At 52.4% G+C, this 57,671-nt stretch carries 47 protein-coding genes, 1 tRNA gene and 1 pseudogene (2 of these 49 cut by a window edge); 17 read left to right on the top strand and 32 right to left on the bottom strand.

The genetic code is table 11. The features are described 5' to 3' along the window. The 5 genes from mutY to C3708_RS04730 form a co-directional block, all read left to right on the top strand. Positions 1-456, top strand: the end of a protein-coding gene (mutY, locus tag C3708_RS04750; RefSeq protein ID WP_174349010.1) for an A/G-specific adenine glycosylase. Its footprint begins 597 nt before the window's first position; 456 of the gene's 1,053 nt are visible here — the last part of the coding sequence; its start codon lies off the left edge, out of view; its stop codon occupies positions 454-456. A gap of 26 nt (positions 457-482) precedes the next feature. Further along, positions 483-755: an oxidative damage protection protein gene (locus C3708_RS04745; protein WP_095283308.1), complete on the top strand. Its 273-nt coding sequence runs from the start codon at positions 483-485 to the stop codon at positions 753-755. Between the two features lie 123 nt (positions 756-878). Then, positions 879-1,955 (top strand): membrane-bound lytic murein transglycosylase MltC, encoded by a 1,077-nt coding sequence (mltC, locus tag C3708_RS04740; RefSeq protein WP_095283309.1) that lies wholly within the window; start codon positions 879-881, stop codon positions 1,953-1,955. A gap of 314 nt (positions 1,956-2,269) precedes the next feature. Further along, positions 2,270-3,526, top strand: coding sequence for a nucleoside permease (locus C3708_RS04735; RefSeq protein WP_095283310.1), 1,257 nt, complete (start codon positions 2,270-2,272; stop codon positions 3,524-3,526). 158 nt (positions 3,527-3,684) lie between these two features. Further along, positions 3,685-4,359 (top strand): class I SAM-dependent methyltransferase, encoded by a 675-nt coding sequence (locus tag C3708_RS04730; RefSeq protein ID WP_103948151.1) that lies wholly within the window; start codon positions 3,685-3,687, stop codon positions 4,357-4,359. Between the two features lie 39 nt (positions 4,360-4,398). Here the strand turns inward: C3708_RS04730 and citG are convergent, their stop codons facing one another. Genes citG through C3708_RS04690 form a run of 8 tightly spaced genes read right to left on the bottom strand, consistent with a single transcriptional unit; the run spans position 4,399 to position 11,713 of the window. Continuing rightward, entirely contained in the window at positions 4,399-5,199 is an 801-nt protein-coding gene (citG, locus tag C3708_RS04725; protein WP_103950345.1) for a triphosphoribosyl-dephospho-CoA synthase CitG, read from the bottom strand. Next, a complete protein-coding gene (citX, locus tag C3708_RS04720; protein ID WP_103950344.1) occupies positions 5,177-5,716 on the bottom strand; it encodes a citrate lyase holo-[acyl-carrier protein] synthase in 540 nt (179 codons plus the stop codon). The genes citG and citX overlap by 23 nt, the downstream gene beginning before the upstream one ends. A gap of 2 nt (positions 5,717-5,718) precedes the next feature. After that, positions 5,719-7,239 (bottom strand): citrate lyase subunit alpha, encoded by a 1,521-nt coding sequence (citF, locus tag C3708_RS04715; RefSeq protein WP_103950343.1) that lies wholly within the window; start codon positions 7,237-7,239, stop codon positions 5,719-5,721. 10 nt (positions 7,240-7,249) lie between these two features. Continuing rightward, positions 7,250-8,125: a citrate (pro-3S)-lyase subunit beta gene (gene citE, locus C3708_RS04710; protein ID WP_103950342.1), complete on the bottom strand. Its 876-nt coding sequence runs from the start codon at positions 8,123-8,125 to the stop codon at positions 7,250-7,252. Further along, positions 8,122-8,415: a citrate lyase acyl carrier protein gene (gene citD, locus C3708_RS04705; RefSeq protein ID WP_103948146.1), complete on the bottom strand. Its 294-nt coding sequence runs from the start codon at positions 8,413-8,415 to the stop codon at positions 8,122-8,124. Before citD ends, citE begins: the two co-directional genes overlap by 4 nt. A 16-nt stretch (positions 8,416-8,431) precedes the next feature. Further along, positions 8,432-9,457: a [citrate (pro-3S)-lyase] ligase gene (gene citC / locus C3708_RS04700; RefSeq protein WP_095283316.1), complete on the bottom strand. Its 1,026-nt coding sequence runs from the start codon at positions 9,455-9,457 to the stop codon at positions 8,432-8,434. Between the two features lie 13 nt (positions 9,458-9,470). Next, on the bottom strand, positions 9,471-10,334 hold the full coding sequence (locus C3708_RS04695; protein WP_095283317.1) for a fumarylacetoacetate hydrolase family protein: 864 nt from the start codon (positions 10,332-10,334) through the stop codon (positions 9,471-9,473). Positions 10,335-10,351: 17 nt separating this feature from the next. After that, complete coding sequence (locus tag C3708_RS04690; protein WP_095283318.1) at positions 10,352-11,713, bottom strand: 2-hydroxycarboxylate transporter family protein; 1,362 nt, start codon at positions 11,711-11,713, stop codon at positions 10,352-10,354. Positions 11,714-12,059: 346 nt separating this feature from the next. On the opposite strand from C3708_RS04690, the gene C3708_RS04685 reads away from it, so the two are divergent. Beyond that, entirely contained in the window at positions 12,060-13,697 is a 1,638-nt protein-coding gene (locus C3708_RS04685; protein ID WP_103948144.1) for a sensor histidine kinase, read from the top strand. Further along, positions 13,687-14,379 carry a response regulator gene (locus C3708_RS04680; RefSeq protein WP_095283320.1) on the top strand — a complete coding sequence of 231 codons (693 nt, stop codon included), beginning with the start codon at positions 13,687-13,689 and terminating at the stop codon, positions 14,377-14,379. The genes C3708_RS04685 and C3708_RS04680 overlap by 11 nt, the downstream gene beginning before the upstream one ends. A gap of 93 nt (positions 14,380-14,472) precedes the next feature. On the opposite strand, the gene C3708_RS04675 is transcribed toward C3708_RS04680, so the two are convergent. Continuing rightward, complete coding sequence (locus tag C3708_RS04675) at positions 14,473-16,608, bottom strand: ornithine decarboxylase (protein ID WP_103950341.1); 2,136 nt, start codon at positions 16,606-16,608, stop codon at positions 14,473-14,475. 190 nt (positions 16,609-16,798) lie between these two features. On the opposite strand from C3708_RS04675, the gene C3708_RS04670 reads away from it, so the two are divergent. From C3708_RS04670 to C3708_RS04650, 5 genes are all read left to right on the top strand, one after another. After that, positions 16,799-17,512, top strand: a complete 714-nt coding sequence (locus C3708_RS04670) for a DUF554 domain-containing protein (protein WP_103950340.1) — start codon at positions 16,799-16,801, stop codon at positions 17,510-17,512. 95 nt (positions 17,513-17,607) lie between these two features. Continuing rightward, positions 17,608-17,683: transfer RNA gene (locus tag C3708_RS04665), tRNA-Phe, on the top strand. Between the two features lie 175 nt (positions 17,684-17,858). Then, positions 17,859-19,055: an integrase arm-type DNA-binding domain-containing protein gene (locus C3708_RS04660; protein WP_103950339.1), complete on the top strand. Its 1,197-nt coding sequence runs from the start codon at positions 17,859-17,861 to the stop codon at positions 19,053-19,055. 403 nt (positions 19,056-19,458) lie between these two features. Beyond that, positions 19,459-20,415, top strand: coding sequence for a plasmid segregation protein ParM domain-containing protein (parM, locus tag C3708_RS04655; RefSeq protein WP_103950338.1), 957 nt, complete (start codon positions 19,459-19,461; stop codon positions 20,413-20,415). A gap of 12 nt (positions 20,416-20,427) precedes the next feature. Next, positions 20,428-20,787, top strand: coding sequence for a plasmid partitioning/stability family protein (locus tag C3708_RS04650; RefSeq protein WP_103950337.1), 360 nt, complete (start codon positions 20,428-20,430; stop codon positions 20,785-20,787). 347 nt (positions 20,788-21,134) lie between these two features. Here C3708_RS04650 and C3708_RS23840 read toward each other — a convergent pair whose 3' ends face one another. Beyond that, the gene (locus tag C3708_RS23840; protein ID WP_233210396.1) at positions 21,135-21,380 is read right to left on the bottom strand and encodes a hypothetical protein; all 246 of its coding nucleotides are present in this window, start codon (positions 21,378-21,380) and stop codon (positions 21,135-21,137) included. A gap of 310 nt (positions 21,381-21,690) precedes the next feature. On the opposite strand from C3708_RS23840, the gene C3708_RS04640 reads away from it, so the two are divergent. The 4 genes from C3708_RS04640 to C3708_RS04625 are packed head-to-tail and all read left to right on the top strand — an operon-like array spanning position 21,691 to position 28,844. Beyond that, on the top strand, positions 21,691-23,247 hold the full coding sequence (locus tag C3708_RS04640; RefSeq protein ID WP_103950336.1) for a type I restriction-modification system subunit M: 1,557 nt from the start codon (positions 21,691-21,693) through the stop codon (positions 23,245-23,247). Further along, positions 23,244-24,530: a restriction endonuclease subunit S gene (locus C3708_RS04635; protein WP_103950335.1), complete on the top strand. Its 1,287-nt coding sequence runs from the start codon at positions 23,244-23,246 to the stop codon at positions 24,528-24,530. Before C3708_RS04640 ends, C3708_RS04635 begins: the two co-directional genes overlap by 4 nt. A 1-nt stretch (position 24,531) precedes the next feature. Then, positions 24,532-25,722, top strand: coding sequence for an AAA family ATPase (locus C3708_RS04630; RefSeq protein ID WP_103950334.1), 1,191 nt, complete (start codon positions 24,532-24,534; stop codon positions 25,720-25,722). Between the two features lie 23 nt (positions 25,723-25,745). Further along, positions 25,746-28,844, top strand: a complete 3,099-nt coding sequence (locus C3708_RS04625) for an HsdR family type I site-specific deoxyribonuclease (RefSeq protein ID WP_103950333.1) — start codon at positions 25,746-25,748, stop codon at positions 28,842-28,844. Positions 28,845-28,957: 113 nt separating this feature from the next. Here C3708_RS04625 and C3708_RS04620 read toward each other — a convergent pair whose 3' ends face one another. The 14 genes and pseudogenes from C3708_RS04620 to C3708_RS04565 form a co-directional block, all read right to left on the bottom strand. Continuing rightward, the gene (locus tag C3708_RS04620) at positions 28,958-29,878 is read right to left on the bottom strand and encodes a COG2958 family protein (protein ID WP_103950332.1); all 921 of its coding nucleotides are present in this window, start codon (positions 29,876-29,878) and stop codon (positions 28,958-28,960) included. Between the two features lie 82 nt (positions 29,879-29,960). Then, positions 29,961-30,200 (bottom strand): hypothetical protein, encoded by a 240-nt coding sequence (locus C3708_RS04615; RefSeq protein ID WP_103950331.1) that lies wholly within the window; start codon positions 30,198-30,200, stop codon positions 29,961-29,963. 44 nt (positions 30,201-30,244) lie between these two features. Next, positions 30,245-30,547 carry a Dabb family protein gene (locus C3708_RS04610; protein WP_103950330.1) on the bottom strand — a complete coding sequence of 101 codons (303 nt, stop codon included), beginning with the start codon at positions 30,545-30,547 and terminating at the stop codon, positions 30,245-30,247. 206 nt (positions 30,548-30,753) lie between these two features. Beyond that, positions 30,754-31,371, bottom strand: a complete 618-nt coding sequence (locus C3708_RS04605) for a hypothetical protein (RefSeq protein WP_103950329.1) — start codon at positions 31,369-31,371, stop codon at positions 30,754-30,756. A 10-nt stretch (positions 31,372-31,381) separates the two neighbouring features. Continuing rightward, positions 31,382-36,256, bottom strand: a complete 4,875-nt coding sequence (locus tag C3708_RS04600; protein WP_103950328.1) for an RHS repeat-associated core domain-containing protein — start codon at positions 36,254-36,256, stop codon at positions 31,382-31,384. A gap of 15 nt (positions 36,257-36,271) precedes the next feature. After that, positions 36,272-37,189, bottom strand: a complete 918-nt coding sequence (locus C3708_RS04595; RefSeq protein WP_103950350.1) for a DUF4123 domain-containing protein — start codon at positions 37,187-37,189, stop codon at positions 36,272-36,274. 128 nt (positions 37,190-37,317) lie between these two features. Further along, a complete protein-coding gene (locus C3708_RS23835) occupies positions 37,318-37,845 on the bottom strand; it encodes a hypothetical protein (RefSeq protein WP_233210395.1) in 528 nt (175 codons plus the stop codon). 17 nt (positions 37,846-37,862) lie between these two features. After that, on the bottom strand, positions 37,863-38,315 hold the full coding sequence (locus C3708_RS04585; protein WP_103950327.1) for a hypothetical protein: 453 nt from the start codon (positions 38,313-38,315) through the stop codon (positions 37,863-37,865). Further along, positions 38,312-38,539 (bottom strand): hypothetical protein, encoded by a 228-nt coding sequence (locus C3708_RS23755; protein ID WP_199184145.1) that lies wholly within the window; start codon positions 38,537-38,539, stop codon positions 38,312-38,314. The genes C3708_RS04585 and C3708_RS23755 overlap by 4 nt, the downstream gene beginning before the upstream one ends. A 90-nt stretch (positions 38,540-38,629) precedes the next feature. Then, on the bottom strand, positions 38,630-38,983 hold the full coding sequence (locus tag C3708_RS23750; RefSeq protein ID WP_199184149.1) for a hypothetical protein: 354 nt from the start codon (positions 38,981-38,983) through the stop codon (positions 38,630-38,632). A 21-nt stretch (positions 38,984-39,004) separates the two neighbouring features. After that, entirely contained in the window at positions 39,005-39,475 is a 471-nt protein-coding gene (locus C3708_RS23545) for a hypothetical protein (RefSeq protein ID WP_133159903.1), read from the bottom strand. After that, on the bottom strand, positions 39,472-41,802 hold the full coding sequence (locus C3708_RS04575) for a hypothetical protein (RefSeq protein ID WP_103950326.1): 2,331 nt from the start codon (positions 41,800-41,802) through the stop codon (positions 39,472-39,474). Before C3708_RS04575 ends, C3708_RS23545 begins: the two co-directional genes overlap by 4 nt. A 70-nt stretch (positions 41,803-41,872) precedes the next feature. After that, positions 41,873-42,262 (bottom strand): annotated as a pseudogene (locus tag C3708_RS04570) (PAAR domain-containing protein); the annotation flags it as partial. A 9-nt stretch (positions 42,263-42,271) separates the two neighbouring features. Continuing rightward, on the bottom strand, positions 42,272-44,347 hold the full coding sequence (locus C3708_RS04565) for a type VI secretion system tip protein VgrG (protein WP_103950324.1): 2,076 nt from the start codon (positions 44,345-44,347) through the stop codon (positions 42,272-42,274). Between the two features lie 16 nt (positions 44,348-44,363). Between C3708_RS04565 and C3708_RS23680 the strand changes: the two genes are divergently transcribed. Beyond that, complete coding sequence (locus tag C3708_RS23680) at positions 44,364-44,816, top strand: hypothetical protein (RefSeq protein WP_158251353.1); 453 nt, start codon at positions 44,364-44,366, stop codon at positions 44,814-44,816. Positions 44,817-45,540: 724 nt separating this feature from the next. Here C3708_RS23680 and C3708_RS04560 read toward each other — a convergent pair. The 8 genes from C3708_RS04560 to tssH form a co-directional block, all read right to left on the bottom strand. Next, entirely contained in the window at positions 45,541-46,059 is a 519-nt protein-coding gene (locus tag C3708_RS04560; RefSeq protein ID WP_046897939.1) for an Hcp family type VI secretion system effector, read from the bottom strand. 386 nt (positions 46,060-46,445) lie between these two features. Beyond that, entirely contained in the window at positions 46,446-47,837 is a 1,392-nt protein-coding gene (locus C3708_RS04555; protein ID WP_103948927.1) for a tetratricopeptide repeat protein, read from the bottom strand. Continuing rightward, positions 47,837-49,264, bottom strand: a complete 1,428-nt coding sequence (locus tag C3708_RS04550; RefSeq protein ID WP_103948926.1) for a VasL domain-containing protein — start codon at positions 49,262-49,264, stop codon at positions 47,837-47,839. The genes C3708_RS04555 and C3708_RS04550 overlap by 1 nt, the downstream gene beginning before the upstream one ends. Before the next feature lie 37 nt (positions 49,265-49,301). Then, positions 49,302-52,799, bottom strand: coding sequence for a type VI secretion system membrane subunit TssM (tssM, locus tag C3708_RS04545; RefSeq protein ID WP_103948925.1), 3,498 nt, complete (start codon positions 52,797-52,799; stop codon positions 49,302-49,304). 27 nt (positions 52,800-52,826) lie between these two features. Continuing rightward, on the bottom strand, positions 52,827-54,227 hold the full coding sequence (tssA, locus tag C3708_RS04540; protein WP_103948924.1) for a type VI secretion system protein TssA: 1,401 nt from the start codon (positions 54,225-54,227) through the stop codon (positions 52,827-52,829). Continuing rightward, positions 54,224-54,778 (bottom strand): type VI secretion system-associated protein TagO, encoded by a 555-nt coding sequence (locus tag C3708_RS04535; RefSeq protein ID WP_103948923.1) that lies wholly within the window; start codon positions 54,776-54,778, stop codon positions 54,224-54,226. Before C3708_RS04535 ends, tssA begins: the two co-directional genes overlap by 4 nt. Next, positions 54,775-56,313: a sigma-54-dependent Fis family transcriptional regulator gene (locus C3708_RS04530; protein ID WP_103948922.1), complete on the bottom strand. Its 1,539-nt coding sequence runs from the start codon at positions 56,311-56,313 to the stop codon at positions 54,775-54,777. The genes C3708_RS04535 and C3708_RS04530 overlap by 4 nt, the downstream gene beginning before the upstream one ends. A 2-nt stretch (positions 56,314-56,315) precedes the next feature. Beyond that, positions 56,316-57,671 carry the 3' portion of a type VI secretion system ATPase TssH gene (tssH, locus tag C3708_RS04525; protein WP_103948921.1) on the bottom strand. The gene runs 1,236 nt beyond the window's last position, so only the last 1,356 of its 2,592 coding nucleotides appear in the window; the start codon falls outside the window, past its right edge; it ends in the stop codon at positions 56,316-56,318.

The raw sequence follows: 57,671 nt of genomic DNA, 5'->3' as shown, positions 1-57,671 counted from the left end.
GAACTCTGCCCGGTGAACAACCTCTGCGTGGCCTACGCGAATCATTCCTGGGCGCAGTATCCAGGCAAAAAACCGAAGCAGACGATCCCTGAACGCACCGGCTTTATGCTGTTAATGCAGCATGGCGATGGGGTTTACCTTGCTCAGCGTCCGCCAAGTGGTTTATGGGGTGGATTATATTGTTTTCCACAATTTGAAAATGAAGAGGGATTACGTGAGTGGCTGGCCCAGCGGCAGATTAGTGCCGATAAACTCCAGCAACTGACTGCGTTTCGCCACACCTTTAGCCATTTCCATCTGGATATTGTGCCCATGTGGCTTCCCGTGTCCTCCTTCGCCTCTTGCATGGATGAAGGCGTGGCTCTCTGGTATAACTTAGCGCAACCGCCATCCGTCGGGCTGGCAGCTCCCGTGGAGCGCCTGTTACAGCAATTACGTGCCGGAGCCGTGGTTTAGCTTCGGTCAGACAACGAGGAATAATAATGGCCAGAACAATTTTTTGTACCTATCTGCAGCGCGACGCCGAAGGGCAGGATTTCCAGCTCTATCCGGGCGAACTGGGTAAGCGCATCTTTAACGAGATTTCTAAAGAGGCATGGGCGCAGTGGCAGCAGAAGCAAACCATGCTCATCAACGAGAAAAAACTCACCATGATGAACCCGGAACACCGCAAGCTGCTGGAACAGGAAATGGTGAACTTCCTGTTCGAAGGCAAAGATGTGCACATTGAAGGCTACACGCCGCCAGAAAAATAACAGCGCGGGCTTGATGCCCGGCGGCGCTTTGCTTGCACGAGCCTGCAGACGGTAGGCCGGGTCAGCGCAGCGCCATCCGGCAATAACCGCGACAAAGCAAACACAACACGCAATCCCGGAATGATGAAAAAATTATTAGCGCTAGCCCTTGTTGCGCCGTTGCTTGTGTCTTGTTCCAGTAAAAAAGGCGATAGCTATAACGAAGCCTGGGTAAAGGACACGAACGGTTTTGACATTCTGATGGGGCAGTTTGCCCATAACATCGAGAATATTTGGGGATTTAACGAAGTTCTTATCGCGGGACCGAAGGATTACGTTAAATATACCGACGCCTATCAGACGCGTAGCCACATCAACTTCGATGACGGCACAATCACGATTGAAACCATCGCCGGTACCGAGCCTGCGGCGCGCTTACGCCAGGCGATCGTCAAAACCCTGCTGATGGGCGACGATCCGGGTTCAATCGACCTCTATTCTGACGCCGACGATATCACCATCTCCAAAGAGCCGTTCCTTTACGGACAAGTTGTCGACCAGACCGGCCAGGCAATCCGCTGGGAAGGACGCGCCACCGCCTTCGCTGATTATCTGCTGAAAACGCGCCTGAAAAGCCGCAGCAACGGCCTGAAAATTATCTACAGCGTGACGATCAATCTGGTGCCGAATCACCTCGACAAACGTGCGCATAAGTACGTGGGCATGGTGCGTCAGGCGTCGCGCAAATATGGCGTGGATGAGTCGTTGATTCTGGCGATCATGCAGACCGAATCCTCCTTTAACCCTTACGCAGTAAGCCGTTCCGACGCCTTAGGGCTGATGCAGGTTGTCCAGCATAGCGCCGGAAAAGATGTGTTCCGTTCGCAGGGTAAATCCGGCACGCCGAGCCGCAGCTTCCTGTTCGATCCGGCCAGTAACATTGATACGGGCACCGCCTACCTGGCGATGCTGAACAATGTTTATCTCGGCGGAATTGATAACCCGACGTCACGCCGTTACGCGGTGATCACCGCTTACAACGGCGGTGCGGGCAGCGTACTGCGCGTGTTCTCCAGCGATAAAATCCAGGCCGCAAACATCATCAACAGCATGGCACCAGGGGATGTTTACTCGACGCTGACTACCCGCCACCCTTCCGCCGAATCTCGTCGTTATCTGTATAAGGTGAATACGGCGCAGAAGAATTATCGTCGTAGGTAGGTTTTCCCCCTCACCCTAACCCTCTCCCAAAGGGAGAGGGAACGGTCCGGTGTTCTCCCTCCCCCGCTGAGGACGATTTTTCTCCCTCTCCCCGTGGGAGAGGGCCGGGGTGAGGGCAACAAACCGCACCTCATCCCCACCATCCATACGAAAATGTTATTTGCATCACAATCTAAACTGCAAATTAATGAGGATTGCATTTTTTTGCGGGAGGTAACAAAACATAACGTTGCCTGCTGATAGAATTGCATCAAATAACAACCCTGAATGTTCCCATAAAAACATATCTCCCGCTCAATTGTGAGGAAAGTAACATGAACCTTAAGCTGCAGCTTAAAATATTGTCGTTTCTGCAGTTCTGTCTGTGGGGTAGCTGGCTAACCACGCTCGGCTCCTACATGTTTGTGACGCTCAAGTTCGACGGTGCGTCTATCGGTGCCGTATATAGCTCGCTGGGTATTGCTGCGGTCTTTATGCCAACGCTTCTGGGGATCGTGGCGGACAAATGGATCAGCGCAAAATGGCTTTACGCGCTGTGCCATCTGGTGGGAGCAGGAACGCTCTTTATGGCGGCAGGGGTTACAACGCCAGGCGGGATGTTTATTGTTATCCTGCTTAACTCACTGGCCTATATGCCAACGCTGGGACTTATCAACACCATCTCCTACTACCGCATTAAATCCGCTGGTCTGGATATCGTGACCGATTTCCCGCCAATCCGTATCTGGGGCACCATCGGCTTCATCATGGCGATGTGGGGCGTGAGCTTCGCAGGCTTCGAACTGAGCCATATGCAGCTCTACATCGGTGCTGGACTGTCTGTTCTGTTAGCACTGTTCACCCTGACGCTGCCGCACATTCCGGTATCGAATCAGCAGGCAAAACAGAGCTGGAGCTCAATGCTCGGTCTGGACGCATTTGCACTGTTTAAAAACAAACGCATGGCGATCTTCTTTATCTTCTCCATGCTGCTGGGTGCTGAACTGCAAATCACCAACATGTTCGGGAACACCTTCCTGCACAGTTTCGATAACAACCCGCTGTTCTCCGGTAGTTTTATCGTTGAGCACGCATCGGTGATGATGTCGATTTCGCAGATTTCTGAAACTCTGTTCATCCTGACCATTCCGTTCTTCCTGAGCCGTTACGGCATCAAGAACGTGATGCTTATCAGTATCTTTGCATGGATGCTGCGCTTCGGTCTGTTTGCCTATGGCGACCCATCGGCGTTCGGTACCGTACTGCTGGTTCTGTCGATGATTGTTTACGGCTGCGCCTTCGACTTCTTCAACATCTCCGGTTCGGTGTTTGTTGAAAAAGAAGTTAAGCCTGAAATCCGCGCCAGTGCTCAGGGTATGTTCCTGATGATGACCAACGGTTTCGGCTGTATCCTCGGTGGCGTCGTGAGCGGTAAAGTCGTTGAGATGTACACCACAAACGGGATTACCGACTGGCAGCCTGTATGGCTTATCTTCGCCGGTTACTCGCTGGTACTGTTCTTCGCCTTCATCGCACTGTTCAAATACAAACACGTCCGTGTTCCGCATGGTGCTCAGCCAATCGCGCATTAATCCTCCTGTCCCTCTCCTCTCAGGAGAGGGACGTCCCTATCTATCCTGATAATTACCTATAAAAACAGGACGTATTTAGCGCCTCACTCTCACCCCACTGTGGCACATTTATCACTATCGACATTTTGTCATTCCTGCCGCGCAGATAAGGTTAAAAGATGCTAGATATCGCTGACTTAAAGGTTTTTTTCCAGGATCCCGTGATTAAAAACATCATTGACACAACCTGGGATAATGTTGGCGAAGCGCTTGCGCGAACCCAGGCTGAACTTCCTGAGGAGCTGGCAATGTCACGCAGAGAGCTGTCATTCCACGACCATGTGAAATGCCTCGGATATCTGTGCTGGCTGCTCGAACACAATAACGTTGCTGGCGACATCATTGAGATCGGCGTCTGGAAGGGAAAATCCACGTCGTTTATGAATGAAATCTGCCAGCATAAACGCCGTATGATTAGCATCGACCCAATGGAACTGCCACGCCAGGAAAGTGAGCTGCGTTTCTACCATGAACGCCTTTTCCCGCAAGTAAATCTGGTGCGCGGATACTCAGAACTCAGTATTGAACGTGTTCTGGCCCTTAATCCTCAGACCGTGCTGCTGCACATCGATGGGGGCCATGAAGGTCGTCATGTATTAATCGACTTCCTGCTCTATTCCCCAACCGTTGTTTCCGGCGGATTTATTGTCTTTGACGACTACCGAGACCACCAGTACTCGCCGCAGGTCGGCCCGGCAGTTGACTTGCTGCGCGCGGGAGGTTACTTCAACGGCTTCGACGTGATCGGCAGCTTACCTGGCTTTGAGAATAGCTATTTGCTCCAGAAGCGATAATCCTGTGGACTCATCTCCCGGCGGGAGATGAGTTTTTCATCAACACTCTGCCAGCACCATTCCCACCGACAGCAAATCCGCACTACCTCCTGGACTTAAATTTCGTGCAATCAGCGCGTTATCCATCTCTGTCAGCGCGGCCCGATCCCAGCCATTAGCCACGAGATGCTGAGCGTATCGCTGCACATAGCGCAGCCCTTCCATGCCACCGCGCGATACCAGATTACTGTCCTGATTCACCGCCATTAGGCGTAATAACAAGTCATGCAATTGATGACGATTCCACTGCGATAACACTTTTCTAACCGTTGCGAAGCCGCTTTGCGCTTCACCACGCGCGCCGGTTAAACCAAAATCCTCATATTGCCGCTCACCGGCGGTTGCCCTGCCCGTACGCCCAGCCAGTTCGCGATCCACCAGCCCGCTGCAAATGTTACTCACCTCACAACAGAGCGTGTGCGCATTCACATTTTTAACGCGCCCAGCGGCAAAACAGAGTAACCCCAGCGCGAAAACGCCGCCTTTGTGAGTATTTACACCTCCCGTTGCTGCATACATGGCCTGCTCGCAGGCCATACCCATCGGGCGAATCAGGCGCAATTGCTCCGCTGCCGGTTTCCCGGCATGTTCCGCACCCAGCTCGGCAAAGCGCGAGAACCACGGCGCGATCGCGGCAATGCTGCGAACAAAGAGCGCATGATCCATATCGCGGTGCGAACCGGTGTTGATCTTATCCACTAGCCCCGGTTTTGGCGTGAGCTCTAACTCGCGCCATAGCGCCTCTTCCGCTAGTTGCGGTACATCTTTGACGTGCGGATTAGTCGCGAGAGAACCAGTCATCAATCATCTTCCCCACGCGGGCGACAACCTGCTCGACCGGATGCTGACGCGAGCGGGAACAAGCGTGTGCGGGTTCGTCGCAGAGAAGACACCTGCGCATATTCTCACCCAGAGAGCGTCGTCCGACATGTCCGGCATCCGGGCAAATCACGTCCATATCCCACAGCCGCCCCAGCGGGTGCGTCTGTTCCAATTCGGCGCAGTGGGCTTTGATTTCAGATGCCTGATGTTCTACACACCACAGAGCTTCTGGCCCCGTTGGCAGCCATAGCACCTGGCGATCCAGCACCCGCCAGCGGTGTTCCCACAGCAGTTGATCGCACATCTGCAGCGCCACACCCATAGTGTTTCGATAGCGCAGGCTATCTTTGATATCACCGGGCGTCACCAGGGTCAGCGAAATCACCGGTTGTTGATAGTGCGTGAGCCAGTCAGCCTGGCGCGCCGCGCGGCTCTCTTTCGCCGCCAGCATTTGCGCCAAGCTAACACCCGCATGCGCGGGTGTCGCAATGGTCATGATTATGACTCCTTAACCTGTCGGACAGTGTCGATCACGCTGCCATCACGGTAGCGGATCACACCGACGATTTTGTCGGTAAATTCAATCGGTTTCGGCTCGCCGGTGAGCGAAATTGCCCGCGCATATAACGCCTCGATATCAACAATTTTCAGTCCCGCCGCCTCCAGCCGCTCGCGGATCTCCGGGCGCGCAGGATTGACAGCAATGCCGTGATCGGTCACCAGCACGTCGATACTTTCCCCTGGCGTTAAGCGCGTGGTCACACGTTTCACCACCGTCGGGATACGGCTGCGCAGCAGCGGTGCGACGACAATCGTCAGGTTAGCGGCCGCCGCCACATCGCAGTGCCCGCCCGATGCTCCGCGCATCACGCCGTCTGAGCCGGTAATGACGTTGACGTTGAAATCGACGTCGATCTCCAGCGCACTGAGGATCACCACGTCGAGCCGATCACAGCTGGCCGCTTTACTGCCGGGATTAGCGTAGACGTTGGTGGAGATCTCCACGTGATTCGGATTGCGCGCCAGCGAGGCCGCTGCCTGACCGTCAAAACACTGGGTATCGAGTAGTTTTTCGATCAGCCCTTTCTCGTGCAGATCGACAAGGCTACCGGTGATCCCACCCAGTGCGAAGCGGGCTTTCACGCCGCTGCGCTCCATTTTCTCTCCCATAAAGCGGGTGCAAGCAGTGGCCGCCGCGCCGGAGCCGGTCTGCATCGAGAAACCGTTTTTGAAATAGCCAGAGTGTTCAATCACGTCCGCCGCATAGCGGGCAATCATCAGCTCTCGAGGGTTGCTGGTGACGCGTGCCGCGCCGACGCTGATCTTCGCCGGATCGCCCACACTTTCGACCTGCACGACATAGTCCACGCGATCCTGCACCAGGCTGGCGGGCATGTTCGGGAACGGCACCAGTTCTTCCGTGAGCAGCACCACTTTGCGGGCAAAATGAGCATCGACCATCGCATAGCCCAGCGAGCCGCAGCAGGAATTACCCTGAGTTCCGTTGGCATTACCAAACTCATCGCTGCACGGCACGCCGAGGAACGCGACGTCGATGTTCAGCTCGCCGTCCTGCAGAAGCTTCACGCGTCCGCCGTGGGAGTGGATCTGCACCGGCTCGTCCATCAGCCCGTGAGAGATGGCGTCAGCCAGTTTGCCGCGCATCCCGGAGGTGTAGATCCGGGAGATCACGCCGCTCTGGATATGCTCGATCAGCGCATCGTTGCAGGTCATCAGCGAGCTGGACGCCAGGGTCAAATTTTTAAAGCCCATTTTAGCCAGCAGCGCGACGACGGTATTAATCACCCGGTCGCCTTCGCGAAATGCATGATGGAACGAGATAGTCATCCCGTCCTGCAAGCCGCAACGCTTAATCGCCTCTTCAACGGTTTCGCAAAGCTTGCGACGCTGTTTTTCTTCAACATCAGCCAGCCACGGCGTAGCGCTATGGGCCGTATCAAAAGGTTTCAGTTCCCGCAGGTGGGGGAAATTCAGGTGGAGCAATTCTGTCTGATTCATTGTGTCATCCTTAGCGACGCACGCCAGAGGCAGCCGCGCGTTCCAGCACCCTCTGCGCGTGGTCAATAATCGGCGCATCGACCATTTTGCCGTTAAGCGAAACCACGCCCAGGCCGTTGCGCTCGCCCTCTTCTGCCGCTTCGATCACTAATTTCGCGTGATCCACTTCCTGCTGAGTCGGCGCGTAGGCGTTGTGCAGCAGGTCGATCTGGCGCGGGTTGATCAAAGATTTGCCGTTGAAGCCCATTTTGCGGATCAGGTTAACTTCGCGCAGGAACCCGGCTTCGTCGTTAACGTCTGACCACACCACGTCGAAGGCGTCGATCCCGGCGGCGCGCGCCGCGTGCAGTACCGCGCAGCGGGCATAGAACAGCTCTGTGCCGTCGCCGCGTTCGGTTTGCATGTCCATCACATAGTCAAACGCCGCCAGGGCGATGCCGATCAGGCGCGGCGAGCTACGAGCAATCGCCACGGCGTTAATCACGCCAATTGCTGATTCAATCGCGGCCATCACGCGTGTGGAACCCACTTCGCGGCCACACTCACGCTCGATGCGCTCCAGATGCCCTTCCAGCTCGAAGATATCTTCCGGGGTGTCGGCTTTTGGCAGGCGGATAACGTCCACGCCCGCGCGAACCGCCGCTTCGAGATCCAGCAGGCCAAACGGCGTGCTCAGCGGATTAATGCGCACCACGGTTTCAATATCCTGATACATCGGATGCTGTAACGCGTGGAAGACCAGCAGGCGCGCGGTGTCTTTTTCGCGTAGAGCCACGGCGTCTTCGAGATCAAACATGATGGAGTCAGGGCGATAGATAAACGCGGTAGAGAGCATCGCGGCGTTAGCGCCGGGTAAAAACAGCATACTGCGACGGAGTTTATTCATGACATTTTGCTCCAGTCGATCTGCTGCGTTTCTGAGGCGCGGATCAGCGCACTTTGCAGACGGGCGCGGATCACACAGTCCAGCGCCCCTTTATCTTCAACGATAATCAGCCCCTGACGCACGTCCATAGCGCGCAGTGTTTCGTTTACCACCAGGCGGATCTGCTCGCCAAACTGCTTAATCACTTCACTGTGGATGACAATCTCCAGCTCGCCGTCGGCGGGGGCGATTTTCACCATCAGGTCGCTGGACTCCTGCGTTCCGGCCAGCGCCTCCCTTACAATATTCATGATAAATTCCTGATAGTTATGCGACTTCCGCGCTCGCGCTGTAGTGCGCTTCGAGATGCACGAAAGTGGACTCCGGGACAATTTCCCGAATGCGGGAAAACTGCTGTGTCTTGAGTAAACGGCGCACTTCTGACGCCGAAATAGCGTTTCCTGTCGCCTTGATGCGCGGCATTTCCACCACGTCGATTTCCGCTGCAAGGAGCTGATGCAGCGTCTGGTTGTACTGGCGGGTGATGTCGCAAAACGGTTCCGAGCCGATAAAGCGATGGGTGATCCCAAGCGTTGGGGCAATAAAGTCGCGGAAAATCAGCACGTCGATCTCGCTCCACGCCTGCTGAACTTTGCCGGTCTCTTTGAGGAAATAGGACGGAAAAGTGGCGCGTGAGATGATGTACTGCGACCCTTCGTGCACCGAGACATTCGGAAAATGCGCCACGCCCGCACGGACCATTTCCAGACGGTCGCTAAACGGGAAGAACGACGCGTCCTCGCGCACCACGAACAGATGCAGCCAGTCGCACTGCGTCGCCGCCTGCTCCACCAGATGTCGATGCCCGAGGGTGAACGGATTGGCGTTCATTACAATCGCGCCAATTTTTTCCCCACACTTGCGGCTGCGCTGCAGCGAGCGACAGTAACGCTCGATACCCTGCGGGGTATTCTCCAGCAGCACCGCGTTGTTGCCGCTCTGGGCAATCGGCCAGAAACCGCTGCGGGCGAAGCGCTCTTTGTTACACGGGCGGGTGCAGAGAAAGAGGTGAAAATGGCCGCGCGCCAGTGCGGCATTTTCCACTTCGGCCAGCAGACGGGCGCTGAGATTTGCGCCCCTCAGCTTTTCATCAACCGCCACACACTTGATGACATTGGCAGCCAGCCCCGCGCATCCCACTAACTGCGGGCCGGACCAGGCCTCCACAAACAGCGTAATGTCGTTGTCCAGCCCCAGGCCACTGTCCGCCAGCAAATAGCGAATCTGGCTTAAGCGTTCCGGGTGTTGCGCGACAATCGTCTGACGAAAGTCGATAGGGAGTTGCGAGTGCATGCCGCCGCCTTAATCAGTGCGCTGCCGCCAGGGTTTGCGCGGGTGCTTCCATGATCACATTGCTCAGATGACCGATGTTTTCGATCTCCACCTCAATGCGATCGCCCTCTTTCATAAACAGCGGCGGATTGCGCTTTTTGCCTACACCACCCGGCGACCCGGTGATGATCACGTCGCCGGGGCTGAGACGGGTAAAGGTACTGATGTACTCGATCAATTCCGCAACTTTGTGGATCATGCTGCTGGTGTTGTCTTCCTGCACCATACGTCCATTAAGCCAGGTGCGGATCGCGAGGCTGTGCGGATCAGGGATTTCATCGGCGGTCGCCATCCACGGGCCAAATGCCCCGGTCTGCCGCCAGTTTTTCCCGGCGGTGAACCAGGTGTGCTGCCAGTCGCGGGCGGAACCGTCCATGTAGCAGCTGTATCCGCCGACGTGGCTCAGGGCATCTTCACGGCGGATGTTCTCGCCGCCTTTGCCGATGATCACCGCCAGCTCGCCTTCGTAGTCAAATTCGCAGGAGTGGCGCGGTTTGAGCACAGGTGAGTTGTGCCCGGTCTGGGAATCCGCAAAGCGAACGAACAGCGTCGGGGCCGGATTGTGCTGGTCAAATTCTTTGCGTTTGTCAGCGTAATTCATACCAACGCAGAGGATTTTTTCCGGCTGCTCAATCACCGGTAAAAAGGTGATTGCACTCATTGGAATATCCACGACGTCGTTGACATAACGTGTGGCATCCGCCAGGCCGTTACCCTGCAACAGCGCTTTGAGGTCGCTGTAGCGATCGCCCAGACGGCGACCTAAATCCACGACGCCATCGGCCTGCACGATGCCGTAGCTGCGTTTACCCTGATACAGAAAACTTGCAAGTTTCATTGTTCTTTCCTGAAGACTTAGACGAGGAAGTTGCCCAGAACCAGCAGCGAGACGGAGACATTAATCGCGCCGCCAATTCGGGTAGCAATTTGGGCGAATGGCATCAGGCTCATACGGTTGCCTGCGGTCAAAATCGCCACGTCGCCGGTACCGCCCTGCCCGCTCTGACAGCAGGAGACGATGGCGACATCAATCGGGTGCATACCAATCTTTTTACCGACGAAGAAGCCGGTCGCTACCAGCGCGGAGACGGTGCTGACAATCACCAGCAGATTGCTGACGGTGAAGGCATTGACCAGTTCCTGCCACGGGGTGATCGCCACGCCAACGGCAAACAGAATCGGGTAGGTCACGGAGGTCTGGAAGAATTTGTAGACTACCTGCGAACCTTCCAGCAGGCGTGGAGATGCGCCGTTGCAGAGCTTAACCAGTACCGCCACAAACAGCATGCCAACCGGTGCTGGCAGGCCAATCAGCTTGTGACCGAGCATACCCAGCATGTAGAGCAGCACCGCCAGCAGTGCGCCGGAAGCAATCGTGGTGACGTCGGCTTTGCCGGAGAACGCCGGTTGTGACACGTTGGCGTCGGCATTAGCGCGGTTTGGCATCAGCTGGCCTTCGCCGGTCAGGTGCGGATAGCGTTTGCCCAACTGATTCAGGCAGCCGGAGATAATAATGGCGGTTAAGCCACCGAGCATGACCATCGGTAGAACGCGACCGAGCGCAACACCCTGATCCATGTGCAGCAGCGTGGCGTAGCCGATGGAGAGTGGAATTGCCCCTTCGCCGACCCCGCCCGCCATGATCGGCAGAATAATAAAGAAGAAGATCTGGAACGGCTCAAGGCCGAGCGCCATGCCGACGCCCATCCCGACGATCATGCCGACGATTTCTCCGCACAGCATCGGGAAGAAAATTCGCAGGAAGCCCTGAATCAGCACCGTGCGGTTCATGCTCATGATGCTGCCGACAATGATGCAGCAGATGTAGAGATAGAGAATGTTGGTGGATTTGTAGAACTTCGTCGTGGATTCGACCACCACGTCCGGCAGCAGGCCGTAATAAACCATCGCCGACGGAATAAAGGTGGCGCAAATCGCCGCCGCACCGAGTTTGCCGACAATCGGCAGACGTTTGCCGAACTCACCGCAGGCAAAACCGAAGAACGCCAGAGTTGCGACCATCACCACGATATCGCTCGGGAGTTTTCCGCCCAGACAGTCAATAGCGATCAGCGCACCGGCTAATACAAACAGCGGCAGGGGAATGATCCCGACTTTCCAGGTATCCATAATGTGCCACCAGCGCTCTTTAAGCGACGGCCGCTGAAGTTCAATCGGGTCGTGGGTAACAGAGAAAGAATCGTCAGTAGTGCTCATAATTAAGCCTCTTGGTTATTTGTGCGTTAATCCTAGAGTCTCAAAGGCTTACTTTATGTGAGGAAAGGCATATTAAAACCGAAGTTTTAATGGCCTCTATGGTTTTAATGGTTTCTTTTATTTAATGTGATTAACGCCTTATTTATTGCCGTGGTTTTTATGGTTTCTTTTCCAGAACGTACAAACAAATAACATTAATTAAATTAGCATTAAGACAAGCCTGAATTATCTATTTTTGTTTTGCGAGCCGCGCTGTGGAAATGATCACAAGTTTCAGGCAAAGCTCCTGGCAAGCGGAAAAAAGATGATATATTGGCGAAACCCGTTGATACCCTGCGTGATAGTCATGAAAGTGTCGTTTCAGATTAAGCTCTTTATTTCGCTGGTCGCCTTTTTCTCAGTGCTCTTTGCATTACTGGGCGGATATTACTATGCCGACGTCAGCAGACAGCTTTATCAGGAAATGAGCATGCGTGCCAAAATACAGGCGGAAGAGATTGCGCTTATTCCAACCTTGCGCAAAGAGGTTGAAGAAAAGGATATCAAAGCCATTCGTGAATTTATGTTCCAAATAGCAACCCGCAGCGATGCCAGCTTTATTGTGATTGGTGACAATAAAGGTCTGCACCTGTTCCATTCTGCGTTTGCAGACAGGATCGGTAAAACGCTGATCGGCGGGGATAACGAGGAGGTGCTGCACGGCAAAAGCACCACCACCATCCGTAAAGGGGGTTTGGGGATTTCGCTACGCAGCAAAGCGCCGATTTTCAACGACGCGGGAGAAGTGGTGGGGATTGTCTCTGTCGGGTATCTCACCAGCTATCTCGACACCATTACCGTCAGCAAAGTGGTAAACATTTTAATTGCCGCCGTGCTGCTGCTGATCGCCCTGTTTGTCTTCTCGTGGTTTTTCACACGCAGCATTAAGAAGCAGATTTTCTCGCTGGAACCGCGCGAAATCGGCCTGCTGGTGCGCCAGCAAAAAGCGATGATGGAGTCGATTTACGAAGGGGTAATCGCAATTGATGATAATCACCGGATCGAGGTGATCAACCAGGCAGCGCGTAATCTTCTCGGTTTACCACAACCCGCACGGGAACTGCGCGGGCAGCCGATTAGCCAGGTAATTACTCCGGTCCCGTTTTTCTCACCTCAAACCATGCTGGTGAAAGATACTCACGATGAGATTTGTCGCTTTAACGATCTGACCGTGATTGCCAGCCGCGTGCGGATAATGCTCGAAGATTCACTTCAGGGATGGGTGATCACCTTCCGCGATCGCAATGAGATAGACTCCCTGAGCGCCCAGTTAAGCCAGGTCAAACGTTACGTCGATAACCTGCGCATCATGCGCCACGAGCAGTTGAATCGAATGACAACGTTGTCGGGGCTGTTACATATGGGGCGCTACGAAGAAGCAATTGGCTTTATTCAGGCGCAATCAGAACACGCTCAGGAGCTGCTGGACTTTATCTCCTCGCGCTTTAGCTCGCCGACGTTGTGTGGCCTTTTATTAGGTAAAGCCGCGCGAGCACGAGAGAAAGGCGTCGAGTTGAACTTTGATCCCGCCTGTCGGGTGGATAAGCCTTTCGCCTCGCTTCTCGAAGCGGAGCTGATTTCCATCATTGGGAATTTACTGGATAACGCCATTGAAGCCACCCAGCGTGCCCCGCTTCCACATGAGCCGGTAGAAGTGCTGATAAAACTCAACGAACGTGAGCTGATTATTGAAGTGGCGGATCGGGGCGTTGGCATTAAGCCTGAGATCCGCGAGCGGATCTTTGAACGCGGCATCACGACGAAAACGCGTGGCGATCATGGGATAGGCCTGTACCTGATCGACAGTTACGTCACCCAGGCTGGCGGTGCCATAGAGGTTGCCGATAACATGCCTCGGGGCACGATTTTTTCGCTGTTTATTCCCGCCACGGGAACTCCGAAGCGACCTGTTCAGGAACTGGAAGATACTGACTATGCAACATGAACATATCGACGTACTGATCGTTGAAGATGAGAACGAGCTGGCACAACTTCATGCGGAGCTGATCGGTAAACATCCGCGCCTTCGCCTGGTGGGTATCGCCTCTTCTCTTGCCGAGGCACAGACTCTGCTTTCCAGTCTGCAGCCGCAGCTTGTTCTGCTGGATAACTATTTGCCGGACGGTAAAGGCATCACTTTAATTAGCAATCCTTTACTGGTGCATGCCAACTGCTCGGTGATTTTTATTACCGCCGCCAGTGACATGGACACCTGTAGCCTGGCGATTCGTAACGGCGCGTTCGACTACATCCTGAAACCCGTTTCCTGGAAGCGGCTCAGCCAGTCACTGGAGCGCTTCGTACAGTTCGCCGAGCAGCAGCGAGTGTGGAAGATTGTCGATCAGCAGAACGTTGATTCGCTGTATCAGTTGCAGGCCAAAAATTACCGCCAGGATAATGGCAGTAAAGGGATTGAGGAGAACACGCTGGCGCTGGTGCAAACCCTGTTTAACGACCAGGCGGCGCACTGCTTCTCCGTGGATGAGGTGGTGAACGAGACAGGATTGAGCAAAACCACTACCCGGCGCTATCTGGAACACTGCGTGGATGCGGGTTTTTTAAGCGTGGAGATGCTGTACGGGAAGATTGGCCATCCGCGCCGGATGTACCGGCGCAGTGCGGAGTGAAAAAAACCGGGTGGCGGCTGCGTTTTATCCGACAGGCTTTGACGGTTTTAGTAGGCCCGGCAAGCTTGCGCCGCCGGGCAAAATGCGAGCACATTACTGTAAAACATACCCATACAACCGCTTGATGCCGTCGGCATCTTTCTCGCTATAGACGCCCTGCAATTCTGGTGAGAAGCCGGGCAGCAGATTAACGCCCTCTTCCAGCGCCAGGAAATAACGTTGCACCGCGCCGCCCCAGACTTCTCCCGGCACAACGCACAGCACGCCAGGCGGGTATGGTAGCGCACCTTCAGCAGCGATTCGCCCTTCGGCTTCGCTGATACGCACCAGCTCCACGTCACCGCGAATATAGGCCTGATTCGCATCCTGCGGATTCATCACCACCGCAGGCAAACTCGCTTTGCGGAACATGGCTTTTTGCAGATCTTTCACGTTAAAGCTGACGTACAGATCGTGCATCTCCTGGCACAGGTCGCGAATCGTATAGTCACGATAGCGCACCGGGTACTTATTGAAGATGGTTGGCAGCACGTCGGCGAGCGGCGTATCGTCTTCGATATGCTGTTCAAACTGCCCGAGCATCGCCACCAGTTGCGCCAGCTTCTCCGCGCTTTCTGCGGGCGTGAGCAGGAACAGGATCGAGTTCAGGTCGCACTTCTCTGGCACAATGCCGTTTTCGCGCAGGTAATGGGCGAGGATCGTCGCGGGAATACCAAATTCCGTGTAATCACCTGTCTCCGCGTCAATCCCCGGCGTAGTCAGCAGCAACTTGCACGGATCGACAAAATACTGCTCGTCGGCGTAACCCTCAAAGCCATGCCACTTCGCGCCCGGCTCAAAACTGAAGAAACGACGCTCGCTGGCAATCGCGTGCGTTGGATGATCCTGCCACGGCCGCCCCGCCACCACTGGCGGAATGAAGGGTTTGATCATCTTACAGTTGGCGATGATCGCTTTCCGCGTTTCGATACCCAGCTCGACACACTCCGCCCACAGCCTGCGCCCGCTCTCCCCTTCGTGGATTTTGGCGTTGATATCTAGCGCGGCAAACAACGGATAAAACGGGCTGGTTGAAGCGTGGAGCATAAACGCATTATTCAGGCGCTTATGCGGACAGAACCGGGCCTGGCCGCGAATGTGGTTATCTTTTTTATGGATCTGCGACGTTTGCGAGAACCCGGCCTGCTGCTTATGCACCGATTGGGTCACAAAGATTCCCGGATCGTTCTCGTTAAGTTCCAGTAACAGAGGTGAGCTGTCGGCCATCATCGGGATAAACTGCTCGTAGCCGACCCATGCGGAGTCAAACAGGATGTAGTCGCATAAATGGCCGATCTTGTCGATCACCTGACGGGCGTTGTAGATCGTGCCGTCGTAGGTGCCGAGCTGGATAACTGCCAGTCGGAACGGGCGAGCGTCATGGGCTTTTTCGGGGGCCACTTCGCGGATTTGGTCACGCAGATAGGTATCGTCAAAGCAGTGTTCGTCGATTCCGCCGATGAATCCAAATGGATTGCGCGCGGCTTCCAGATAGACCGGAGTAGCCCCTGCCTGAATCAGCGCCCCGTGGTGGTTGGATTTGTGGTTATTGCGGTCAAAAAGCACCAGATCGCTGCGTGTCAGCAGCGCGTTGGTCACCACTTTATTGGCCGCGGACGTTCCGTTAAGCACAAAGTATGTTTTATCGGCGTTGAACACTTTTGCCGCAAACTTTTGCGCATCTTTGGCGGAGCCTTCGTGGATCAGTAAATCGCCCAACTTGACGTCAGCGTTACACATATCGGCACGAAAAACGTTCTCGCCAAAGAAGTCGAAAAACTGACGCCCCGCCGGGTGCTTTTTGAAGAAGGCACCGTGCTGATGGCCAGGGCAGGCAAAAGTGCTGTTGTTCATCGCTACATACTGGCTCAGGGTGTCAAAAAAAGGTGGGAGTAAGTTCTCTTCGTAGCGGCAGGCTGCCGCTTCCAGTTCCAGGAACTCTTGCGCTTTGCCGCTTATCATTGTGACAACATCTTCTGAAGCATCCACAGGCTCTTGCGAGAAGATAAACACTGGAAGCTGGAACCCTGTGCGTTTCAGTAATGCGAGAATACCGCTGCGGCTTTCGGCCACGGTAATGACGACTGCCGCCACATCCGTAAAATCGGTGTTATCCAGTGTCACCACTTCCCGGTGCGTGGACAGCGTAGAAACCAGCTCATGGCTGACGGCAATTTTTAGTGATTTCATAGGCGTAGAGACCCGTTTCAAGGGGAGCAGAGATCCAGACTGGAGGAGAAAATTCGCGCAATAATGTCACCTTTTATTTTGAGGTGCAAGACAGAAACTTTATGCATTTCTGGCAGCGAAAGCTACCCGCTCTCCGCCTTCATCATGTAATAATAATTCAATATCAATGATTAAATAACAGGAGTGTATTTTGGTTATTGGACCCTTTATTAATGCCGGTGCCGTATTACTGGGTGGCGTGCTTGGTGCGGCGTTAAGCCAAAGATTACCTGAACGTATTCGCTCTTCTATGCCCTCGATCTTTGGGCTTGCGTCGCTGGGCATCGGAATTTTGCTGGTTATCAAGTGCGCCAATTTACCGGTGATGGTACTGGCGACACTCCTTGGCGCGCTCATTGGCGAATTTTGCTATCTGGAGAAAGGGATAAACGCGGCGGTGAGCAAAGCCAAAAACCTTATCTCTCGCCCCGGAAAAACCGCAAGCGGAACGCAAGAGACGTTTATTCAGAACTATGTGGCAATCATTATTCTGTTTTGCGCCAGCGGCACGGGGATTTTTGGATCGATGCAGGAAGGGATGACCGGCGACCCCAGCATTCTGATTGCCAAGGCGTTTCTTGATTTCTTCACCGCCACCATCTTCGCTACCACGCTCGGGATTGCCGTCGCCGCAATTTGCGTGCCGATGCTGATGATTCAGCTGGCGCTAGCGACCTGTGCCACACTGATTCTCCCGTTAACAACAACCGCGATGATGGCCGACTTCACCGCCGTGGGCGGCCTTTTGCTGCTGGCAACGGGTCTTCGAATCTGCGGGATAAAGATGTTTGCGGTGGTGAATATGCTGCCTGCGCTGGTGCTCGCCATGCCGCTCTCAGCCCTGTGGACGCACTTTTTCGCCTAAGTTGTCAGCGAAATGGTGGCAGAGTGTGCAGTCGGTAGCGAAAACGATAAATTTCGTTGACGACGGAAGTACGATCGGGTTTAATGCGCCCCGTTGCCCGGATAGCTCAGTCGGTAGAGCAGGGGATTGAAAATCCCCGTGTCCTTGGTTCGATTCCGAGTCCGGGCACCACTTTAACTTCTATGTACGTCTCCCAAATTCCACAAAACTCAAGTATAATCACTGCCATACATCACTTTCGAACATTCAGAACTCCACTGACCTCAACTCGACTCTACCTTAATCAAGTTGCATCTGGGGGCTTTTCAGGGGGCTTATTGTGTTCAATGAAAATTGAGGCCCCCATATGGCACTGACAGCCCGACAGGTCGAGACCGCGAAGCCTAAAGAGAAGGACTATAAACTTTCTGACGAACGTGGCCTTTTTCTCCTGGTTACCACTACCGGAAAACGCTACTGGCGTATGAAATACCGTATCGCCGGTAAAGAGAAAAAGTTATCTATTGGCGTTTATCCTGAGATTTCCCTGGCTGACGCGCGTGTAAAACGCGACGAAGCGAGAAAGGTGATTGCGGACGGAGGTGACCCGAGTGAGAAAAAGCAGCTCGAAAAACTCGCCAAAAAAATATCCGTCGTCAATACCTTCAGGGCGCTCGCCATGGAATGGCATAAGCACAAGTGTATCTCATGGTCGGAAAGCTACGCAGAAAGCGTTCTGGAGGCTCTGGAGAAGGATATCTTCCCGCATGTGGGCAAGCGCCCTGTCGCGGAGATCCTTCCTCTGGAGATGCTGGAGGTTTTACGTCTGATTGAAAAGCGTGGCTCACTGGAAAAATTACGCAAGGTCAGGCAGTACTGCAATCAGATCTTCCGCTACGCCATCGCAACAGGACGTGCGACGATTAATCCAGCAGCAGAACTGACCGGCACATTAACCGCGCCAAAGACTGAACACTTCCCTCACCTTCAGGCATCTGAATTACCCGCATTCCTTTCCTGCCTGGCCGATTATCACGGTAGCTGCATTACACGTATGGCAACTAACCTGTTGTTACTGACTGGTGTTCGTACGATTGAGCTACGCGCTGCAGAATGGCATGAGTTTGACCTGGATAATGCACTCTGGACGATCCCGGAGAGCAGAATGAAAAAGCGCCGCAAACATCTGGTGCCTTTGTCAAACCAGGTTCTGGCGATCCTGCAGGAGCTTCGAACCTACACCGGTCAGTATCAACTGGTATTTCCCGGGCGCTGCAACATCAACAAACCGATGAGTGAAGCCAGTATCAACATGGTGATCAAACGTATCGGCTACGATGGTAAAGCTACCGGCCACGGTTTTCGGCACACAATGAGTACCATTTTACATGAGCAAGGTTTTAATACTGCCTGGATAGAAATGCAGTTAGCCCACGTGGATAAAAACAGTATTCGCGGAACGTATAACCACGCCCAATATCTCGAAAGCCGACGTGAGATGATGCAGTGGTACGCTGACCACATTGATAACCTGTTTAGTGGAATTGAAAATAAAGTGACCTAATCCTGGGCGCTCAGCCTTCGCGGCTGGGCGTCTTCTCTCTTGTATCAAATCCCCAAATTATTCACTTCTAAAATTTAATACCTCAGATCCATTTTAACTAAACGTCTGCTTTATGCTTTTTGATAAAGGCATAAACAACATTACTCCTGCCAGTAAAACCCTACAAACATCGCTAAATCTTGTATGGCAAGTCGCATTTTACTCACCCCATACAGGAAATTAACCCTATGAAAAGATTTCTCACGCTTGGCTTACTGGCAGCACTGCCTTTTCTCGTTGAGCGCCTGCTGGTGCTGATTCATCTCATCGTGCTCTCAGTTCTGGCTCAATAGCCGCCCTTCACGTGTCCGGCAACGCCGGATGACTCAATATCAACTCATATTTGACTCAACTTAGGTGCAATATGCGCATTTACATCGACGACGGTTCGACTCACATCAAAATGCTGTGGGAGCAGCACGGCAAAACCTTTACCCACATCAGCCCTAACAGCTTCAAACGAGGCTGGTCAGCCACGTTTGGCAACGGTAAGCCGTTTAACTACACCGCTGGCAAAGAGAAATACTCGTTCGACCTGATTTCCCCGGATTCACTCACTACCAGCAATACCGAATGGCAGTACAGCCCACTCAATGCAGTTGCAGTCCATCACGCGCTACGGACCTGTGGGCTTGCACCGCAGTGCGTGGATATCGTGGTTACGCTGCCGCTGGCGGAGTTTTACGATGAAGACTCCCAGTACCGGCTTGATAACATTGAGCGCAAGAAACAGAGCCTGCTACAACCTGTGGACCTAAATAATGGTCGCCTGTTTACCATCACCCGCGTTACCGTGCGTCCGGAGTCTATTCCTGCCGGTATTGGGCTATGTGATCAACTTTCGTCATCCAACTCGGTGCTGATTGTTGACCTTGGGGGAACAACCCTTGATATCTCGCAGGTCACAGGCCAGATGTCTTCTGTATCACGTATCTACGGCGATCCGGCGTTAGGCGTATCGCTGGTGACTGATGAAGTTCAGCAGGCATTACGTAAAGCCGGTATGGCGCTATCCCGCTACAACGTGGATCGGCTGATCATCAAACGATTCGACGATACGTATCTGACGAACAATATCAACGATCCACGTGCTGTAGATGGAATTAAACAGGCGATCCACAGCGGTATTGCGCGTTACCAGGCGCGGGGGCTGGAAACGATTGATCGCTTCAAAGGTTATACCCACGTAGCTGTCGTGGGCGGTGGAGCCTGTCTGCTGGCCGATGCCATTCGTGCTCACGTTAACCTGCGCAAAGATCGTTTCGTTGTTGCTCAGGACCCGCAGTTCGCACTGGTACATGGTTTGAAAGCACTGGGTTAATAAGGATGTCTAATGCACCGCAGGAAAGTACTGATTTACCTGCGCCCTGAAACGCATGCCAGCGAACGTTTTGCTGATGCGAGGATAGAGGCGCACCACCGGGGCGATCGCGGTGAGTTATCACGAACGGCATTGCTGGCCGGTATAGCGCTGGGCGAGATTGACAGGCGCTTACCGTCTATGCTGGCCACGTTACTTGCTGATAACACGAGCCCTGATACTCTGCGCATGATGCTGGCATCGTTTCTGAATATCCTGGAAGGCTCTGGTCCAGCAGTAGCGGTGACTGCTACAGAACCACCACCAGCGGTAATGGAGCAATCCAGCAGCAGTGTTTCAGCCAGGAATCTGGCGGATTCTCTGCCAGAATGATTTACTTTTGATGCTATACCATTATACGCTCAAGGTTAAAAACAGGACGCTCAGCCTATTTGGCCGAGCGTCCTTTTATCGCTATATTCTTTTTTTCATCAGAAATCTAGTTGGGCATGAGCCTCTTATGCTCACGGAATGGTTTAGGTAACAGCCGATAAACGAAAAATCCCTCGTCATCAGGCAAGTGTTCAGCGCTCAGATTACATTGAACCAGCAGTGCAGGAATGCCGCTGATATCGCCAGTAAGCCGCAACTCCATCGGCCTGATGAGTTCGCCCTTATCAGTGAATACCTGATGCAGCTCGTCTTTCGGCGTGTAGATCGCACAGACATTACCTGCCAGTTTAGCTTTTTTTTTCCCATTCTTTTGCGGACACCAGCCAGTCGATCCAGTCCATTGCCCGAAGGGTTTCGATAATGTACGTAAAGCGAAACAACGTGCTCTGCTGCGTGAGTTCGCCAGAACTGGCAAGCCAGATGTACTCCGCCTTGCTGTAAAGCCGTGCTGATGGCCCGTAACGTTTCCCTTGTTCCTGCTGCCAGATGATGTCCGAAACTAACGTTCGGGGAAACAGCTTACGTTTCTGCACCGTCGGCAACCTCCGCATGATGAACATATGCATCTGCGAGCCCGAAAGCGCTCTACTTTCCTGTCTGGCAAGGCCAACAGCGATCAGAATATATAATGCAAGGTGCGCCAGCCCTTAAGTCGGCCGTTTGGGGGAATACTGGGCAAATCGTTATCCGTGTAACGTCTAACTATTAATCAATCGCCATTACCCCTGCGATTCACACAATTTAGTGGCGATTCGAAATGATTAGAACATCCTTAATCGTTATAATGCAGGACTAATTATGAGCCTTTGGCTATCAAAAATGCATTAAAACCGGAGTTTTACCATGACAAGCACCCAACAACGCGCCGCACTGCAACGCCAGATCTGGCAGATTGCCAACGATGTACGCGGTGCAGTGGATGGCTGGGATTTTAAGCAATACGTTCTAGGCGCTCTGTTTTACCGCTTCATCAGCGAGAATTTTGCCAATTACATTGAAGGCGGTGATGACAGTGTCAAGTATGCAACACTCCCCCGGAGTGTCATTACCCCGGAAATCAAAGATGACGCCATTAAAACCAAAGGCTATTTCATTTACCCAGACGATTTGTTTGTTAACATCGCGGCAGGTGCTAGTACTAACGAAAAATTAAATACCGATTTGGCTGACATCTTCTCGGCTATTGAAATGTCAGCCAGTGGATACCCTTCAGAGAACGATATCAAAGGCTTGTTTGCTGATTTTGACACCACCAGCAACCGGCTCGGCAATACGGTAAAAGAAAAAAATACACGTCTCGCGGCAGTGCTCAAAAGGGTAGCTGAATTAGATTTTGGCGATTTTGAAGGTAGTCACATCGATCTTTTCGGTGATGCTTACGAGTTTCTTATCTCCAACTACGCCGCCAATGCTGGCAAATCTGGCGGCGAGTTTTTTACCCCGCAACACGTGTCCAAACTGATTGCGCAACTTGCCATGCACAAGCAAACCAGCGTCAACAAGATTTATGACCCGGCGTGTGGTTCTGGCTCACTGCTGCTGCAAGCCAAAAAACACTTTGACGCCCACATCATTGAAGACGGTTTTTGGGGACAGGAACTCAACCACACCACCTACAACCTGGCGCGGATGAACATGTTCCTACACAACGTCAACTACGACAAATTCAATATCCAGCTCGGTGATACGCTGCGTAATCCGCATTTTGGCGATGACAAACCGTTTGATGCCATCGTCTCCAACCCACCTTACTCAGTGAAATGGATAGGCTCAGACGATCCCACCCTGATCAATGATGACCGTTTTGCCCCGGCAGGAGTGTTAGCGCCCAAATCCAAAGCCGACTTCGCTTTTGTGCTGCATGCGCTCAGTTACCTTTCCAGCAAAGGCCGTGCAGCCATTGTTTGCTTTCCCGGCATTTTTTACCGGGGTGGCGCCGAACAGAAAATTCGCCAATATCTGGTGGATAACAACAACGTCGAAACCGTGATTTCACTCGCGCCCAACCTGTTCTTTGGTACCACCATCGCCGTCAATATTCTGGTGCTGTCCAAACACAAAACCGACATGACTACCCAGTTTATCGATGCCAGCGGGTTGTTTAAGAAGGAAACCAATAACAACACGCTCACTGAGAAGCATATTGAGCAAATCATGCAGGTATTTGATAGCAAAACAGACGTTGATCATTTTGCCAAATCGGTGAGCTTTGAAGACATTAAGGCCAATGATTACAATCTGTCGGTGAGTAGCTATATCGAAGCCAAGGACAACCGTGAAGTCGTAGATATCACTGCGCTCAATGACGAGCTGAAAATCACCGTCGCCAAGATTGACCAGTTGCGGACGGAGATTGATGCGATTGTGGCGGAGATTGAAGGTGAGGATCTGGGGGCATGAGCAAGATGAGCTTTATGGAAAAACTGTTGGATGGTGTTGGGGTTGAATGGAAGGCGCTAGGTGAATTAGGTGAGTTTATTCGTGGGAACGGAATGCAGAAAAAGGATTTTGTTGATGCCGGGTTTCCAGCTATTCATTATGGTCAGATCCATACCAAGTACAGTTTATCGGCCAGACAAACATTTTCTTATGTTTCTGAAGAGTTGGCGAATAGACTAAGAAAAACCTACAAAAATGACCTCTTGCTTGCGACCACCTCAGAAAACGATGAAGACGTTGTGAAACCTCTAGCATGGCTTGGTGAGCAGGCTGCGATATCTGGCGATATGATGCTATTTCGACATAGTCAAAACGTTAAATACTTGGCCTATTTTGTTCAAACAAAAGTATTTCAGGAACAGAAAAGAAAATACATAACAGGCGCAAAAGTTCGCAGGGTTTCAGGTAATGATCTGGCTAAAATAGTTGTCCCCATCCCCTGTCCTAAAAACCTAAAAAAATCGCTTGAAATACAAGCCGAAATTGTCCGCATTTTGGACAATTTTACCTCTCTTACAGCCGAGCTTACAGCCGAGCTTACAGCCGAGCTTACAGCCCGTAAAAAACAATACGACTACTATCGCGACCACTTATTGAGCTTTAAAGAGGGTGACGTGGAGTGGAAAACTTTGGGGGAGATCGGCGAATTTATTCGAGGAAAGCGATTCACAAAAGCTGATTACGTCGAAGATGGCATCAGTGTTATCCACTACGGTGAGATTTACACTCGGTACGGCGTCTTTACAACTCATGCGCTTTCTCAGGTCAGAAGTAATATGGCCAGTTCGCTCCGCTATGCGGAAAAGGGAGACGTAGTGATAACCGACGTCGGCGAAACCGTTGAAGATGTTGGTAAAGCCGTAGCTTGGCTTGGGGATGAAAAGGTGGCTATTCACGATCACTGTTATGCTTTCCGACATTCAATGAACCCGAAGTTTGTTTCCTATTGCATGCAAACAGCATCTTTCATTGCCGAGAAAGCAAAGTATGTGGCCAGAACCAAGGTCAATACGTTATTGATTAATGGATTTGCTAAAATCGCAATTCCTGTTCCGTATCCAAATGACCTCGAAAAATCGCTTGCCGAACAAGCCCGCATCGTCGCCATTCTGGACAAATTCGAAGCCCTTACCAATTCCATCAGCGAAGGTTTGCCACGTGAAATCGCATTACGCCAAAAGCAATATGAGTATTACCGCGATTTGCTGTTGAGTTTTCCCAAGCCTGAAGAGGTAGTGGCCTGATATGAGCAAGACGCTAGCAGAAATCGCCCAGCAGCTTAAAAACGCCAATAAAAAGGTACAGTTGATCTATGCCTTTAATGGCACGGGGAAAACGCGCCTGTCGCGAGAATTTAAGCAGCATGTTCCCCCCAGGAATGATGAGGATGAAGTCGATCAATCTGAGCTATCACGAGACAAGTTCCTGTATTACAATGCTTTTACCGAGGATTTGTTCTTTTGGGACAACGACCTGGTGCAGGATACCGAGCCCAGGCTAAGGATCCAGCCCAATTCGTTTACTGATTGGGTGCTGAAAGATCAAGGGCAAGATCGAAACATTATCACCAACTTTCAGCGCTATGCTAATGAGAAGTTAACCCCACGATTCAATGAAGAATATAAAATCAAAGGCAAGGACGACAAAGAAATCACTGTAAAGGCGTTTTCGGAGGTGACTTTTTCCCTTGAGCGCGGTGATGATGAACACTCAGGGAATCTAAAAATCTCCAAAGGCGAGGAAAGCAATTTCATTTGGAGTATTTTCTATACGCTGATCGAGCAGGTGATTGACATTCTCAATGTTGCTGAACCCGCCGAGCGTGAAACCAACGCGTTTGACCAATTGGAATATATATTTATTGACGACCCGGTCAGTTCGCTGGATGAGAACCATTTGATCGAATTGGCCGTAGATTTGGCCCAACTGATCAAGTCAAACAATTCTGATGTCAAATTCATCATAACCACTCACAATCCGCTTTTTTATAACGTTCTGCATAATGAACTCAACAGTGATGACGGTGGTTACAAGAAAAAATGGCTTGATAAGTATCGGATGACCAGGCTTGACGACGGCACATTTCAGTTAGACCAGCAACCCAATGACTCGCCATTCTCATATCATCTTTATTTGAAGTCAGAACTCGAAAAAGCCATCGAGAGTGGTCAACTGAGCAAATATCACTTCAATTTCTTAAGAAATATTCTGGAAAAAACCTCCACGTTTCTCGGCTATAAGAAATGGGGCGACCTGTTGCCAAAAACTGATGACGGAACAACCAACCCGTATGAGGCTCGGATTATTAATATCTCCAGCCACTCGAAACATGCGGGCGAAGAAGTGGCCGATCTCACTGAAGATGACAAGCGTGTTTTGCGGTATCTGGTTAATGAAATCAATACAATGTATCGCTTTCAGCAGGCTGAAAACTAAAGAAAAAGATTTAGGGGTAAAGCATGTACGAATACAAGGCTGTTGCCGAATCAAATAGCTTTATCGTTCTCGATAAATACGCCAAGGAATGGCAGGTCAATGAAAGCTACCAGAGCGAAGGTGACCTGGAACGGGAGTTCATTCAGGATTTGCAGAATCAAGGTTACGAATATGCACCTAGTTTGAATTCGCCTGAGAAGTTGCTGGCCAACGTGCGTGAGCAGTTGCAGACCTTAAACAACATGCAGTTTGCTGACGGTGAGTGGATGCGGTTTGTGGAGACCTGGCTGGACAGGCCAAGCGATGGCATCGTTGATAAAACCCGCAAAATTCACAACGACTATATCCATGATTTTGTGTTTGACGATGGTCATATCCAGAACATCTACCTAGTAGACAAAAAAAACATTGCCCGTAATAAGGTTCAGGTCATCAAGCAGTTTGAGCAACAGGGTAGTCATGCCAATCGTTATGATGTCACCATTCTGGTGAATGGCTTGCCGCTGGTACAGGTGGAACTGAAAAAGCGCGGCGTGGCGATCCGCGAAGCCTTTAATCAGGTGCATCGATACAGCAAAGAGAGTTTTAACAGCGAACATTCCTTGTTCAAGTATTTGCAGCTGTTTGTGATTTCAAACGGCACCGATAGCCGTTATTTTGCCAATACCACCCAACGCAACAAGAACAGCTTCGACTTCACCATGAACTGGGCGAAATCTGATAATAGCTTGCTGAAAGACCTGAAAGACTTTACCGCGACCTTTTTCCAGAAGAACACCCTGCTCAATGTGTTACTGCATTATTCGGTGTTTGATGTGAGCGATGCACTACTGGTAATGCGCCCTTACCAGATTGCCGCTACCGAGCGTATCTTGTGGAAGATCAACAGCGCCTATCAGGCTAAAAACTGGAGCAATACGGAAAGCGGCGGTTATATCTGGCACACCACAGGTTCTGGTAAAACCTTGACCAGCTTCAAGGCGGCGCGCTTAGCCACTGAGCTGGAGTTCATCGACAAAGTTTTCTTCGTGGTGGATCGTAAAGATCTGGATTACCAGACAATGAAGGAGTACCAGCGTTTTTCGCCGGATAGTGTGAACGGCTCTGATAGCACTGCTGGCCTCAGGCGTAATTTGGATAAAGATGACAACAAAATCATCGTCACCACCATCCAGAAGCTCAATAACCTGATGAAGAGCGAAAACGACCTGCCCATTTACAACAAACAGGTGGTGTTTATCTTTGATGAATGCCACCGTAGCCAGTTTGGTGAAGCCCAGAAGAACTTAAAGAAAAAGTTTAATAAGTTCTATCAGTTCGGCTTTACCGGCACACCAATTTTTCCGCAAAACGCTTCGGGGGCAGACACTACGGCCAGCGTGTTCGGTCGAGAGTTGCATTCTTATGTGATCACCGATGCGATTCGAGATGAAAAGGTGCTTAAGTTCAAAGTGGACTACAACGATGTGCGCCCACATTTCAAAGCCATTGAAAGTGAACAGGACGAGAAAAAGCTCAGCGTGGCGGAAAACAGGCAAGCTTTATTGCATCCCATCCGTATAAAACAAATTTCGCAGTACATCCTGAATAACTTTCGGCAAAAAACGCATCGCCTGCACGCAGGGGCAAAAGGGTTCAATGCGATGTTTGCCGTGAGCAGCGTGGATGCCGCCAAGCTATATTACGAATCGTTCAAAGACTTGCAAAAAGACAGTGATAAGCCGCTAAAAATCGCTACCATATTCTCTTTTGTGGCCAATGAGGAACAGGATGGCGTAGGCGATATTCTGGATGAAAGTTTTGACGTATCGGCAATGAACAGCAGTGCCAAAGAGTTTTTAAGTGCCGCCATAGCAGACTATAACACGCTGTTCAAAACCAGCTTCAACGTGGAGAGTAATGGTTTTCAAAACTATTACCGCGATCTGGCCAAGCAAGTTAAGGCTAAGGAAATCGATTTGCTGATTGTGGTGGGAATGTTCCTCACCGGATTTGATGCGCCTACGTTGAACACCTTGTTCGTGGATAAAAACCTGCGTTATCACGGTTTGATGCAGGCCTATTCACGTACCAATCGTATTTATGACGCCACCAAAACCTTCGGCAATATCGTTACCTTCCGTGATCTAGAGCAGGCGACAATTGACGCCATCACCTTGTTTGGCGATAAAAACACCAAGAACGTGGTGCTCGAGAAGAGCTACAAGGAATACATGGAGGGCTTTTCCGATGTGGTGACCGGTGAGGCAAGGCGTGGCTTTGTGGACGTAGTAAGGGAGTTAGAGCAACGCTTTCCCGAACCTTCTGCCATTGAGAAAGAGTCCGACAAAAAAGCCTTTGCGAAACTCTTTGGCGAGTATTTACGCGTTGAGAACGTACTGCAAAACTACGACGAGTTTGCCAGCCTGAAGGCCTTGCAGAACATTAACATCAATGACCCTGAGGCGGTTGAGGAGTTCAAGACCCTGCATTATTTAAGCGATGAGGATCTGGCGACGCTGCAAACGATTAACATGCCGTCTGAACGGAAAATTCAGGACTACCGTTCAACTTATAACGATGTTCGCGACTGGCTGCGTCGGGAAAAATCTTCCGCTGAAAAAGAAAAATCGACTATTGATTGGGATGACGTTGTCTTCGAGGTAGATTTACTGAAGTCGCAAGAAATTAATCTAGATTATATTCTCGAGCTAATTTTTGAACACAACCGTAAGAATAAAAGTAAAGCAGGCTTAATTGATGAAGTTCGTCGGTTAATACGTGCCAGCCTTGGGAGTCGCGCTAAAGAAAGCTTAGTTGTTGATTTTATTAATCAAACCGACCTAGACAAAATTAGTGACAAGGCCAGTATTGTAGACGCCTTCTTTGCTTTTGCACAGGTAGAGCAACTGCGCGAAGCACAAGAGTTAATTGGATCCGAGAATCTGAATGAAGAGGCAGCTAAACGTTATATTACCACTTCTCTTAAAAGAGAGTTTGCCAGCGACAATGGCACAGAGCTCAATGCTGTTTTGCCCAAAATGAGCCCACTAAATCCCCAATACCTCACAAAAAAGCAAAGCGTTTTCCAAAAAATTGCAGCGTTTGTTGAAAAATTTAAGGGAGTGGGTGGGAAAATATAGATGCTTCAACTCAAGATACAAAGTTGTGAGTTGAACAAAATGGCAAGTTCTTTAAAGAACTTGCCATTCTTATATATATTAGCTGCATTAGCTCAAACCTGATCTGACAGTGGCTATTTATTCCATAGCGTTTTATGAATTTTCCCAGTCTGATGGTATTCCCCTAACAGCTCAATAAAATCTTTGAAATCTCGATTTTCTTCCACCAGACGGTTCACTGACTGCCAGTCTACGCTGGTGCGCTCGCGTGCAGGGATCAACGTCTGGCTATTAGAGAAATCATACGGATCCAGAAGGATCACTCCAATGCCGTGTAATGCACAGAGCATCTGAAGTTCACGTTCCACGCTACGCTGCTTATCCTCGTTAATCTCGGTCGCAACCAGATAGCCGAAATGTGCCCAACTGGAGTTGCTGACCGCCTGGAAGAAACATTCACGCACGTTGCTGCGATTGAGCTGCTTTTTCACCTCAAAGGACCACAGTCGCGTTAAACGACCTTCACTATGGCGAACACAGTTTTGCACTACATCGTCCCATTCTTTATCCAGAGGCTCCAGTGAAACAATATCGGGATATAGCCAGTGATTTCCTCCCAGCCCCTTGTTATTGCTTGAACGCTTTTCGTCAATACGACGGCACAATAGCCCCTCTTCCTGCGAAAGGTAATCAATCAGGATCGGATATAACGAATGCTCGGTAAGGCTAACCGTTTCAATTGTTGGCTCGGGAGCTATATTGGCATCCGTAAGTTCAACCATAGATTCCCCCCAATAAAACAATCGCGGTCTCGGCTTATCACGCGTCATCACCTGCGGGCACATCGCCTTCGCTTTAACAGTCCGGCTACCACCCACCTCTGCTGTTATCTGGCTTAAAAAATCTTCGTCGCTGGCAAAACGCGGATTTTTGCGCTTTTCAGCCAGTTCGGCGCTGTAATGGTCAATGATTTTTTGTGCTAATTGGCGAGCCGTAAACTGCTTATCGGGATTCGCTTGTAACACGTTGATTATCATCTGGGGACGACTTGTCATATGCCTTCCTGCTTTTGTACACACGGCTTCGCGTATCAGCTATTAAGCAATGCGTGAATACAGCTCCTGTGAATGGGTTAGTTTACCTTTCAGAGTTAAAGACATGAAGCGCTGACTCCCGGATTATACTTGCCGCTTCAGTCAGACTCCAGTGCCCATGCGTTTCATGAGTCAGTCCGGCCTGCCGAAACTGCTCCAGGATAAATCGCGTGGTGTGCTCACTCAGGCCTGTCATGGTGGTGACGGCCTGTAACGTCATGACCGGTGCTTCTCTGAATGCGGCCATAATACGTTTTACGTCATCCGTCATCGTCTGTGTCATTTCACTTAAATCCATCGGGTTATCAATCTACAGAAAAAAATAAATCAGGGCGTCAGGGTATAATCCAGTACGATGATGTCCTGCAGAATCGGTCGAAATATCGCTTTCAGATCCTCATGCGCTGAATGCGGAAGATAACGCTGGCGGGCTGCCTCATCCGCGAACGCCATCAGCACACAGTGAGTAAACCCCGCATTCTTCTCTTCGGGGCTGTCATTGATACCCCATTCCACACTTGTAACCCCTTCAAACCGATCGGGGATCTGCAGAAATGCCGATCTGACAGCCAGAATTTGTTCCGGTAGTGCACTATCAGTAAATGTAATAAATAAAACATGACGAATCATTATTTCCCCGTTAACTCACATTAATAAATGGCTTGCCCAGGGAAACATCCTTAATCCTCATCAACGTACTTGCTAATATTCACAAATTACCACAATGAATTCGCTTACCTTTGACGCCGTCCCATGGGTCATCAACTATGCAGTGTAACTGGATAATCTTTTTTCTTTTCCAGCGGTGCCAGTAACCTGAAATAAACCTTCAAAAATTAACGAAAAGGAACTGGCAACCTACAAGTTAGTGGACGCAATTCATCCCGATCACTCCATAACCCGGGGAAAACTTCAAATTTCAAATCATCCCGATTAATTCCTGAGTCATAAAATCGGCATAACCGAGCACTCAAACTATCTGCTCCCCACATGTTCGTTAATTCATACTTTTCAATTAACTCACGATCTTCGGGTAAAACTAGATCATCTTTCACTACAGGTGCCAGTGTAGTACCAATACCACCATTTACATCAAGATGTATAATTTTCCCTCCAAGAAAAGGGAAACTATACCTATCCCCCATATAGTGCCCAGCATCCATAGTTAGAGTATAAGGTTTAATCCAGTATGGATCATCTGGGATATCACAAGGAACAATCGCCCCAACTTTAATCTCCCCCGTTACTAACTGTGTATTTACACCCCGATCAATAAAAACCCGAAATAACACATCAACGTTATTTAAATTAATATCACTCCAAACACCATTGTTATTAAAAACATTATAAAATCTCATCACTGGGCTAGTCAGCATTTGACCAATAGTATAAAGGTCATCTCGCAACCTTATATTAACAAAGTCACCTTTACGCCACACTATTCTTGAACCCATTACCATCTCCTTACTTACCACACTTTTTATTACTCAGATGTGTATCTGCTGAATTAAGATAATCATTACGTTTAATATTGCCAGGACCGACAGGGTTTTGCTTATTCGCAGTGCCTTCCAACCCTCCCAATCTTTCAAATGTTCTCTGCTCTAATCCACGTGCCACATTTTTACCGGATTGACCATACCCCTCATACAAAACGTCGGGTGCTTGTCCACCAAATCGACTAAAATCTCCACCATAACGATAACTCATTACATCCTCACCAATTTGTTTACCCGGCATACTTGCGTACCCTACATAAGGTTTCCCTGTTGCAGAATCTATACCTTGGTACGTTATATGTGTCGCCGTTTCTGGATTGCCAACCAAACCAAGTGGATCAATCCACTCCAGCGGATTATGCACATAACCCTGTGGCCTTATCCCACCAGCTAAACCTATTGGGTCTGACGACAGGTATTGCCCAAGTTCAGTATCGTAATAACGATATCGATTGTAGTATAACCCGCTTTCGGCATCATAAAGCTGACCGGGATAACGCAGGTCACAGCTGACTTCATCGTTAGCCGCATCCCCCGGGAACATGGGGTGGGGAACTGGCTTTTTCGTCTCCTGATACCCGCCCCACAGCGCCTGCTCACCGCGCCAGTGAACCTCGCCGTCTTCGCTGCACAGCTCCCTCGCCGTACCGGTCAAATCCGTCACGATGTAATGCAGGCGGGTCGTATCCCCCTGCTTTTCCACCTGTGCCAGCGGTCGGAAGCTGCCCGGTTCATATACCCACTGTACGGCGCGGGCTGCACTGCCATCGGCCAGCCACTGTTGTTCACCGACCAGCTGGTCGCCATCCCAGCAGTAATCCACTCGCAGCAGACTCCTGGCCGACTCCACATTACCCTCACGGACTTTACTCACCCGTCGCCCAAAGGCATCATACCGGTATCGCCACCGCGCACCATCAGGACGCTGTATCCGAATCAGCCGATCGTGCGCATCCCAGGTGTAGTGCGTTTCTTCCGGCCTGAACCCCGCACGTTCGCGACGTTTGATAATAAGTCTGCCACAGGCGTCGTAATGGCAATACATATCGCGGTAGCGGATCACCCTTCCCGCCACGTCGTAATGAATGTTCTCCGTATGCACCACCGGCGTTGACGGCTCCGGCGCTTTACCGGCAACAAGTGAATGAATTTCCTTCAGATTCAGTTCGCTGTCATACGCAAACACTCTGGGCTTCCGGCGCTCCGCCCGCCAGCCACGTTCCCCGGTTATCTGCCCGGTGCCATTCAGTCTGAACTCCCGATTTCCCCAGTGGCTGTCGTCAATGCCCACCAGGCGATCCAGTACATCATACCGGTATTGACGCTCCAGCACGTCATTCACCCGACCACCGTCCGGCGCCAGAGACTGACGCACCAGCAGTCCGGTGTCACTCCATTCATGTCGAAGCGAGAATCCCTGACCGTTGCTGCGCTGTTGCTCCAGACCAGCCCCATTATGGCTGAACGTCAGCGGCTGATAACTCCCTACCGACAGCGCGGCCAGACGCCCCTGATGCCAGTTGAGACCCAGCTCTTTCAGCAAACCGCTGGCGGCGATGCGCTGAGCACTCTCATCGTAAACAGAGCGAATCTCCTGCCCGTTAACACGCTCACAGACTATCCTGCCCGACGGGCTCCACTCGTACTCCACCACTGCATCCGCACCAGCTGCTTTCAGCAACCGCCCTGCGGCGTCATAGCTGAACGTCGTGATGCTTTCCTGCTCTCCGTCTGCGCGATAAGCCGTGATGTCACTGAGGCGTCGTACCTTATCGTAGCCATAACGCAGCACGCTGCCATCCGGTGCATGGCGGGCGTTGAGCTGTCCGCAGACATCGTATTCGTACCGGTACAGTCTTCCGTCATAATGTCGCTCTCCTGATAACCGACCGCAGGCGTCAAACCGGTATACCCACTTCTGACCATGACTGTTGGTAACGCCTGCAAACTCAGCTTCCACGTTATAGTGAAGCCTGACGGTGGCCCCCTCCGGGTTCGTTATCCCGGTAAGATTATCAAACGCCCCCCAGGCGTAACGGTGCACCAGCCCCAGCGCGTCACGCACGGAAGTCAGATTACCTTCCGCATCCCATTCCAGATGACTTTCCGTCCGGTCCTCATACGTCACCCTGAAGGGCGTTTCACGGTCTCCTTTGTACGCCCACCCGCGGCTCAGCGTCTTCCCTTCTGCAGGAACAATACGTCGCTCAGTCAGACGATGTTGACGATCGTAATAAAAATAAATACGTGGAGTGCCTGATGACTCCACGCATTCTGTCAGGCCGGACGCATTGTAGAGCCACTTTCGTTCACTGCCGTTCGGTGACACCACTGACGCCAGCTGTCCGTGTTCATTCCAGCGCTGTTGCCAGAGGCGGTTTTCCGGGTCCCGGATGGCAGTGAGTAACCCATGCTGACTGTGCTCATAATGCCAGGTATTGCCACAGGGATCGGTCTGCGCCTGCAATATTCCCTCTTCGTCATAAACATAGCGCTGGCAGGCACCATCGGGCAGAGTGACAACCACAGCCTGTCCCCATTGATTGCGCAGATATTCCGTGCGGTTACCCAGCGGATCCGTTTGTGCAACAAGCTGATTGTTCTGCCATTCAAACCGGGTCTCTCCGCCGTCAGCCTGACGACGACAGAGGATGTTATTTCTGTGGTCCCGGGTGTAGCTCACCACACCACCGAAGCCATTATGGTAGTGGCCGGTGAGGGTCTCATCATCCCAGACATACCGTCCACGCCAGTAGTCGCCTGATGTTCTGTCAGTAAGCGCACGCCCCTTGCTGTCGTATGTATGCTCCACCCAAGTTTGCGACAGATCATTCCATCGGGTCATCCAGCCTTCAGGTGAATAACGATAATCAAAACTCCGCCCCTCACCGGCACGCACTTCAAGAAGATGCCCCTGCGCATCATAGCGATACGTTGCCAGCGTTTTTACCGCGTTTTTATCCCTGTCACACAGTCTCAGTGTAGTGAGTCGGTTATGCTCAGTTTCGGCAAAAATAAGACGGCGATCCGGCAGCACGACCCAGCGTAACGTTCCCCGGTCACGCAGAAGAGTAATACGGTTACCCGCCCGATCTTCCATCGACGTCAGATTGAGCTGTTTACCCTGCGCATACTCAAACTCATAACGGATGCCGTCAACGTGACGTAATGTCAGTCGTCCCTGCTCGCGACTTAAGCGCCATTCTGGCCCGGAAGCCGCCCGCTTGGGCTGCCCTTCATCCGGCGAAGCAAAGACATGCTGGTTGAACTCGCCATCCACCAGTGTAATCAGCCCGTTATCCAGGGCCAGGTGCATATCCCACTGACAGCGCCAGAGTGAACCCAGCAATCCGCTCTGCCGCTCTCCGGTTGAACGATAGAAACGACGGAATTCAAGCGGGAAAAATCCAGGGACCGTAAAATCGGTACGCCAGTCCACAACCGCCCCCGTTGCCATATCGACCGGCTCACCTTCCGTCTGGCAATGTTTGCTGGAGGCCAGGCAGGTCTCATCCTTTTTCAGCGCGTCCTGCTCAAGCCGGGTTTTATCCACGACGTCGCCCCGGTTGCGACCAGCATTCACCGATACCGTTGCGGCTGATATTCCTTCTGCATTTTTGCGTTCATAACTGCCTTTAGGACGAGCAGAATCCGATACGCGGGTAACGACCTTCGCAACAAATTCATCAAACCTGGCCGTGATGTACGCCATTGAAGCATCAAATTTTTCAATAAGTCGTCCCAGCGCATCCACCAGCGCACGAAACTCCGCGTGGATCATCTGCACAATCCAGCTGTTACTGGCCGCGTCCGTCAGCGTTTTTGACAGTGCTGTATGTATCTCAGACAATAATGCCTGGGCCTGCGCGCCATAATGCTTAAGCTGGCCCTGCAGATAGCTCAGCCCCTTCACCAGATTGCCGTCAGAGAGTCCCCTGATAGTGCGAATAGCAAACTGGATATCACCGGAATTGAACAGGTGGGACTTTTCCAGGCCGCGCAGAATGGCCCGTCCGGAGACTTTGATGGCATCCCCCAGTCCGGGGATAAACCCGATGGCGCAGAGTACGCCATCAGCAATATGTAGCGGGTCATCCAGGGTTTCGGGGTGTTTCCAGCTGTCCCATGCCCATTCACCGATGGCATAAAAATCGATGGCCTGCCCCACCACGGGCACAAAGCCCAGGGCAATCTGGCAGAACAACAAAAGCGCAGTGTTATCATCCCCCACCTGGTCAGCCACTTCTGCGGCCAGACGGTGGTGAATTTTATTTATGGCTTCTTTGAGCGCGATATTGCCCTGATTAATCTGCCGGTCGAGCTGCCGGAATCGCACGTACGCGTCACGGTAATTTTCCGGTACGGAGGTGAATATCCCGCCCAGCCAGCCGGTATCGTTAACGGTGACCTGTTTATCGCTACAGTCTTCTGCATCATATTCCAGCAACCCCTGCTGGCGCAGCAGCAGAAACAGCGTGAAGTACTCCCCCGCCAGGCGAGCATATTCAGGTTTGTCCTGCAGTACCGGGTTATTTGTCTCTGCCTTTTCCGGTTCAAAGGTGTCTGAACCTTCATCCAGCAACAGCTCAAACGTTCCGCATCCCATGTCGTAAATCAGGCACAGGCCATCTGCATCAGTCCGGCCATTAATCTGCTTTCCGTTACTGTCGGTCAGCACGAAGGACGCATCAGGAACAGGCTTTCCGGAATCATACTGGTAATGAATCAGCGCCTCGCAGCCACATTTGACACAGCCCCCGGAGATTTTATTCTCAGTGGAAAAATTCTTTTCAGCAGCATCCTGACTGCTCACCATCGCTGCCGATTTATTCTCACTCATACCATCATCCTTGTTTTACGCGTTATCCATCATCTCAACCGCGGTACTGTACAGGCGGTCCATACGACTGCCTGCGGGAGTATATTCAGCGTCTCTCATGATGGCCTGCGCCCAGGCGTCACCAATAAAGCCGGGAAGGAGTTCGCTCGCCAGCGCCAGGTAACGCACAATGTCGCGGTCATGGCGAAAACCATATTCAAGAGCCTGCTGGTAGTGCTGTTCAGTAAACTGCTGCAGTTCGTTGTTTTCTGCATCGTGCCAACGGGGATGGTGTTGCCGGAGGTGGGCCATATAGCGTTGCAGGGTATTCAACAGGGAAGGCGTCAGAATGGCCTGCCACTGCAGCGGGCTGAGTGTCCGGGGCGGCGTGATACTGGAGGGATGTTCAGTGTGATGAGTCAGTTCCAGCTTTTCAGCTGAGCCATCGGGCGCAAGATGCCAGAATTCAGCAACAGGACCGAAGAAAGCCGTTGCTTCAGGATGGGTACTGGCCTCCAGCAGCGGACGGACAACCTGCCAGTCGGCAAGGCGTAACGTCACATCGTCCTGTTCAGGCGTGGTCACCAGCAACCATGAGCGCAGATGCTGTGAAAGCACCTTCAGTTGCGCTTCATTACTCTGAATACGATCCAACCAGGATAACCGGATCCCTATACCCCAACCGTCACGGGTAAGGATGTATTCTTTTGCCTGTTCCCAGTTATCCGAATTTACCGGGATGATATATGGCGAAATGGACGCATGAATGGCTCCAGTCTCATCCCAGTACAAACGTGTCAGTTCATTATTTCCAGAATGGCGCTCAGCTTGCCAGGGAACGGCATCGTTAATGGCAGATTCAGCAAGAATAAAACAACCACCCTGACCAATGGTACTTAGCCATTGGTCATGAGTGGTCTGGTCGTGTATTAAAAAAGACTGAGAAAGGGGCACGGATAAATCTCCCAAAACAGAATAAAAGCCAAGCACAGTGATGAATCATTGGGTTACTTTCCTCTTAATACATGTTCAGCTATCAGTATTGTGAGGAAACGACCAATCAGTGAAAGTGAGATAACTCTCTACTTAGGGGTATTCGCCGGTCTGTTATCGCTTACTTTATCAATTAAATCAAGATCACCATTATTCAGAAGATAATAATTATAAAACCGTTTGTGTGTATCTTCATCCACTTCATACGTAACTAACAGACGGCTATATTTATTCATATAGAGGATATCTTCTCCGATAGGACTATCATCCCCCTCATAATATACCAAGAATGAACGTGACAGTGCTTTCCCTGTTCTTTTATTAATTAAGGCAGTAACATGACATCCAGAACCTCCACATCCCCATACCGCCTGGGAATATTCCCCCGCAAATGTCACAGGATTTTGTAGTGCCTCTTTAAATCGGGTTCTATACGTGTTTGTAAAATCATCTGTTCTATCAACATGAGATACAACTCTTCCTCTGTATACATGCTTCACAGGATAGTCTTTTCCTTTGGGTAACTCACCTGCTACGACATCTCCAACCGAGAAGATGTTTATAACAAAAGTAGATAGTAGAGAAATTAGCAGTGGATATTTATTTCTTAACTTCATTTTTCACACCATAGAAATTAATGCATAAAAAGCTTATCAGGTAAAATGTCGACTCCATTCCCTAAAGATCCGGATGGTATTGAACTTTTTATACCATCTAAATTAAATGCTTCGAATTTTTCACCACAGGCATTGCATCCACCAGATGAAGCAAGCACCAACTTTTTATCCTGGATGCAATATGCACTATAAAAAACATACTGCATCATACTTACTTTTTCACCATTTTTATTTACTCTTTCAATTACTCCGCCAAACTGAGCAAGGTCTATTTTTTTATTGTTAATAACTAAGGATTGCATAGTACACTCAGGATTACTAACCTCAACCTGTCCAGACTTTAAATTATTAACCCTACAATTTGATAAAATTTTATAATCAACACTTCCACATTTCGATGAAATTTCGAAATCACTCCCAGCATGAACCTGTGATACCATAAGGAAAGAAATCAAAGCTATTTTTTTCACAAGTCCACCTTGTAATTCTCAATGATGAAATCTAGCATTTCACGCTCAGTTGCATGTAAAGATGTATTACCTTTCTTTTCATCCTCAAGATATTTATTATACTCCAATATAGCATTATTCAATCGTTGAGTTGGTTGTCCATGAGGAGAACCGGGTAAGCTTGCCCATGTATTCTTACATAAATTTATACTTTCATTAATTTTCCCATCTAAAATGAGCTGCAATGAGTGATCTTCATAAATCAACTCAATACAGGCAAGATCCTGACTCTTAGGTGAAAAATCTGTTAGCTGCAGTTTAAGTTTTAGTGAACGCTAAATTCGATATAAGAACTGGTACGCTCCAGCCGCTGTTGAACTGATACCATTTGCAGTATGTAATTGATTAGGATGATCATCAAAACTCTCAAATGTAGCACCAGCAAACATAGTTCTATATCCTACATCAGCAGTTGTGCCCTCACCAACCCGAATCATTCGCATAAACGCTCTTAAACAAGCTATTTTTAAATTAACCGTAGAGGTATTTATAACTGCCAGAAACTCTACCGGATGAAAATGCCATACTGCTTCGTCCTTACTGAACTCCGGCACCTGACTCATCCACTCATGAGCATCCAGCCACTGCTGAACATAAGCTAAAGACTCCCCCGACACAGTGACAAGCACACCATTCCATTTCGGTACAGACTATGGGAATTTGAAATTATTATCCCTCACTGAACTATCTGAAACATCTTCAATACTACTACTTTTAACATCCTTACCACCAAAAGAATTAGAAACACAAGAATTCAAAACTAAAGAATTTCCGTTTTTCTTTACATCTAAAAATGCAACCGCATTTGGTTTTTCTTCAGGGACACCAAGAACATAATCATAATTCCCTCGACTAAATCCAAAATATGTAGTGTACGTCCATTGGTCAACCCATCTTTTTAGCTTTCTATCTTGACTAAAATTCACTCTTAACTCTTCCTTTCCATTCCTCTTAAAAGAATAATAAAGATAGCCTTTCTTCTCATTAACACAAAATGAAGCAGTTCGATGTGTATTACCTTTCAACGCACATGATGCGATCATTATCTCATCTAAGCCACATTCATCAGCATAACTATGAAGTGAATACATAAAAAAAAGAGCAAAGAAAACTATTTTCATAAAAAAACCTTCTCACATAATCTGTATGCATTTCTTCTCGCGGTAAGCCCCATACTGCCACCATTCACTATTATAGTCACATCAGCAACATCATCATAACCTCTTCCTTTATCTGCACTGTAGGGTTTTGCGCTAATCCAATACCAAAGTGCTGTGCGAATTGCATATGGCATTTCATTAACTACCTCAGGATGAGACACGGTATCTGGAACAGCATCTTGCCAATAATTAGGATATTCAGACATGAAATCATGATATTTTTCATATCCAGTAATCTGAATTAACCCACGACCTCTAAAGTTATAACCATCGTCAGGATGATCCTGTCTATTTCCATTCAGTCGTAAATAGTGCTTACGCCCAATCGCTTGTTCATCAGCGCTGCGAACTATCACTTTGGCTGCATTTTTTTCGTAACCATCTTTTATTGATTCATCCGGATGTTGTCGGTAGTACTGACTGAATGATCGTAATGCCTCTGGTGAGAATTGAAACCCTTCAGTTTTCCCTTTCATATCAGTACCAACTTCACCTTTAATTTGGGAGAAAAAATGTCTCAGTCTTGTAGGGGTATCCAGCTTATATAGCTTAAGCTTTCCGCGTAGTTCGTTCACAACAGTATTAATGTCTGAATCAGACGCTTGAGGGAAAATCGTTTTCAATTGTTCATATGTAACACCATCAGTACCAGTATTAAGAGTACTCAAAAACTCAACCGGATGAAAATGCCACACGGCTTCATCTTTGCTGAACTCCGGCACCTGACTCATCCACTCATGCGCATCCAGCCACTGCTGAACATAAGCTAAAGATTCGCCTGTCATTGTGGCAAGCACACCATTCCATTTCGGGTTAGTGCTTCCGCCATGCCATTCACTTTCGTGCTTTACCACCAGCCTGCGCAGGAAAAAATCAACATATGGGTTCCAGTGGTTCAGAGCGGCGGATATTGAACTGCGGTACCGGTTTATCGAACCTTGGGGAATATTCCCTTTCTCCAGATCATCCGCCATTCTGGTGTAATACGCCTGCAACTGCCCCGACTCCAGATCACGTCCGGCCCAGAGCTGGCTACCCAGCCAGCGGAACGCATCGATGACCCATTGCTGTTCCAGACTGCGGAGCTGATTTCTGACGGGCTCCTGCCCCACGGCTTTGAACTTCAGTTTCGCCAGGTCGTTCTGACTCACCGTATCCACATCATCCTTGCGTACCCAGGTACCGGGACGGATTTGCAGATACGCCACGCTGGCGCTGTCTGTCGCAGACGTGGCTGATTCGGCCGGGATGATATCTGCGGCATCCCCCTGATTCGTCAGCTCCACCGGCTCAAAGGCAGGGCTGCTGCCCTTTTCTTCGCACTGGTACAATTGCTTCCCTTCAGGAACCAGCAAAAACTGGCGCCCCGTATGCAGTTGCGCCGGGTTATTAAGAAACAGCGGCATCCTGCCATCGTTACTCAGCACCTCGATGTGCGAGAACCAGTCTGCTGTTACATTGCTGAACTCGTCCGGTACCTCTTCTTTCCCCAGAAATCCTATCGCATCACCGGCCTTAATGGCCGTCATCACCGAAGGACAGACCACGGTATCAAACTGCCCCTTCTTCAGCGCTACTGACATCCAGTCTGGCAGATAACCATACTGCTCGCTAAGCGGCTCCATAAAAGCCGGACGGGCGGAGGTCCAGAACTTATCCCCCACTGACGAGCCGTCTTTCAGTCTTTGCGCCAGGCCAAACACTTCCGCCTGCCCGTTGTGCAGCAGGAACGTTTCCTGCCGTTCAATCAGCACCTGCTCACCGCTGTGAAGACGGGCTTTATGAGAGACTTCGGGGGGCACGGTCTGCCCCGACACTTCACTGCCGCTGTACTGGCGCATGATAAGACCATTGCCCTTTGGGGTCACCTGATACACCGTCCATTTCGGGTAACAGGAGAGCGGCGCAAGGTGCATGTATAACGTGTAAAAGCACAGCCAGGTGGACGCGTCTGTTGCAGGTTTATGTACTGAGCGCACCAGCAAAAATGACGGTGAATACTGCAGCGGTTTGTCCCCAAGGTTACCCATAACGTAATCCTGGCATACGCGCCAGGCCACCAGTTCTCCGCTGGCAATACACTGCAGCGGTACCGCATCGTCACCGGTATCCGGCGTCAACACCGACCAGGGGGCAGTATTGCGGCTGATATGTATACCACCGTGCCACATGTCATTGGAGCCCGACAGCCAGCGCCCGTGTTTTTCCTGGCGCAGCAGAGTCAGTATTTCCTCCTGACTGTCAAAGTCTTTGCCGTTAGCCTGCCTTATCGGATAACGTGTTTCCATCGGAACGACCTTTTTATCTAATCAATGACTTTCAGCGAGAGATAAGCTTTCTCACATCAGGAAGGGGTTCTGGTGTCAGCGCAGGCGACAGACCCAGTAACGGAGCACGGTCAAGTACAGCCTGCTTCGCACAGTCATGAACCGGAGATTTCCAGGGCGTGTCACCGATAATGACGTTACCGCTACCGGAGGCAATCATGCCGCCACAGCCAATCGCATCACCGATACGTGCGGCGGGTTTCCCGTTAAAGCGCACCGTTGATGACCCCGCTGAAATAGACCGCGAATGCATACCATGCGGTGTGTTGGGGCACGGGCAACCATGGAGGGCCACCGCATCGCCCTGACGGACAGCCTGCACCCCGTTGATACGAATATCGGGACTTCCTTCAATAACTGGCGTATCCGGAAAACACGCGTGGCCTTGTCCGGTATCACCCAGTCGTGCAGCGCCTGGCATAAAGCCTCCTTAAGGGCGTAATGGTGCATCCGGCAGCGAAGGTGCCGCCGGTGATTCAGGTTCAACAGAGACCGGGGCTGTCCCGACGCCCGGGCTTCCCCCTTCATTCACTTTGACAAGATTGCCCTGCAGTGTAATGCCCGACTCATCTATCTTCATGAACCCTCCCGGACCTTTGACGGTGAAGGATTGGCCCGCTTCCAGTACGATATCCGTGGCTTTGAGGTAATGATTGTTATTCACCACCGTGCGCTGGTTAGCGCCAATGATGGCTTCTTCAGACCCGGTTAGCGTGGTCTGACGGCTGCCCTCAATGCGGGTAACCTCACCGCCACCGATAAAGCGCTTAAAGGACTGGGTAATACTCTGAATAAAATTGCGCCCGATGGACTGATGGTGATCCTGGTGGATCTGTTCGTAATCATCCTGCCCCACGGTACGATGGCTGTGCCTGTCTATACGTTCAAACTTATCCTGCACAACGCTCAGATGCTGATCGTTTCCCACGCTCTGCCGGTGGTTGTTATTGATGACGGTGTCATGGTCTTTCTGGGCATGAAGAAACACCTGCTCGCGCGTCGCGGCATCTTCAAAACTCAGTTCGTTAAACCCGGTTCCCTGATGCGTATCCGTGCGAATGACGGTACGGGTTTTATTGTGCGGCAGCACATAAGGCGCCAGATTGGTCGCATGGTACGTACGCCCGGTAACGATCGGCTGATCCGGATCCCCCTCCAGAAAGCTCACCACCACCTCATGGCCCACGCGCGGGAGTGCCACCATACCGTAGCGGCCCCCCGCCCAGCCCTGACTCACACGCACCCAGCAGGAACTCAGATCGTCGCTGTTGCCATAGCGGTCCCACGGGAACTTCACCTTCACACGCCCGTGTTCATCACAGTAGATTTCTTCCGTGGCCGGTCCCGTCACCGTCGCTATCTGTGGGCCGTCCACCATCGGACGTTCCGGCATCAGCGCGCGCCAGGCGGTCCCGCCTTTGATGACTTCAAACTTATTGGTAAAGGTCGTGGGTTTGTCACCCCCTTCCTCTTCCAGCGCCTGCGGTTGTTTTCCCTCATGCTTCACGGACACGACCTGCCACTGCGTGTTAAATGCCTCGTTCTGATGTTCTTCCAGCGTAAACCGCAGTCCTGGGCGCAGGTCCGCGCAGTTTGACAGGCCGTTACCGGTCACCGCATCGGCCCTCAGCGCATCCAGCCGGTACGCGCTGAAAGCTTTACCGCTTTCAGCCTGCTTGTAGCGCCCCGGATAGTCGTAGTGCTCGTACGGCTCACGCTGATGGGCCAGCTCGTTACTGATTTTTTTGTTCGACTGGTTGTAAGCAGGATTTTTGAAACTGTAGTCCCGGAGCTCCACCGTCGTGGTTCGCACCGCTTCGGCATAGCGGAACTGGCGGATATACGCCCCCAGCTCCAGTCCCTGATTCGCCAGACTGAAGAACACCGGGCTGTCTTTTTTCTCCAGCGCACCGATATGGTCGGCAAACACCACCCGGTGTTTTCCCTCATCAAACTCGTGCCAGAAGAACATCCCCTCTTCCGCTGCCAGACGGGTGATAAAGTCCAGATCGCTTTCCCGGTACTGCACGCAGTACTCGCGCGCGGCATGGTCCTGACGCAGCGAGAAGGCGTAGTCCAGAATGCCCGCTTCCTCCAGGAGTTCACCGATGATGTCCTGCGGCTTTTTCACCTGGAAAATCCGGCAGTTGGTACGCAGTCCGGTACGCCACAGCGCCGGTCGCACAATGGCCTCATAACGGGTGCGCCGGAATCCCGTATCACCCTGCGCAAAATAGCTCACGATCCCGCTGACCCGTCGTTGCAGTTCGCCGTCATACCAGACCATCAGCTCGCACGGCTGGTCCAGCACGTCGCCAAAATCAATCCCGGGCTGCGGGCTCGCCAGTTTCAGGCTCAGCTCAAACGGCGCATTCAGGGATTCCTTCAGCTCATACTCCACCACCGCAAACGTGCTGGCGGATAAATTCTCCATCCTGACTGTAAACTGCAGTCCCGTACCATTGACTAACCTATTAGCAGCACTTGTAATCTGAGCGCCGGGCATTCCATGCTGCGTTGAGGTGGAGGAGTTCGACGTACTGGTCGATGTGTTTAATTGTGGAGCAGGATTATTGACTGATGCCCCCATGACATTGTTGCTATTTGCAGAACCTACTGTCTCCCCCCTCCCTCCCGAACCCGAACCCGAACCCGAACCCGAACCAGGAGCAGGAGCAGGAGCAGGAGCAGGAGCAGGAGCAGGAGCAGGAGCAGGAGCAACATTGTTCTCTTTCTGTACGGGACTGTTATCTTTTTGCTGTGGGAGTATTTCAGTAAGCTTACTAATATCGTCCTTCGTCACTTCACCAATGAGAAAATATTCTTTTTCGTTTCCACTGGCAAAAGGGTTTTCAAAAGGCACTCTGTTTATCAATTCAGCCTTAAGGTTTTGTCCTTTGTATGCTGATGCGGTGTTAAAATTATCAACAATAGTCCCGGATATAAGACAGGACCTGGCCGATGAGGTTGCATGAGCTTTGCATAAAAAACTTAAAACATGAAAACTCTCAGCATCCTCTCCTGAAACCTTATTAACCCCCTGAGTTTTCCATTTATTTCTCTCATCTAAAAGCAACTTAGCTTTCCGCTCAGAAATTGAATGTTTTTTGGTATCACCCACAACTCGTGAGTAAACAATACAGTTGTTTGTTACATCGAGAGATACGTTATATTCTTCGCTTTGTTTTTTATCAACTGCATTTACTTTCAGCGTTATTTTTCGTGTCTTAGGCTCAATATATTCTTTATAACCATTAGCCTGAAAAATAATATTGTTATCCGGTTTTAACGTAACACCACCGTGTCCATCAAAATTGAATCTGGCTTTACAACGTTCTGGACGTTCTTTCCGGTAAAAAACTGAATTACTCATAAAGGAACCTTCTAATAATTAATCTCTCATAAACATAAGCCGCAATGAGCCCGGTAAGGGTGACCCGGTGTATGCTTTGTACTTGCCTCTGCTGTCGTTCAGAGCCCCGGAGTTTAACCACGAGCCTGATGACAGAAATTCCCCCACCGTCACTGTAAACTGCAGTCCCGTACAGTCCGCCATGTCATCTCCCCTCTTTCAGGGCAATGGCTACCGCACGCCCGGCTTTCACCGTTCGGGGTCAATGTCTCTCTCAGTGTTCAGGTCTGGCCGGTGCCACACCTCAGCACTGAATAACCCGGGCCGAAGCCCGGGCTGTATGACGGTTATGCGGCAACCGGCTTACGCCAGTCATCGCTGCCGGACGAGCCGGATTTGAGGTGATCCCAGGTAATCTTGCGGTACGCCAGTGAGACTTCAATGAGCTGGGTGAAGTCCGATTTTTCCGCATCCTGGCAATGCGGCATATGCAGGTTAATATCGACAATGGTCGCGTCTTCCAGGGTGGTCGCGAAGAAGTGCTCCTGCTTCCCTTCAACGGAGGTGCGGTACCAGTTGAGCTTCACTTCCGGCAGCATTTCACCGGAGGCCAGGGCGTTGTACATCAGCGGGACGGCCTTGTTCAGCGCGACGGTGAACTTCAACGGCTTATGCACGCGCTGACCTGACGGCTGACCAGACTGCGGATCGGTAGGCACGGTGACCACATGCTTCACTTCCTGTACCAGCATTTCGTCCTTGTGGCCTTCCACATAGATGTTACCGACAGATTCTGCGGTAAATGCGTTTTCAGTAATGTTGCCCTGGGTTTTCCCTTTGATGCTGATATAACACGGTGTTGGCATTGCTAACTTCTCCATTTAATTAAACGTGATGTGAACTTCCGCCAGACATATAGCAACTTCCATGCCATGTTTTTATCTTGTTGTTTTTAAATGATTTTGTGTTTTATGACTTCAGGTAAAAAACGGGGTCGCGCCAGATCTTGCGCAAAATCAAGCAAGAAGTTGCGCAAACCTCTCACTTTCACGGCGTTTATTGCGTAAAAAGTGTTTTATCCTGAAAGCTAAGCAAGAAGTTGCGCAGATTTTGTATTTGTTCTTTTTGCGATGTTTTTATGTTCGATTTTGCAAATATTTTTGTGACGCAAATCACACACGAAACTATTCCGTCGTGGCCCAGTGATTAAAAAACAACCACGCCACCATCATCCGAGGGGCACAACATCCAGTCAGCGAGCCACCTCGTTTTGATCCTGAGCAATACGCAGGCTCCACTCCCGGGCCAGCTTCTGTGCGGCTTTAATTTCATCGGGCTTCAGCAGGGCTTCCAGCACATTCAGTGCATCCACCGCGTCTTTAGCGTTTTCCGTAGCGGCCAGGGAGTACCAGGCATAGGCCTGAATTCGGTTGCGCGGTAGCCCCAGTCCGTCCTGGCTCATCATGCCTGCCCGGTACTGTGCCATCCGGTTTCCCGCCATCGCGCTGAGACGGTACTGCATAAAGGCCTGCGTATAATCGTGTGGTCCGCCGAGGCCAAGGCGCAGCATGTCGCCGTAGTGGTAGCGCCCTTCCGCATCGCCCCGTGCAGCCAGCTGCTGCCAGGCGCTTCTGGCGTGAGCCTCATCGCCCTGTTTTTCATACCACCCGGCAAGCGCATGCGCAGACTTAAGGTCGCCGCCTTTTGCCGACATCGTCAGCCAGTGAAGCCGCATCTCATCAGTGCTCTGGTACTGGCTGTAAAGGTACTGTGCGCGGGCATCGCCTTTATCGACAGCACGCTTAAGCCAGAGCATCCCTTCAGTCTGGTTTTGCGCCACGCCGTTACCGCTCAGGTAAGCCTGTGCCAGCCAGCGTTGCGCGGCCACATCCCCGCCCTGCGCCGCTTTCTGATACCACATCAGTATTTCCGTGCCTTCACTGTGTTCAGCCAGCCAGCGCTGTGCCTCCGGGTTACCCAGCGCGGCAGCCTGACGGTAATCACGGCGGGCGATATCCGGTGCCTTGTCCACACCGTTGCCGGTTTCATAACAGCGGGCCAGCAGGGCCAGCGCCGCGGGCTCTTCCTGCGCGGCCGCTTTTTGCAGCCATGACAGCGCCGTTTTTTCACCCTCAGGCTGTGTCTGGTACCAGCGGGCAAGCATTAGTTGTGCCTCAGCGTTACCCTGCTGTGCTGCCTTCTCAAACTGACTGATGCAGTCCGCAACAGGCGATGTGCCATGTTCTGCCTGGCAATGTCCGGCAAGATTCATACTGGCCTGTGCATCACCAAGCGACGACGCCCGTGTCCACCACTGACGGGCAAGCGGTTCGTTGCGCGGCTCCCCCAGCCCGGAGTAATACCCGTCCCCGGCCTGACGCGCCGCATCCGCACGGGTTGAACGTGACGCATCCGAGGCCGCTGACTGGCTGGCCACCTGTTTCATCAGCGCCAGCGCCCGTCCGTATTCGCCGCGAGCCGACAGCTTTCCGGCCAGCACGTACTGCGCCTGTGCATCCCCGGCCTGCGCTTTCTGCTCCAGCGCGGCTTCCGGCAGCGTTGACAGCGGCGCGCTGCAGGCGCTCAGACCACCGGCAACGACCACCACCATCAGGCGTAATGACAGATAAAATCGCGGCATCATCACAAGTCCCGCGGTGCCGGCTGCAGCTGATACAGCCGCACGCTGTACGATTTGAGCGTCGCCTGCAGGGCATCCAGTTCAGCCTGACTGACTGTCTGATTTGCACGCTGCAGGGCTTCCAGCCGGTTCAGTCGCACGCTAAAGGGCGTGTCGCGGTCCATGTCCTTGCGGAGGTCATAAAGCGAGGATTTGAGATAAGAGATAGTGACCGTTTTGTGCAGGCGTTCCAGGCTCTGCAGCTCTGTCAACAGCGCATCCACCCGCACGGTGGCATCCGGCCAGCCGGAGACCGACGGCGTCACCCCACGTTGTGAACTCAGCATCTGCTGCCACTGGCTGTCCATCGCACTGACCGCCAGCGACTGCGGGTACAGCATCCGCAGAGAACGTCGCAGCCCGTCGGCATACTGATACGCCCACAGCGGTGAGAGCTGCTGCACATGCGCCATCTGCGCTTGATAATCCCGGCTTATTTGTGGCTCCATGTCACGCAGAGCCTGTTCCCCCAGCGCCAGACGCACATCGCTCAGCCGGGCGGCATCGGGGGCCACAGGCCAGGTCAGCGCATTCGCTTCCAGCATCGCCGTGGCATCGTGTTGCCGGGAAGACTGCAGCGTGCTCCAGTAACCCCAGCCGGCCACCATCAGTACCGGCAGCAGGCAGCTCACCATTCCGCTGGCAAACCAGAACCATGACGGGCGCGGGGGCTTGTTTTGTTTTATTTTCAGCACCGTTGGTTTCAGAGTCCCTTTTTCCCGGCCCACAATGATACTGCCGGTCGGTAGCTGTGCCAGATCCGGACTCACACTTCCGTCCGCGTCGTCAGACCGGAAATACACAACCGGCGGCACCTGCATCTCTTTTTTCATTACGTCCTGCTCCTGTGACACAATCACAATTTCTGATTCATCAAACAGGCGGGTATACCCTTCAATAAAGTGCAGCAGGTTCTCAATTCGCGGCACCCGGAACAGCCCCGCATGATGCAGTTTCTCACTGATGAGCTGGAGTGACCGTTCACAGCGGTAAATCAGACGCTTATCGTCATGACCAACCGGGTACTGACGTAACACGTCGCTGACGCGTGCAATAAACCAGTCGAGCATTTCCACACGCGCCCGGGACTGATGGGCCAGCGGCCAGACGTTGTCCCACTGGGTCACAATCAGCGTGCTCAGAAACTCACAGCCTTCGGTAAAACCGCTCAGTCCATGCAGACGAGCGCGGGCCAGCGTAAAGTAGAGGGCGGTCTGAAGATCCACGCCCTGCTTTTCAAAAATAGCCTGCGCCATCTCGTGCACCAGTGCCCAGTCCACTTCTGGTCGCGTCACATGGCTGAGTTTATTGATTTCATTACGCAGTCTTTCATATTCCGGCAACACGCGGGGATCGCGCCCCACACTCAGCACCTGCTGTGGATCATGCATCCGGTTCTTCCCGTTTTCTGAGGGGCAGCGGGCCCCGTTAATAAAGTGTGTCCGGTAAACTGAACTGGCTGAACAGCCCTGCGGCAAACGGACTGTGGTCAGCGTCGCTGTAGACCCGCCAGGTCATGGCGCCATCATCCACACCAAAGCGCACATCAAACGAACCCCGACTGACCTGCATCCGGTTGCCGGCATCCAGCAGGCGGAACATCGCCCACGGACCGGTAAAGCCCAGGCTTCGCGGTGAGCGGGCACCATCATCCGGTATCAGCGTCAGTTTGCTCTCAGAGCCGTCACGCAGGGCGTTCGGCCAGACCAGTGGCACTTTCTGGCGCCGACCGTGGCTGTACTCCACCAGTTGGCCGTCAAGGTTCAGCACACTGCGGCGTTTACTGGCAGTCAGTTCAACCGGTTCAACCACAAAGTGCACTTCCGGCTGCCCCTGAGCATTAAACAGGGCCTCCCGGATCCGCTGAGCCTGGTCAAGCTGGTTCACCAGCGCCTGCAGGTTGCCGTTACCGGCATCCTGTTTCAGCACGCCGCTGTCCAGCAGCGGTTTGAGGCTGGACTGATAAAAACCATCGAGCGTGCCGCCGGGTGCAAAGAAACGGGTCACTTCAGACAGTGACGCATCCTGCGAAGAGGTCGGGTTGAAGGGATAGCGGTCAGCCAGGGTGTCGTTAAACGGCGTCAGCACCTGCTCAGTCCACGCCTGGTTCAGGGATGACATGGCCAGCGACGTCGTCACATCGGCGACCTGTGTCGCGATCTGACCGACCCAGCGATCCAGTGGGGCCGGCAGCCCCCGCGCATACTGTTGCAGGCTGAAAGCCGGATCCTTATAGGGATCGCTCTGGCGCAGCTGCAGGGCCTTAAAGGCAGCAGCACCCGGATCGCCTGCACTGTTTATCTGCTCCAGCCACTGTGCCAGGCCGACGAGTTTCTGGTTTACGCCCTGGATAAGTGGCGCATTATCGCCACGATTTTTCAGGGTATCGTCCAGTTGGGTAAACGGACGCGCTATCCGTTGAAGGGTATCTCGCTGTTGTGCAGCCCCTTTTCCGGTCAGTGGACGAACGGCGGTGTTATCGCTCAGCAGGGAGACAATATGCTGGAAAGGCTGCTCATCGCCGGTAAGGGTATTCAGTACCGACAGCGCCTCTTCTGGCGAATCAAACGGCTGAATATCCAGCGCGGATAACAGTTTTTGCCAGTGACCGGTATAGTCGCTGATATAGCGATCGCTTACCTGGCGCTGAATTTCACTGCGATCGGCGTCACTCAGCTGAACCTGTTCATGTTGCCCCAGCACCCACGCATCCAGCCCGGTCAAATCAAACAACGTGTTATTCTGGCCCCGGAAAAAATCGCTGTAGCCGGACCAGGTGAACAGACGCGGCACCGTGCCGGCATGCGCATCTCGCAGCACAAACACGCTGTCAAAACTTTGCCCTGTTTCATCCTGTACCCGCAGATCCGGCGGCAGCGTCGCGGTGGCCCGCACCATAAGCCCCTGATACACCCGCTGATATAACGGCAGACGGCTCAGCTCCTGCTGCGCGTCAGCGACAGGTTGTGCAAAAGGCTTCCAGGCGGCAATCGCGTCAGGATCCTGTTGTCCCCGCGCGTGGTGCCAGTCGGTATGCCTGAGGGCATAATCCAGATGCTGCATCAGCTGTTGCTGGATTTGCCCCTGTTCAGGAAACGCCTTTTGCCAGCGCCCTGCCATAGTCTGCTCGACCAGGGGAATACTGCGCCCCGAGGCATCTTCCGTCATACGCATCACGCGCAGCACCGACATTTTTTCTTCACTGGCAGGGGGGGCCTGCTGCAGGTCCTGTGCCAGCCCCGCAAGAACAGCCGGCAGAAACTGCTGCTGCAATAACGCGAGGTAGGACGTTTCCACATAAGGACCGATACGGCCCCCCTGATACAGCCCCATATCCGCCAGCGGAGTGTTTTTACGTCGGTAATCGCCAAACGAGAGAGTGGCCTCCCGGATAAGATTCAGTCGTGGCAGCAAATCAGCGCCAAAAGCCTGTTGTCCGGCACTTTCACGCGCGTTGATAAACTGTCGGGCAGACAGCAGAACCTGATGTCCCGCGTCGCGGTTCGTCTGGTAATAATGGTACCAGCCCAGACTGAAAAGAGACGCCGTCAGCACCATGAGGCCGGTGCCGATGGACATCCGGCGACGACGATACAGCTGATGTAAACGGCTTTCGCCGGCAAGATGCGCCTGGGGGAACACTACATCGGTAAACAGCTGGCGTACAAACCAGACGCTGGACTCGCCCCGTGCGGCCGAATACGCCGCTTCCGTCAGACGATAACGCCGGGCCGTTGCCCGGAAGAAACCATCAAAAGGCACCCCCTGCTGGTACACCGAGCTCAGGTAAATCCCCCGTACCGGGAAACCGGCCATTTCGTCCCCAGCCAGCACATCTGACAGCATTGTCTGCAGGAACGATTTTAGTCCCGCAAGCTGGCGTATAAACAAAAACGCATCTGCCGGAGGCGTCTGCGCCGGGGGCTCCAGCATTGTGGCACTGAGCGCCGCGTTGAGCTGGCTAAGCCAGAGATCCCAGAATGTATCAAGCTCGCCGGACCATGCGTTTGTCCCCACCGTGTCAGGGCTGAAGCTCACGCCAAGCAGCGACTGTCGGGTCTGCGCATCCAGCTGGCGGAAAAAATCTCCTGCGCCATGCAGCATATCGATATGCGTGAGGACCACATAGACTGGCAGACGCGTATGCAGCTCATCGGCAATGTCCATCAGACGGGTACGCAGCACCTGGGCTCTGGCGTGACGGGCGGATGTCCCCATCCTCGCCAGTTCACTGAGATCAAGCGTCAGGATCAGACCATTAAGCGGCTGGCGTCGGCGGTGCGCTTTCAGCCAGGTCAGCAAATGTCGCCACAGGTGGGCATTCTGCTCATTCTGGTCTTCCGTCCCCCGTCCCGCCTGGAGTAAGAGATCACCGTCTGGATCGATAATGACCGCCCCGTCTCCGAGCCAGCAATCCACCTTCTGTCCGTCCTGCAGGGAGCGCAACGCATTGTGCAGGCGGGCGTTGAGTTTATTCGGCGGGCAGGCGCGGTGCAGCAGGCTGCTTTTGCCGCTGTCCGGAAGACCGAGCATCATGTACCAGGGTTTACCGTACACGGAATCCTGACCAGGCAGTGCCTTCAGAGCCTGTGTCCAGCCGTCCAGGAACCGTTGCTGGCCGTCAACCAACGTCTGCAGCGGATCTTTTTGCCTGCTCTCCTGTAATCGTTGCGCCTGCCGGGCGCTGCGCATATGGCGCCATACCCGCCACAGCATGACAATGCAGGCCAGCCACAGCCATCCCAGCGTAAACAATCCCCTTGACCAGAGAGAAGCGAAGGGTTTCACCTCATGAAAAGTAAAAAGAGGTCCTGCCCACCAGACGGCCACCAGGATGATGACCCAGAGCACCACCGCAAACAGCCGCCAGGAGAAGGAGACTTTCTGCAGCCCCTGGCGCAAAAAACCGATAATGTTATTCAGCATAATTTCTCTTATACCCAGTCATTCCTGTTAATGACGCGCCCGGACGGCACGCTCCAGACGTTCCACCAGCCCTGGTTCCCATTGTTCCAGAGACAACCGTTGTGCCTGCTGCCAGAGCTGTCGGTAATGCATCTCAGCCAGATTGACCATCCCCTCAGCATCCAGCAGCTCTGCCAGCATCAGTCCGGCATAAAAGGCTTCGCGGGGCTCACTTTGCGACCTGATATTGTCTTCCAGCAGTGCCAGCGCCGCATTCAGCCCCTGCTCTTCGCGGCAGGCACCAATCGCTGTGTTCACATCACCACAGGCTTCCGCCCGTTCCGTCTCTGCTGTCCGCAACCACTGTTCACAACGCGACGATAAAAAAGGGGTGTCATCACTGAACGTCAGCGTTCTCAGCGCGGGCAGGCGATGTAATACATGCAGAAGTTCGTCCCTGATGGCATTCGAGACTCCAGCAAATCCCTGTACTGTCGCCATCTGCGCCGACAGCCAGTGACCATCAAACCAGTAAGGTGAAAGGGAGAGGCTCGTTTCTGTCTGGCGCCACAGGGTGATATCAGCGCAGGCAAGTGCAGATTCATATTCACTTACACGATCAGATGACACCGCCGCCAGCGGCGTACGGTTTCCTCTGCTGACAACAGGCGGGGACGTAATGGTGTGCCAGATGGCATAACGGCGAAGACGATATCCCACCGCCTCACCCGGTTGGTGTTCAGTCAGGCGGTCTGCCACCTTCAGCAGCGTCTGCTGCCATGCCCGTTCATCGGCATCGTCGATGTTCAGGGTGATGCGATCATTGCGAATAACAGGCTCTGGTGATGCTGCTGTTGTCGATGATGCAGGGGAAGAGAGACGCTCTGCACTGACCGGGTTCTGCGCCTGTAAGTGGCGCGCGGCGCGCTGCAGGGTACTGACCAATTCGTCAAACAGGCCTCCCTGTTCTGGCATCAGCGCTCCCCAGGTCCGTGCCAGCGTCTGAATCAGCACCATCACCTCTTCGAGTTCGCTCCCCGTTGCCCGCTCACACAGGCGTGCCTGTGCCCCCTCAAAACGGCGAACCATCTGGACCATCAGGCGCAGCTTTTGTGCCGGACTGTTCGGCCATGCCCGCATCCACCAAGCCGACAGCCAGTCATTCATCAGGATCAGTGCAGCAGACCATGACGCGGTGGTCGCCGGATGCTGAAGACAGCGCACCAGTTGCACCAGTACGCGCATATCCTTGGTACGGGTTTCCAGCAGCGTCAGGCAGTCAAGCGCCACCGCATCCAGATTGACCTCACTGTGGGCAAGTGACCCCAGCTTCACCAGCTCAGTCTCTGTTTTTTCCCACAGCGGATCGTCTGCGCTCACTGCGCTTCCCGTCAGCTCATCAGACAGCGCAGCCAGCAGGCGCGGGCTCCAGGGATGCCGGAATGTCATGACGCCCCTCCCCAGCGACACTGCTGACGCAACGGCCTGATGGCGCTCTCCAGCCCGTCCAGCGGCAGGCGGAGGGACTGGCCCTGAGTGTTCGAGAGCGTCAGTGCCTGATGCCCGAACCAGTGACGCAGCTCGTCAATAGCAGGCAGTCCCCGGGCAAACTCCAGCAGTTGCCCCTGCTCACGCACAAACCAGTTACCGGAAGCCGGTTCCCCGTCAACGTCCGCTTTCACCGTATCCCCTTGCCAAGGAGTGGCAGGGCGCACGCTGAGTCGGGTGATCCCACTCTGGCAGGACACCGTGATTACCCCGGCGGACGGGATCGTGCGGATCACTACGCCATCGCCCTTTACAGGTTCGGTCGTCAACTGAAATCCGCTATCACGGGCCTGCTGTTGTGCCGGGGAATGATGAAAACGCGCCAGGGCGTCATAACAGGCGAGCCGCAACGTGGGATCCTGTTCCGACTGGCACTTGTCCAGACCACCTGGAGCAACCGACTTCCCCGTCAGCGCGGCGAGTAGTGGCAATAACGTCAGCATCCCCATCATGCCTTCTCCAGCTTCTGACACTTATGATCAAGCGTCCGGCGCGGAATATTCAGGCTCTCAGCCACGCGCTGACGATCCCCGCTAAAAAACGCCAGACGTGAGCGAATAACACCCGACTCAAAGGTCTGAACGGCTTCACGTAAATCCCGGACATGTGGGTAATCATCAGGTTCGTATGCTTTCGCCTGTGAACGAATATCAGATGGCGCCGAAAGTGGTTCCTGTACGTCAATCATCTGACCGTCCGCGGCATGTGCGCAGGCGACCTCTGTCATGTTACGCAACTCACGGATATTGCCCGGAAACGAATAGCCAAGCAGTTGCCTGAGCGACGTCAGGCTGATGTCACCAGGATGTTTATCGTCGCGCTGGCTGAAAGTCGCAATAAAATGGCGGCACAAGAGCGGAATATCTTCAGGACGCTCACGCAGGGACGGAACGAGGATCTCGCACTGGCAAAGACGATGGTACAGATCCTGCCGAAAATGCCCGTCGGTAACGCGCTGCCTGAGCGAGTAATGCGTGGCAGCAACCACCCGAAAATCGGAATACTGCTCCTTATCACCACCCAACGGGCGGTACTGACGGGTTTCAAGCACGCGTAACAGTTTGGCCTGCATGACAAGGGGCATATCGCCCACCTCATCGAGAAACAGCGTGCCGCCATTCGCCCGTGCAATCAGCCCTTCTTTATGGCTGTTAGCGCCGGTAAACGCGCCTTTCTGCCAGCCGAAAAGTTCACTTTCAATCAAGTTTTCGGGGACTGCCGCACAGTTCAGCGCGACCATCGGCTGCCCGGCACGGGAGGAGCATTCATGCACCAGCTGCGCCACCACCTCTTTTCCGGAACCCGTTTCACCTTCAACCAGCACCGACAGGGAATGTGCCGCCGTATGCCGGATGCGCTCCCGAAGCTGCTGTATCACAGCCGACTGACCGACCAGACGGCTTTCCAACAGGTGCGTCAGCCTGTCGTGCTGCGACTGCTCAGACGTCACCCTGCGCAGTGAATCGCGCAGACACTGGCTTTCTTTCTGATTATGCTGCATCTGATGCAGCCGACTGCGCTGGAGGGTAAACAACCGGAGAATATGTCCGGGTAACTCGCTGTCAGACCACCGCTGAAGGGCATCCGCCTCATCAAAGAATCCGAGCACCCCGGTAATTTTTTGCGTTTCATCGCAGACAGGCAGTGCCAGCAGACCAGTGGTGGTATGCATGGTCATCAGCAGTTCACGAAAACCCGCGTGCTCTGTCCGCGCCCCCCCGTTCAGGGTTTCCCAGAGATGCGGGGCGTTGTCATGTACCACACCGGCCAGCGGATGGCCGAAGTCATCCACCGGCAACTCCAGACGAAATGCTCCGCCGGGATGCTGTCCGGAACACGCCAGTAAACGTCCACTGTAATCGCACAGTCCCAGGATAATGCCCAGAGGCTGCAAGCGTTCACGGAGGGTCGCGAGCAGCCAGTCGACCAGCGCGGCATCATTGTCCGGCTGGATCAGGGATTCTGCAAACTGCAGCGCCTGTCGCATGTTCACCCTTCCACCACTGACACAAACTCACCGGCATCAACACCAATACGGATCCGGGATACCGGTTCAGCCGCTGATGTCTTCTGCAGCAATTGCAGCGACAACGACGGCAACAACGCTCCGTCAATGATGGATTCCAGCATACGGGCGCCATTCTCGCTGCGGGTCGCCCGACGCAAAATCTCGTCAGCCACCGCATCGTCGGTCTCAACGCTCGCGCCAAAACGCTGCGCCAGCAGCGAGCTGAGATGAGTCAGTTTGCCCTTCACAATGGTACGCAGCGTGTCGGACGACAGCGGCAGATAAGGGATAACCTCCATACGGGCCAGCAAAGCCAGCCGGAAAAAGGCCGCCAGTTCCGGATAGAGCGCGTCGTAAAGTGCCTGCGGCTCCCCGGCGTGCTCCACGATTGCCTGATATCCCAGGTTAGAGGTCAAAAAGAACACCACATTTTTACAGTCAATCAGCCGCCCTTCACCGTCGGCCATTTCACCTTTATCGAACGCCTGGTAGAACAGGTTCAGCACATCCGGATGGGCTTTTTCCACCTCATCGAGCAGCACCACCGAGTACGGTTTACGCCGAATAGCCTCGGTCAGCACACCGCCTTCCCCAAAACCAACATACCCCGGCGGAGAGCCAATCAGTCGAGAGACGGTGTGTTTTTCCTGATACTCGGACATGTTGATGGTGGTGAGGTAATGACGCCCACCAAAAAGAAGCTCTGCAATCTGCACCACGGTTTCGGTTTTCCCGACCCCGCTGGGGCCCACCAGCAAAAATGCGCCCAGCGGACGCCCGGTACGACGAAGGTCAGCACGTGCCGTCAGCAGATGCCGGTGCAGATGTTCAATGGCAAGCGACTGGCCCCGAATACTGTCGCCAAGATACGCAGGCAGGTTCATCACCACGTCCAGTTCGCTTTGGGAAATACGGTTGACAGGCACGCCCGTCCACTCAGCCACCACCGAAGCCACCTGCCGGGCATCCACATGCGCTGACACCCGCACCGATGATGCCTGTAGCGTGTCAAGCTCCTGCTCGAGCTCGCGCAGTGCAGCCATCGGTTCATCATCGTTTTCACTCTCTGTCGCCAGCAACTGCGCGCGCAGTGCGACGATCGCCTGCACCAGCCTGAGCTGCGCCTGCCAGTTCTCTTCTTCCTTTATCAGCTTTGCACGTTCTGTCTGTTCCTCAGCACAAAGCTCACTGAGCCTGGCCTGATGATCGCCAAGACCAATGCGCGACTGGCGCTCGAGCTGGACAATTTCCAGCCCACGCTGTTCAAGACGGGTCTGCAGATGGCTGACTTCGCGGGGAGGCGTGGTCAGGTTAATCGCCACTCTGGCGCAGGCCGT

The organism is Lelliottia sp. 7254-16, assembly GCF_002922995.1.
GTDB lineage: Bacteria > Pseudomonadota > Gammaproteobacteria > Enterobacterales > Enterobacteriaceae > Enterobacter > Enterobacter jeotgali.
This window is presented reverse-complemented; position numbering and strand designations above follow the sequence as displayed.

Bases quoted from the DNA above. Each gene is read 5' to 3' on its own strand.
- C3708_RS04610 (WP_103950330.1), bottom strand. From the start codon at position 30,547: ATGATTCGTCATGTTTTATTTATTACATTTACTGATAGTGCACTACCG.
- C3708_RS04745 (WP_095283308.1), top strand. From the start codon at position 483: ATGGCCAGAACAATTTTTTGTACCTATCTGCAGCGCGACGCCGAAGGG.
- C3708_RS04600 (WP_103950328.1), bottom strand. From the start codon at position 36,256: ATGAGTGAGAATAAATCGGCAGCGATGGTGAGCAGTCAGGATGCTGCT.
- citF (WP_103950343.1), bottom strand. From the start codon at position 7,239: ATGAATCAGACAGAATTGCTCCACCTGAATTTCCCCCACCTGCGGGAA.
- C3708_RS04615 (WP_103950331.1), bottom strand. From the start codon at position 30,200: ATGACACAGACGATGACGGATGACGTAAAACGTATTATGGCCGCATTC.
- C3708_RS04680 (WP_095283320.1), top strand. From the start codon at position 13,687: ATGCAACATGAACATATCGACGTACTGATCGTTGAAGATGAGAACGAG.
- C3708_RS04550 (WP_103948926.1), bottom strand. From the start codon at position 49,264: ATGCATGATCCACAGCAGGTGCTGAGTGTGGGGCGCGATCCCCGCGTG.
- C3708_RS04605 (WP_103950329.1), bottom strand. From the start codon at position 31,371: ATGGGTTCAAGAATAGTGTGGCGTAAAGGTGACTTTGTTAATATAAGG.
- C3708_RS04730 (WP_103948151.1), top strand. From the start codon at position 3,685: ATGCTAGATATCGCTGACTTAAAGGTTTTTTTCCAGGATCCCGTGATT.
- C3708_RS04675 (WP_103950341.1), bottom strand. From the start codon at position 16,608: ATGAAATCACTAAAAATTGCCGTCAGCCATGAGCTGGTTTCTACGCTG.
- citX (WP_103950344.1), bottom strand. From the start codon at position 5,716: ATGACCATTGCGACACCCGCGCATGCGGGTGTTAGCTTGGCGCAAATG.
- tssM (WP_103948925.1), bottom strand. From the start codon at position 52,799: ATGCTGAATAACATTATCGGTTTTTTGCGCCAGGGGCTGCAGAAAGTC.
- C3708_RS04695 (WP_095283317.1), bottom strand. From the start codon at position 10,334: ATGAAACTTGCAAGTTTTCTGTATCAGGGTAAACGCAGCTACGGCATC.
- C3708_RS04650 (WP_103950337.1), top strand. From the start codon at position 20,428: ATGCACCGCAGGAAAGTACTGATTTACCTGCGCCCTGAAACGCATGCC.
- C3708_RS04635 (WP_103950335.1), top strand. From the start codon at position 23,244: ATGAGCAAGATGAGCTTTATGGAAAAACTGTTGGATGGTGTTGGGGTT.
- C3708_RS04625 (WP_103950333.1), top strand. From the start codon at position 25,746: ATGTACGAATACAAGGCTGTTGCCGAATCAAATAGCTTTATCGTTCTC.
- parM (WP_103950338.1), top strand. From the start codon at position 19,459: ATGCGCATTTACATCGACGACGGTTCGACTCACATCAAAATGCTGTGG.
- citG (WP_103950345.1), bottom strand. From the start codon at position 5,199: ATGACTGGTTCTCTCGCGACTAATCCGCACGTCAAAGATGTACCGCAA.
- C3708_RS23835 (WP_233210395.1), bottom strand. From the start codon at position 37,845: ATGAAGTTAAGAAATAAATATCCACTGCTAATTTCTCTACTATCTACT.
- C3708_RS04735 (WP_095283310.1), top strand. From the start codon at position 2,270: ATGAACCTTAAGCTGCAGCTTAAAATATTGTCGTTTCTGCAGTTCTGT.
- C3708_RS04565 (WP_103950324.1), bottom strand. From the start codon at position 44,347: ATGCCCGGCGCTCAGATTACAAGTGCTGCTAATAGGTTAGTCAATGGT.
- C3708_RS23545 (WP_133159903.1), bottom strand. From the start codon at position 39,475: ATGAAAATAGTTTTCTTTGCTCTTTTTTTTATGTATTCACTTCATAGT.
- C3708_RS04630 (WP_103950334.1), top strand. From the start codon at position 24,532: ATGAGCAAGACGCTAGCAGAAATCGCCCAGCAGCTTAAAAACGCCAAT.
- citE (WP_103950342.1), bottom strand. From the start codon at position 8,125: ATGAATAAACTCCGTCGCAGTATGCTGTTTTTACCCGGCGCTAACGCC.
- tssA (WP_103948924.1), bottom strand. From the start codon at position 54,227: ATGACATTCCGGCATCCCTGGAGCCCGCGCCTGCTGGCTGCGCTGTCT.
- C3708_RS04620 (WP_103950332.1), bottom strand. From the start codon at position 29,878: ATGACAAGTCGTCCCCAGATGATAATCAACGTGTTACAAGCGAATCCC.
- mltC (WP_095283309.1), top strand. From the start codon at position 879: ATGAAAAAATTATTAGCGCTAGCCCTTGTTGCGCCGTTGCTTGTGTCT.
- C3708_RS04535 (WP_103948923.1), bottom strand. From the start codon at position 54,778: ATGATGGGGATGCTGACGTTATTGCCACTACTCGCCGCGCTGACGGGG.
- C3708_RS04660 (WP_103950339.1), top strand. From the start codon at position 17,859: ATGGCACTGACAGCCCGACAGGTCGAGACCGCGAAGCCTAAAGAGAAG.
- citD (WP_103948146.1), bottom strand. From the start codon at position 8,415: ATGAATATTGTAAGGGAGGCGCTGGCCGGAACGCAGGAGTCCAGCGAC.
- C3708_RS04555 (WP_103948927.1), bottom strand. From the start codon at position 47,837: ATGATGCCGCGATTTTATCTGTCATTACGCCTGATGGTGGTGGTCGTT.
- C3708_RS04640 (WP_103950336.1), top strand. From the start codon at position 21,691: ATGACAAGCACCCAACAACGCGCCGCACTGCAACGCCAGATCTGGCAG.
- C3708_RS04560 (WP_046897939.1), bottom strand. From the start codon at position 46,059: ATGCCAACACCGTGTTATATCAGCATCAAAGGGAAAACCCAGGGCAAC.
- C3708_RS04690 (WP_095283318.1), bottom strand. From the start codon at position 11,713: ATGAGCACTACTGACGATTCTTTCTCTGTTACCCACGACCCGATTGAA.
- citC (WP_095283316.1), bottom strand. From the start codon at position 9,457: ATGCACTCGCAACTCCCTATCGACTTTCGTCAGACGATTGTCGCGCAA.
- C3708_RS04530 (WP_103948922.1), bottom strand. From the start codon at position 56,313: ATGCGACAGGCGCTGCAGTTTGCAGAATCCCTGATCCAGCCGGACAAT.
- C3708_RS04575 (WP_103950326.1), bottom strand. From the start codon at position 41,802: ATGGAAACACGTTATCCGATAAGGCAGGCTAACGGCAAAGACTTTGAC.
- C3708_RS04685 (WP_103948144.1), top strand. From the start codon at position 12,060: ATGAAAGTGTCGTTTCAGATTAAGCTCTTTATTTCGCTGGTCGCCTTT.